Here is a 57,671-nt window from a genome sequence, read left to right on the forward strand (position 1 = left end):
CTGATATTAATTGCAGTATGGATGAAAAGGCCTGTGGGGCACTTCTTAAAGATGCCACAGAGATTGCGCTGATGCGAGGTGGTGAAAAAAAAGCAGCTAAAGAAGAGCAGGTCACTATCGATTTTGCTTTCGCCAGTGTTTGTACTATTGCACCTGTAAAAAAAGGAGAATATTTTTCTAAAGAAAATATATGGGTTAAACGACCCGGCAAAGGAGGAATCTCAGCTGAACAGTATAGTAAGGTGCTAGGTAAAAAGGCGAAACATGACATTAAATCTAATGTTCAGGTAAAACGGGAAGATATTGTAAATGGGTCTTCGACAAGCTAAGACTGACGATGTCACGTAGCGGTTGCATTGAGGTCGTCACACTGAGCCTGTCGAAGTGTGTTTGTTAAGTTGGAATTTTTATTTTATGGTATTCTAATTCTAAATCGAGGGATTTTAAAGAAAATTGAAGGTGTTAAATAGGTCTTCGATAAGCTCAGACTGACGGGGTAACTCAGACTACAGCGGTGTTTCATTGAGTACGGAATCATATTATTTTGGATATGAAAAAGTTTTATGTTTATATAGTTGAGTGTAGTGATGATTCTTTTTATACGGGGGTTACCTCCAGGCTTCAAAAGCGAATAGATGAGCATAATGCCGGCTTACATCCTAAAGCTTATACCTATAGTAGAAGGCCGGTGAGTCTAAAATGGGTTCAAGAATTTAATGATTCCTTTTCAGCTTTTTTAGTAGAAAAACAGATTAAAGGATGGAGTCGGAGGAAGAAACTTGCATTGATTGAGCAGGATTGGGATAAATTGGTTAAATATTCGAGAAATTATACGGAATATGGGAAGGATGGTTCTTCGACAAGCTCAGACTGACGGTAGCTTTTAGCTGATGCATCGAAACCGTCACACTGAGCTTGTCGAAGTGTGGTTAGGAGTTGAGATTTTGTTTTGTTTAAGTTCGATCTGTTGAATATTTAATTTAAAAAGAGCTGAGGGGTTTTAAAGGTTCTTCGACAGGCTCAGACTGACTTGGTGGTTGCTTTTAAAACTACTATAATTGAATTAGGATAAATTTTAACTATGAATAAAAAAATACTCTTTCTCACAGGGACTCGTGCTGATTTTGGAAAAATTAAAAGTCTGATTCAAAGTCTTGAACAGCATTCTAATTTTGAAGTTTTTGTATTCGTTACCGGAATGCATCTGCAATGGGAATATGGCTACACCTTACTGGAAATAGAACGTTGTAATTTTTCTAATGTGCATACTTTCGGGAATCATACCCACGAAACCACGATGGATCTTACTCTGGCTAAAACTATAGAAGGTTTATCTGAATATATAAAAAAAGTAAATCCAGATCTTATTGTGGTACACGGCGATAGGGTTGAAACCCTGGCCGGTGCCATTGTGGGTTCACTAAACAATATCCTGGTAGCGCATATAGAAGGAGGGGAAATCTCAGGGACGGTAGATGAATTGATTAGGCATAGTGTTAGCAAACTAAGTCATATCCATTTTGTGTCTAATATTGAAGCAGCTAGAAGACTGGAACAAATGGGGGAAATTGATAAATCGATCTTTGTGATTGGTTCACCTGATATAGATTTAATGTTTTCAAAAGATCTTCCCGTTTTATCCGAGGTAAAAGAATATTATGAAATACCTTTTGAGGAGTTCGCGGTGGCTATGTTTCATCCGGTTACTACCGAGGCTGAAGATATGAAAGAATATGCCCAAAATTTTGTGCAGGCTTTACTTAAGGATGATCACAATTACGTGGTAATCTATCCAAATAATGACTGGGGCAGTTCTTTTATTCTTAAAGAATATATGAAATTGAAGGGAAATAAACGCTTCAGGGTAATCCCGTCCTTGCGGTTTGAATATTTTTTGAGCCTATTGAAAGAAGCGCAATTTATTATAGGTAATAGTAGCGCGGGGATTAGAGAAGCTCCTTATTACAATAAAGCAATTATAAATATAGGAACACGTCAGCAAAATAGAGCACGGGAATCACATATAGTAAATGTGGGATATGATGAAAATAGTATTTTAGAATCCTTAAAAAATATTCAGAAGAATAAGTTAAAAGCGGAACCTTCCAAATTCGGTGATGGGAATAGCACTGAATTATTTTTAAGTTGCCTTGAGAAGCCTGATATTTGGATGTTGAATCAGCAAAAACAATTTAAAGACCTGCCTTGAAACAAAATAATAAGACATTAGGATTGGTGATTACCGATGGAGTAGGTTTTCGTAATTTTATATTGAGTGGTTTTCTAAAGGAAGTACAAAAAGAATTTACTCAAATAGTTATTTTTTCGGGTCTTCCAATTTCGGTTTATGAGAAATTTCAAACTCAAAATTGTATAATTAAAGAATTATATGATTTTATTGAACCGGGGCAAACCTGGTTTTTTCGAAAATTAAAAGAAAACGCACATTTACAGCTTAACAAGCCAGAAAATTTCGGGATTCAGGATAACTTAAAGACTACGTATTCAAATTCAAATAGTAGACGAGGCAAGGTAACCCGCGGAATTTTTAAGTGGGCGAAACATTTTAATTCTGAAAATTGGATAGGTTTATACAATAAACTTCAACAAAAAAGTTTTGCAAATCATTCTTCAACTAAAAATTATAGAAAACTTCTAAGTCAGTATAAACCTGGTCTTCTTTTTTTTACTCATCAAAGACCTCCTTATATCGCTCCACTTTTATACGCTGCGGAAAAAGAAAAAATTAAAACTTGTAGCTTTATTTTTAGTTGGGATAATCTTGCTTCTAAAGGAAGAATGGCGGGAAATTTTAACCATTATTTGGTATGGAGTGGGTTGATGAAAGATGAACTACTTCAGTTTTATGGTAGAATTTCAGATAAACAGGTTCAAGTGGTGGGAACTCCACAGTTTGAACCTTATGTGATGCCAGAGTACAGTAGTACTAAAAATGAATTCCATAATCGGTTTGACCTGGATTCTGAATTGAAGACTATTTGCTTTAGTTGTGGAGATGTCTCAACCAGTGCAAACGATCCGTTATATATTGAAACCATAGCCGAGGCTTTAATAAAAAATGAAATTGAGGGAAATCTTAATTTTCTTGTAAGAACCTCCCCGGCAGAGGAACCTGAAAGATTTACTTATTTACGGGAAAAATATCCTTTTATAAAGTGGAATTATCCCGCCTGGACCCAAAGCAGAAGTGATCATTCTGAAACCTGGTCGCAACGAATTCCCTCAACCAAAGATCTTAAAGACCTTAGGATGATTTTAGAATTTTCAGATCTCGGTATTAATATGTGTTCTACAATGAGCCTGGATTTTATGGTTTTCGATAAACCGGTAATAAATCCGGTTTTTGGTAATGAAAATAACGGACTTTATAACGATCAGCGCTTTTTAAAATATGCCCACTATAAAAAAGTGGTTGAAAGCGCTGCGGTTATAATAGCCAAAAATAAAAAGGAATTAATAGCAGGAATAAAAACATATTTAGAAAAACCAGGCTTGCATTCCCCGAAACGTAAATCTTTGTTGCGATTGCAAATAGGTAAACCTCTTAAGGGAACTAGTGCAGGGATTGCAGCTTCACTAAAACAACTTTCAAAAGCTTGAAAAGTTCAAAGCACATAGCGGTAATTTGCAACTATGAACTAAAACCAGAGAGGATAGGTGGAATGGACCGCTTCTTTATAGCCTACGACCAGGCTTGTAAAGAAAAAGGTTATGAAGTAGATTGGTTTTTTAGTAACAGCGAGGTTCATTCTTTTTATAAAAATTTAAAGGTTTTTGTTTCTGAAGGAATTGCCGCAGAAAAGCAATTTCTTGAATATTCAAAGGATTTAATGCGGTATGATATTGTAATTACTCATTTCGTTGCTTTATGTACACCATTTTTTCAGAAGTTAAAAAATGAACGGGAAGCTTATATAATTGCGGTAGATCATAATCCAAGACCGCTTAACGGACTTCCAATTAAAAAGAAATTGAGAAATAAGATAAAGGGAGTTTTATACTCTAAGTATATTGATTGTTTCGTAGGAGTATCGAAATATACGGTTAGTTGTATTTTAGAAGATTACGGCAGCCATTTAAGAAGGAAGACGCTACTTGTTTATAACGGAATAAAAACTTCTTTATATGAAGAAAGAAAATCCGAAAATTTTGGAAAGATGATCGTGGCTTCTCATTTGAGAGAATCAAAAGGGATCCAGGATCTCATTGAGGCTGTGAATTTGTTGCCCGAAGAAAATAAAGTCTACCTTAAGATAGATATATACGGAGAAGGCCCAATGCAAATGGAGTTAGAACGCAAAGTAGAGTTATATGACCTGGAAAATCAAATCACTTTTAAAGGAAGTTCTTCTGAATTGCCTAATCTGTTGCAAGAATATTCCTTTTTATTACAACCTACTTATATGGAATGCTTTAGTCTATCTATTTTAGAAAGTCTTGCCGCAAATGTCCCGGTAATTACTACTCCGGTTGGCGGAAATCCAGAGATCATCAAAGAAGGAGAAAATGGATTTATTTTTAAAGCTGGCCATATACAAACCTTATCTTCTATTATAGACAAGGTTTTACAGAAGCAATATAAAATTGATAAGAAAGTAAACCTGTTAATTAAAGAACAATTTTCACTGGAAAGAATGGTAGAAGAACATATAAAATTGTTGCCATGCACATAGGATTTCTTACCCCTGAATATCCACACCCTAAATCTACATCATCGGGCGGACTCGGCACAAGTATTAAAAACCTGGCATCTTCTCTTGTGGCAGAAAATATAAAAGTAAGTGTATTCGTCTATGGGCAAAAAACATCACTCAGGTTTAAAGAGAACAATATTGATTTCCATTTTATTGAACAGATAAAATATAAGTTTTTTGGATGGTATCTTTATAGGAAATATTTACAGGCCTATCTAAATAGTGCGATAACTAAAAATAAAATTGATCTTATAGAAGCGCCAGACTGGACAGGGATTACTGCTTTTATGAAGTTTCAATGTCCCTTGATTATTCGAATGAATGGATCTGATGCTTATTTCTGTGCTTTGGAAAGTAGGAAACAGAAATTTAAAAATCGCTTTTTTGAAAATTCAGCATTAAGATCGGCAGATGTTCTTGTTTCGGTAAGTCGTTTCACTGCAGAGAAAACCAGGGAAATATTTAAGTTAAAAGAGGATATAGAAGTTATTCCAAATAGTATTGAGGCAAATAAGTTCTCAGGAGCTGAAGAAGTAGCGGTTAAAAACAGGGTTTTGTATTTTGGGACCCTTATAAGGAAAAAGGGGGTGCTGGAACTTACCGAAATTTTTAATGAAGTAATTTATGGAAATTCGGAAGCAGAATTATTTCTTATTGGTAAAGATGTGGTAGATATTTTTGAAGACAAATCTACCCTGGAATTGTTTCAAGAAAGATTAAGTGTTCAAGCTGCAAACCAGGTTAAATATTTTCCCGAAGTAAGTTATTCAGAGATAAAAGAACATATTTCCCGAGCAGCTGTAATCGTTCTGCCCAGTTTTGCAGAGGCTTTACCAATGACCTGGCTGGAAGCCATGGCAATGGAAAAGCCACTGGTTACCTCAAACATTGGTTGGGCAAAAGAAGTAATGCTTAACGGGGTAACTGGATTTACTGAAAATCCCAAAGATCATAAAGCTTATGCCGAAAAAATCCTTTACTTGTTAGATAATCCTTGTGAGGCGGCTGAAATGGGTAAGGCAGCTAGAGATAGAGTGAAAAAGAAATTTTCTACTGAGGTAGTGGTGGATCAGAATATTAAGTTCTATAATTCTGTATTAAAACCGGATTCGAATTGATTATTATTTCTCATATAAACGCAAAAAAGCAAGTGCAGGTTATTAGGAATGATAACCCACAGACCGGATTTTCTGAATCACTGGTAAAAGCATTTTGGGAGGTATGCGAAAAATATCCAAAAGATCTAATTTTATGGCAGGAAGAAGGTATAGAGATCAATACCGAATCTATTGATGAGGTATTTCAACACTCATTAGTTATGGCCTCCTATCCGGTTAAGGAATACTTTATTCCTGATACTATTGGTTATGTAGATCAGCTTCCTTTTGTTAATCCCAGTAAAAACGTGAAATATCCTACCTGGAGGATGAGTGTGGCTATTGGAGGTGTTTATGGGGAAACTGCTCTAAGATTAAAATCTCCTTTGAAAGAGATAAGTGATTTTGGTGTTTTAATTAATAGTATCGCCAAGATAGGGCAGCAAAACACCCTATTTTGCTATAGCCATCCGGCTTTGTTGAAAAAAAGCAACAGGAAATTGAGTTTGGTTAAAACAGAGACAAAAGATCTCTTTTCTTTTGTTGCTCAACATTACAAAAAAGTAAGATTACTTATATTATTATTTTGCTTTATTCGATATGAAAAAAAATTCCCGATTTGGTCTTTTCTTACCAGTCTATTTAAAAAATCCTTTTTTCAGTTTCAAGTTGAGTTTCCTGAATTAGAGAAAAAGGCGGAGTGGATCATTAATGAAAGCATTGACGTTATTATCCCAACCTTAGGCAGGCCAAAATATTTAAAGAATGTTTTAATAGATTTGAAAAATCAAAAATTACTACCTACCAGGGTCATAATTGTGGAGCAAAATCCTGAGGTGAACTCGGAGTCAGAATTAGACTATTTAAAATCTGAAACCTGGCCTTTTGAGATTGTTCACCATTTCACCCATCAGTTGGGGGCATGTAATGCCAGAAATATTGCGCTGGATCAAGTAAAATCTAATTGGGTATTTTTTGCCGATGATGATATAAGATTTCAGCCAGACTTATTGCAAAATGTAGTAAAAGAGGCATCCCACTATCAAATTCAGGCCATTAACTTAAATTGTAAACAACCGGACGAAGAAACCGTTTTTGAGAAAATAAAACAATGGGGCAGCTTTGGGGCGGGAACTAGTATAGTAAAAAGTTTTTACGCCCGACAATGCCGGTTCTCTGAGGTATTTGAATTTGGTTTTGGTGAAGATGCTGATTTTGGAATGCAATTACGTAATAAGGGTTGTGACATTATTTATCATCCACAAATTCAGACTTTACATTTAAAGGCGCCTAGCGGAGGTTTCAGAAAAAAACTTAATTTGCCCTGGGAAAATAGTGAATTATTACCTAAGCCTTCTCCAACTTTAATGGCTTATGCTATAAAATATTATACTCGGAAACAGTTAAAAGGTTATCAGCTTTCCTTATATCTGAAATTTTACTCTCGGCAGAAAGAAAAGAATCCGGTTAAATATATTAAAATAGTGCAAAAAAGATGGAGGTTAAGTGAGGATTGGGCGGTCAAGATATTAAATCAGCATTCTAAAAACCCTATAGTGAAGTCTTAAAAGTATCAGTAACAGATTTTATATATTTGCTTAGGCTTCATTTTTGTTAGTCTTAAAATTTCTGAATGAAATTCACCTTAATCGTTTGCACCTACCAGAGGCCGGGGCCTTTGTTAACATTACTTAAATCAGTATCCAAACAAACACTTTTTCCGAATCAAATTCTTATTATAGATGGTTCTAAGAATGATGAGACGCAAAAGGAACTTCAAGGATATTCTATTAAAAACCTGGAATACTTCAAGGTGGAAGAAGATAATCGGGGACTCACAAAGCAGCGAAATTTCGGTATAGAAAGAGTAGTCACTTCTTCGGAAATTGTTTGTTTTCTGGATGATGATATTGTGATTACTCCAACATATTTCCAAAATCTTTTAGATACTTACCGAAAATTTCCTGATGCCCTTGGGGTTGGGGGATATATTAAAAATGAAGTAGAATGGATAAAAGATAAGGAGGTTATAAAATTTAATGAATTTGAATATGACGGATTTACAAGAAAATTGGGAAGCAGGCACCTGCTTAGAAAGAAGCTAGGCTTACAGCCAGATGTTCCACCGGGATATATGCCCAAATTTTCTAATGGCTATGCCATTGGATTTCTACCACCTACCGGGAAAAGCTATAAAGTAGAAAGTTTTATGGGTGGTGTTGCTTCCTACCGAAAAGATCTTTTTAATAAAATTAAATTTTCATCTTACTTTGAAGGCTATGGCCTTTATGAAGATATGGATTTTTGCCTGAGAGCTTCAAAATTAGGTCAGCTATACGTTAATACTGCAGCACAACTTTATCATCATCACAATGAATCTGGTCGTCCCAATCAGTTTAAATACGGCAAAATGGTAATAAGGAATGGTTGGTATGTATGGCGGGTAAAATATCCTTCACCGGGTTTAAAGTCGAAGATAAAATGGCACGCTACAGCTTTTTTATTAACTTTAGTTCGATTCAGTAATGTACTGACCACTTCACAAATACTGACCACTTCACAAAGAAAAAAGGCTTTTACAGAGAGTCTCGGGCGAGTAGCAGGATGGTGGAGTTTGCTCTGGAATAAACCGAAAAGTGATAAATGAGAAAATCTATAATTAAGTTTGCAGTTATCGCATTTTGTTGTGGATTGATCGTTCTCATGATCTTTAATTATAGATATCCATTTATAACTCCGGCCGTAGGAAATTGGTCAGTTGGTTATATGCAAACCCCAAAGCTGTTTCCCGCACCAAAATTGGACGAAAATAACATTTTTAGTTACAAAGAAATCGATGCTTTAATACCTGAAGATATTGATTATATAGCTGATCCTTTTTTTATTCAGGATAGTTCAAAATTTTATCTGTTTACCGAGTTAAAGGGAAGAGGGAATGCCAATATTGCTTTGTTCTCCTCAAAGGATGGAAATAATTATCAATACCGGGGAATAGTTCTGGATGAAGATTTTCATCTTTCTTATCCGCAAGTCTTTAAATATAAGCATGAATATTATATGCTTCCGGAAGCAAAAGGCTCCGGTAATGTTTTATTATATAAAGCTAAAAGATTTCCTATGGAATGGGAAATTTCAGATACATTGCTTAAAGATACTTCCATAAAAGATCCTTCAATTTTATTGAGTGATGAGCTAAATCTCATTGTTGGAGTAAACGATAATCTCGAACAACTTTTCTTCACCGCTGATTCTTTAGATGGAAAATGGAGAGAACATCCGAATTACAAATCAAGATGGGGTAATGAGAGTAGACCCGGAGGTCGATTTTTTAAAGTAGATGAAGAATGGTATTTGCCGGTTCAAAACAGAACGCTGGGATATGGGACCGGTATTTCAATACATAAACTGAAGAACAATTCTGGACAATTAGAGTTAACTTTAGCCCATAAAATGTATCTGGGTCCACAACCAGAAATTCTCTGGTTTAATCGGGGGATGCATCACCTGGATGTGCAGTCAAACGAAAAGGGATATTATATGGTATACGACGGGGATAGAAATACAGATGGAGAAAAGGCTTTTCAATATAAAAGAACTTTAAAATTTAATTTTATAGATCTTTATAATCTTTTTCAATAAATGCGTTTCGCTGTAATTACATATATTCCTCATTCAATACAAAAGAATAGATACTACAGCTATACACCATATATTAGAGAGATGAATATATGGTTTCAGCAGGTAAATGAGGTTTTGATACTTGCGCCTGCAAATATTACAAAACCAGTGAATAATGAAGAAGCCTACAATATTAATAGCATTTATTTTTTTAAGGTTTCAGCTATAAGTTTTACAGGAATTGGAAAGGTTCTTACTTCATTAATAAAGTTGCCTTATATTTTTTTTTCTGTATTTAAAGTAATGCAGAAAGCAGATCATATTCATTTGCGCTGTCCCGGCAATATTAGTCTAATAGGATGTCTTCTTCAGGTCTTTTTTCCGAAGAAACCCAAGTCCGTAAAATATGCAGGAAACTGGGATCCCAAAGCAAAACAGCCATGGGCTTACAGGCTTCAAAAGTGGATTTTAAGTAACAGGTTGTTGAGCAGGAACATTAAAGTCCTGGTTTATGGGAATTGGCCGAATCAGTCAGATAATATAGTCCCATTTTTTACCGCGAGTTTTTCGGAAAAGGAAAGAGAATCTCTTGTTAAAAATTTTAAAAAGCCCTATAAATTCATCTTCACGGGTAACCTGGTAAAAGGTAAGGGGATTTTTGAGGCTATAGACCTTATTGAAAGCCTTAAAAATAAGGGAGTTATTTCAGAACTTGATATCTATGGTGACGGAGTACTGGAAGATTCTTTAAGATCGTATATTCAAAAGAAAGAACTCCAAAGTTTCGTAAAACTAAAAGGCCGTAAAAGTCTGGAAGAATTGAAGCAGGCTTATAAAAAAGCACATTTTGTTGTTTTACTCTCAAATAGCGAGGGCTGGCCTAAAGCCCTGGCGGAAGGGATGTGGTATGGTTGTATTCCGGTTGCGACTGCGGTAAGTTGTGTGCCGTGGATGCTTGGAGAAGGGAGTCGTGGAGTATTAATTCCGGATTTAGAAAAAAGAGAAGAGAAAAAAGAGAAGAGAGGTGTTTTGCTGAATGATGCATTTAAGAAAAACCCTCAGTTCGAGTGGAGTCGGGATGTATCGAGAACAGGTTTTTCTGAAGAAGCCATGAAGACAATAATCAATTTTTTAAAAAATCCCGAAAAATTAAATGAAATGTCTATTGCCGCCCAGGAATGGAGTCAGTACTATACTTTAGAAAAATTTGAAAAGGCAATTCAGGAAATTTTAGGAAAGCACAACCAACAACCATCAATCCACAACCGAGAACCAAGAACCGAGAACTCACAACCAACAACCAACAACCGGCAACCCACAAACGATAACTCCAAACAACAAACACTAAACAAACCGAGAACCGAGAACCCACAACTGATAACTGACAACCCACAACCCACAACGGATAACATTCATCTACAAATCCCAAACCGGGAACCATTAAGAGTACTGCAATTAATAGATAGCTTACGCCCCGGTGGTGCAGAACGAATGGCAGTAAATACTGCAAATTCATTAGAGTCATTCGTGAATGGATCGTTCTTATGTTGTACACGGCAGGAAGGTTTATTAAAAGAAGAATTAAAATCTGAAGTGGGGTATCTGTTTTTGAATAAAAAATCCAGTCTCGATCCAAAAGCGATTCTAAAATTCACAAAATATATTCGTGAGCATAAAATTGACACTATTCATGCTCATGGAACCTCCTGGTTTTTTGGAGTCTTGATAAAGTTATCGAGTAAAGTAAAACTCGTATGGCACGATCATTATGGCGAAAGTGAAAACCTGGAAGCTAGAAGTATAACTGTTCTTAAACCGCTTTCGAAGTATTTTGATGGAATTATATCTGTAAATAAAGTTCTAAAAAGATGGGCAAAAAAAACATTGAAGACTAAGTCAGTGATTCATTTAAATAATTTTATTGTTGAAAATGGAATAAAAAATCCATTTCCTAAATTAAAAGGAGAAATTGACAGTTTTAAGATTATTTGTGTTGGTAATATAAGACCACAAAAAGATCATCATAATCTTTTGAGAGCTTTCGAAATAGCTGCGTCTTCTAACCCGAGGATTAGTTTGCATTTAATAGGCGAAGACCCTGGCACTCCATACTCTAAAGCTGTGCTCGAACAAATTTCTTCATCGGTAGCGGCTGATAGAATCTTTTTCTATGGAATTCAAAAGAATATTTCTAAAATGCTGAAGCAGGCAAACCTGGGAATTTTATCTTCTCGTTCAGAAGGTATGCCTTTGGTATTATTGGAATATGGAATGGCCGCTCTGCCCGTTGTATGCACAAATGTGGGCCAGATTCCAGAAGTAGTTGGAAACGCCGGAATTTTGGTGGATAGGAACAATTCCGAAGAACTTAGCAAGGCAATTTTAAGTTTTGCCGAAAATAATGAACTTTGCTTCCTTAAAGGAGCAGAACTAAAAAATAGAATAAGTTCTCGATTTGGAGAAAATTCCTATAGATTAGATTTACTTAATTTCTACAAAAGAATTTAAGTTTATTCAAGCGAATCTTATTGAAACAAGTGAGTAAATAAACAGGTTCTAGAATATTAAAATTTATTCGATGATTTCATACTGAGATTATATATAAAAGGAAACCTATTAAAAAGCTAGAATACATAAACTATCTAAAACTACTATTGCTTCATCTTTTGATAGCAGTGGTCGTATATATGTATAGACCGGCGGGCCAGTTTTTATTATTCGGTACGTTAGGCTTTTGGATATTTTATGTCATTCTAAAAGAAAATAAAAATAATGAAGCCCTAATGGCTGCGGCCTATATTTCCGGAGCTGAGGTTTTTTATCGAATGACCGGTTCTATGGTTTTTTATGAAACCGGTAAATATTCCGTCATTTTGTTTCTTCTCATTGGAATGTTTTACAAAGGGACTTCTGTAAAAACAGTTTCGTATTGGTTTTATCTTCTTATTCTCTTTCCTGGTGTGGTTGTCGCTTCGTTTACATTAGATTATGATGTGGTTTTTAGAAAAGCTGTAGCTTTTAATCTTAGCGGCCCGGTGACTTTAGGAGTATCAGCATTATACTGCTATTATAAAAAGATAACTAAAACACAGTTTAACTATGTTTTGTTAATGCTCTTACTTCCGCTAATAGCAAATATGATCTATTTGTTTTTATATACGCCCAGTATCGGGGAAGCCTTAATGAGTGGAACAAACTCTAATTATGCGACTTCGGGTGGCTATGGGCCTAATCAAATTTCTACGGTGATGGGAATGGGAGCAATAATCCTATTCACCAGATTTTTTCTGATAAAGAATAAAACTATCAACTTTATAGATATTGGATTATTGGCGTTAATGAGTTATCGTGCAATTATTACTTTCTCCAGGGGAGGAGTCTTAACTGCCGTTATTTGTATTTTAGCTTTTATTGCCGTCTATTTTTATAAACAGGATAGTAAAGAGCAGAGTAAGATTGTTTTTAAAATGGGGCTGTTTGGGGTTATAGGCATTATTATATGGATGTTTACAGCCATTAAAACTGAAGGTCTTATTGTTAATAGATATACCAATAGAGACGCAGCTGGAAGACTTGAAGATGATATCACCACAGGAAGAGCAGAACTTATTATTACCGAGCTACAGGGGTTTTATTATAATCCCGTAATTGGTATCGGCGTTGGAAAAGGGAAAGGAATGCGCAGCGAAATGACCGGAACTGCTACTGCTTCCCATAATGAAGTTAGCAGATTATTATCAGAACATGGACTTTTGGGGCTGGTTGCTATTCTAATTCTTATCTTAGTTCCTATAATTTTCTGGACAAAGTTTAAGAACAATTATTATTTTTTGGCGTTCTTAGCATTTTGGTTTTTGACCATTAATCATTCGGCGATGCGAATTGCCTTACCGGGTTTCGTTTATGGATTGGCCTTATTATATATAGTAGATGACAAAAAGCATCCTGTACATAGGAAACGACTTACAGATTAACAGCTTTACGGCAACCTATATATCTTTTTTTAGCAAAATGTTGCGGAAAGAAGGTTATAAGGTGAAAACAGCTTCTACCCGAAGCAACAAAGGCCTGCGTTTAATCGAAATGCTTGGACTCATTGTTCGCTATCATAAAACTACCGATGTTGTGCTGATCGATACTTATGGGGCTATGAACTTTTACTACGCCTATCTGGTGGCTAAAACCTGCCAGGCTTACAATTTAGAATATATACCAATTCTACACGGTGGAAACCTTCCAGAACGCTTACACGCTTCCAAAAAATATAGTAAGAGTCTCTTTGGAAAAGCGAAAATCAATATAGCGCCTTCTAAATTTTTATACGATATTTTTAAAGCTGAAGGTTTTAATAATACCAGGATTATTCCCAATGCGATTCAAATGGAGAATTATCCGTTTAAAAAGCGAGAAAATTTTGCTCCTAAATTATTATGGGTAAGACGATTTCAAAAACGATACAATCCGGTGATGGCTCTAGAGGTTTTATTGTTGCTGAAAAAAGATTATCCCAATGCTGAATTATGTATGGTTGGGCCCGATAAAGACGGGACTATGAGAACCTGTAAAAAATTCGCGGCCAAACACCAACTCAACCTGAAATTCACCGGGAAGTTGAAGAAAAAAGACTGGGCTAAACTTTCTAAAAACTACGATTTCTTTATCAATACTACTAATATAGATAATACACCCATTAGCGTTATTGAGGCAATGAGCCTTGGATTAGCGGTAGTTTCTACCAATGTAGGTGGGATGCCAATGCTTATTGAAAATAATACAGATGGAGTGTTGGTACCGGTTAATAATGCTAAAGCTATGGCTTCAGAAATTGACAAACTGATTAAGAAGCCTGAAGAAGCACAATTAATTACTAAAAATGCCCGCCAAAAAGTGGAAGCTTTTGCCTGGGAAAAAGTAAAAGCCGATTGGAATGGGGTTTTAAACTCATGAAAAATCTGCTTTATATCGGCAATGAACTGGAGCCTCGAGGTGGTGCTCCCACATCCATAGATCGATTAACTCCATTATTAAAGAAAGAAGGTTTCGAGGTAAAAACTTCATCTGCGAAAGAAAATCAGTTGCTGAGGTTATCTGAGATGATGACTTCTATAATTAGAAATAAATCCTGGGCAGATGTTGTGCTTATAGATACCTATAGCACCCGAAATTTCTGGTATGCTGTACTTACGGCAGAACTTTGCAGTAAGTTAGAGCTGGATTATATTCTTCTGCTTCACGGAGGAGATCTCCCTGGGCGATTAAAAAGTAATCCCAAATTATCAGCTTCTTTATTTAAAAAAGCAAAACTGAATATAGCGCCTTCGCGTTATCTTTTTAAAGTATTTCAGCAAGCAGGATTTGTGAATATTATCTATATACCGAATTCCATCTTTCTCAAAGATTATTCATTTAAGATCAGAAAAGTTATAAAACCTAAATTATTTTGGGTACGTGCCTTTGCTGAAATTTATAATCCTATGTTGGCGATTAAGGTCCTGGAAGAATTATTAAAAGAATATCCCGAAGCTGAACTTTGTATGGTGGGACCAGAAAAGGATGAATCTTATAAAGAATGTTTAAATTATGCTGAAAGTAATAAGTTGCCGGTAAAGTTTCCCGGAAAACTAGCTAAGCAGGAATGGACTGATCTTTCAAAAGAATATGATATTTTTCTAAATACTACTAATGTTGATAACACCCCGGTAAGTTTAATTGAAGCAATGGCTTTGGGCCTACCCATTATTTCTACAAATGTTGGTGGGATTCCTTATTTGCTTCAGGATCAGGGAACAGGTTTATTGGTTTCACCTAATGATAAAAAAGCAATGCTGGACGCTATTAAAAAGTTGCTTCAAAATACAGAACTCACGGAGAACTTAAGTCAAAATGCTCGTCACCAATCACAAAAATTTGATTGGGAAATAGTGAAAGAAGAGTGGAAAAAAGTTTTAAGATGAATATCGCGCTTTGTTGGAGCACTAGAATTTAGTGCTCCTCCTCTTTTTTTAAGGGGAGGTGGCTTTTGCGCGGAAGCGTAAAAGGCGGAGGGGTTCGTTGTTTCGGTAAAAGGTCTTGAAATATTGGTGTATTCGTGACCTGAGTTTTTTAAAATCTGCTTCTATTAAGTTATCTCGAACTTACTTTTGAGTTCTAATATTTAACAACTTAGATTCTGAAATAAATTCAGAATGACGAATGCATTATCTTTTTCAGGGTCATCTCTAAAAGCTACTCCTCTTTTTTAGTCCCGCCTTTTGTTTCTTAAACCTTGTTTCATTTTCCAATATTAAAAGTTGCAGAAATCAAAAAAATTCTATCTTTATCCCGTAAGCAGGTAATTCATGTCTCAACGACCCCTTGTACATTTTGAAATCTCTGAGCGCAAGGTTTTACTGCGTTTATTAGACTCTCTGTGTATTCTAACCAGCCTTAGCCTCATAGGAATTATCTTTGAATTCGATTACTTTCAGGTTGATTCTCAAAACTGGTATTGGACGCTGGTTTTACTCCTTTATTTTAATCTTTTTGCAAGTATTTTTGAACTTTACGATCTGCAAAAAGCTTCAAAATTTGATAGTGTATTACAAAATTCCATATTGAGTGCGGGAGCGACTGTGCTATTCTATATGCTTACTCCTCTTTTAACGCCTAGCCTTCCTGAAAATAGGCTGCAAATTCTCTTTTTTTTTCTGGCTATTTTAATTCCTCTGCTGTTATGGCGCTTTATCTACATCACTTTAATTTCTTCTCCACGATTTTATAAACGTGTGCTGGTAGTGGGGAATTCTTTTGATATTAATCTTATAAGCTCCGATCTTCAAAAATCAGATCCCAATTATGTGGTTGTCGGTTATATTAAGACGGAAGACCGAATACAGTCAGAAATCGATGAAGATAAATTAATAAGATTTGAGATCAAAGATATCAGAGAAGCCATAAAAGAGCATCATATCAACGAAATTGTGGTAGCCAGCGGATATAAAAAGGGTTTAATGTTGTCTTTGTACAATCAACTGAGTTATTTGCTGAAAGCAGGCTTTCCTATTAAAGATTATACACAGGTTTATGAGGAAGTAACGCAAAGAATTCCGGTTCAGCACGTTGATAAAGATTTCTATAGATATTTTCCTTTTAGCCGAAGTAATCAGAATAAATTCTACCAGGTTTTCTTTAGAATATTTGATGTTATTATCGCTTTGGTGGGATTGGCGTTTTTTATTTTAATACTTCCCATATTATTATTGGCAAACTTGTTAGGTAACCGTGGTTCGCTTTTTTATCGGCAGGAAAGAATTGGTAAATATGGTGAGGTTTTCAGGATTTTGAAATTGAGAACAATGGTAAAAGATGCCGAGTTAAACGGACCGCAATATGCTGAAAAGAATGATTTACGAACTACTCGTTTCGGGAAGTTCCTAAGAAGATCCAGGATTGATGAAATTCCGCAGTTTTATAATGTTTTAAAAGGGGAGATGAGTTTGATAGGACCAAGACCTGAAAGACCTGTTTTTGTCGAGGAATTGTCTCAAGCGATTCCTTTTTATGAAACCCGACACGTCATAAAACCCGGGCTAACAGGTTGGGCGCAGGTAAAAGCCGATTATGGAAATGGCCAGGCCGATAGTCTTGTAAAACTGCAATACGATCTTTATTACATAAAACACCGGGGCATTTTTTTAGATCTCAATATTATACTCAAAACCCTAAGTACCATAATTTTCTTCCGTGGACAGTGATCTTAAAGTTAATGTACTGCAGTTTTTTTAAGGCCTATCGAAAATTTATCGTCAAATTTGAAATGAGAAACCGTGAAATTTTAGGCTGTTTGAGTCCGATGACAATCGGGCGAGTTACTAAAATTTAGGTTCCGAATGATAAATTTAGATTAAGTTTCGTAAGCCTAGACTTTTTTGTTTCTTTTTTGGGCAATGCAAAAAAGAAAAAGGTTTAATAGAATTAGATTTTACTTATCTCTGATGGGCTAAGCGTGAAGAATGTCTGTATTTTTCTTTTATGTAAATTATAAAAGTTTAGAAGTTACGAAGGTCTTGAGCGTTTATATTTTACCACTGCAAATAAGAAAATAAATAAAGCCAGGAACTGCGCGACTCTCGCTAAATAATCTCCGTGCTTTACATAAAAAGTTTTCTCTGAATTCAGGTGAATATCAGACTTTATGCTTCCCTGTTTTTCATAGCCTAAACTTTTAGTTACTTCACCTTTTTGATTGATAAATGCTGAAATTCCTGTATTGGCGCTTCGCACTACGTCTCGTCTTGTTTCAATGGCACGTAGTTTGGCATAACTAAGGTGTTGTTGGTGGCCCTGAGTATTTCCCCACCAGGCATCGTTTGTAATTATGCTAAGAAAATCGGCGTCATTTTCTACATAGCCTGTTACATATTCTCCATAAACAGATTCGTAGCAAATAATTGGTCCTGTAAACGACTGGTTGTTTAGTGCAAAAGCTTCGCGGTCTTCCTGCGTGGTCTTCATGGCTACAGTTCCGCCAAGATCAATCATTACATCTCCCAAAACAGGTTTTAATATATCCTGGTATGGAAAGTTTTCCACGCCAACCACTAGTTTAGATTTGTGATATAACTGCGGAATATCTTCAGCATTCATTAAAAATGCCGAATTATAATCGTCGTACCAATCCATAGGGCCTATTTGATTGCTTTGCTCTCTAACTTTAGCCGGATCATTAAATCTTTCGTAAAATGAAATTCCGCTAAGGAAGTCGGCTTGCGGATATTTATTAATAAGTTGTCTTGAGAAGAATGCTGCTTCAGATTGTTCAAAATTCGATAATACCGTGCCGTCAGCAAAAACGGTTTCCGGAGCAACAATCAGTTGAGTGCTGTCACTAACTTTTTCTTCACTTAATTTCAGTAATAATTCTCCAATTCGGGTGTCAGTTGTATTGTATTTTTCGGTGTACGGATTGATATTGGGTTGTAGAATAACTACTTCCATCGTGTCTCCTTTTTCTTCCACCTGGCTCAATAAGAGATATGAAATCCCGATGGGAATTAAAACGAGTAAACTCAACTTAAAAATTCCGCGGTAAATTAAACTTTTGTCTCTAAACTCTTTATAAAGCAGTACGGCTTTAAAAACCGCGATATTCCCCAGCCACACCCAAAGTGTTCCGCCAAAGGTGCCGGTGTATTCATACCACTGTACCCAGTTTTGAAATTCAGAAAAAGCATTACCAAGATTTAGCCAGGGCCAGGAAAATTCCCAGGCGAGATGAAGTTTTTCAAAAACCATCCATATACTAATTAAAAAGGCTGAAGCTGCGCTAAATCCGGTTCGTTTTGCTACTATGTGGTATAGCATAAATACCAATGCCATAAGCAGGGAGTTTACCAAAATAGCAAAGGCACCACCAAAAGCTGTAGAGAAATAAATCCAGTAAGTTGTGATGAGGTTCCAAAGGAAGAAACTTAGGTATGCCAGTCCGAATACCTTCCATTTTATTGAATTTTTTTCAGAATTTCTAACTTTAAATTCTGCATATAATAACGGAACAAATGCAAAAAATAAAAGTAGGGGGAAACCATAAGTTGGCCAGGCTAATGCTAATAAAAGTCCGCTTGATATCGCGTAAATAAGATTTTTCATACAAGGAAATTCTGCTCAAAAATAGCAAACTATTATTTTTTATAGGTGTTTAGATAATTTCTTTGAAGTTAAAGCTTTTGTAATTGTTCTTTCTGAAATTAAAAAAACTTGTAGAAACAGGTTGCAATTGCTTAGTTTAGTATTTTAGAAAACCAATCTATGACTATAAAAAGACATATTCCAAATATTATTACGCTTTTAAATCTTCTCTGCGGAACCATCGCGGTAATTTTTGCCGTACAGGGAAGTCTCATTATGGCTGCAATCTTTGTTGCTGGTGGCATTTTTTTTGATTTTTTTGATGGTTTGGCTGCAAGGAGTCTAAACGTAGCTGGAGAACTTGGACTGCAACTAGATTCACTGGCCGATGTGGTGACCAGTGGTGTGGTACCGGGAATTGTGATGTATCAGTTACTGGACAATGCACTGCCGGGGAACTCGGGTGTAGAAAATACCGGCTGGGAAGTTGATCCGGGCTGGTGGGATTGGAACTTTAATACGCTTGCTTTAATTGGGCTGTTGATTAGTTTGGCTTCAGCTTATAGATTGGCTAAATTTAATGTGGACGATCGCCAAACCGATTCGTTTATAGGCGTTCCCACGCCGGCCAATGCACTTTTAATTTTAAGTTTTCCTCTTATTCTAACATTTCAGCCTGATAGTTTTATAACCGGCTTAATTTTAAACGAATGGTTTTTGATTGGTCTTACTTTTTTAAGTTGTTATCTTTTAAATGCAGAAATAAAATTATTCGCACTTAAATTTAAAAATTGGGGTTTTGCCGATAATAAATTGAGGTACTTCTTCCTGCTTTTATGCCTGGTGCTTATTCTGGTGTTCCAGTTTGTAGCTGTGCCACTTATTATATTAAGTTATGTGCTTTTGTCGGTAGTTTTTCCGAAGAAAGAAGAGGTATGAAATAAAGATTAAACGGGAATTTTAATTAGCACTTAGACTAATTCTTTATTGTAATTATAAAGGAATTCTGGTGCAAAGTCAGCTCCATTTGGCCATTCTATGGTAAAGTGATTCAACCTGAAGTTTTTAAAATAGTCCATATTCTTTAAGGGTTCGAAGATTTCGCCATAAAGTTCTTTCTCCAAATCAATCCTCTTTTCCAGACCATCATTAAATTTTAATTTTATAATCCTCAAGGTAATTAGCTGATAATGATTATAAAATAAGACGGAATACTTATCTAAACAACTTCTTTTTCCTTAACTCAAAGTTCTGTCCCAGGTAAACCTTTCTTACCATTTCATCTTCTGCGAGTTCTTCTGGTTGCCCATGTTTTAGGATACTACCTTCAAACATCAGGTAAGTTCTATCGGTAATAGCAAGGGTTTCCTGTACGTTATGATCGGTAATAAGAATTCCGATGTTTTTGTCTTTTAATTGCGCAACAATTCTTTGAATATCTTCTACGGCCACGGGATCAACTCCTGCAAATGGTTCATCTAGCAGAATAAAATTAGGGTCTGTAGCCAGCGCCCGGGCTATTTCTGTACGTCTTCTTTCACCACCACTTAGAAGATCCCCTCGGTTTTTTCGAATATGGCTTAACCCAAATTCTTCGATAAGTGTTTCCATTTTCTCGTGGCGTTCTTCTTTAGAAAGATCGGTGAGTTCCAGAACACTCATAATATTGTCTTCAATACTGAGTTTCCTAAAAACCGATGCTTCCTGCGCCAGGTATCCAATACCGTGCTGCGCCCTTTTATACATTGGATATTTGGTGATGTTTACTTTATCTAAAACTATCTTTCCGGAATTTGGTTTAATAAGTCCCACGATCATATAAAAAGAAGTGGTCTTTCCGGCACCATTTGGCCCAAGTAACCCAACAATCTCTCCCTGGTTTACTTCCAGAGAGATCCCTTTTACAACTTTTTTTCCTTTGTAGGCTTTAACTAAATTCTCGGCGCGTAATTTCATTTAAAAAGACATTTTAGACCTAAGGTACATTTTTTATGCCAGCCTATTCCTGATGGGCAGTTTCCAAAGCTTCCCAGTATTCGTGAGCTCTTCTTAGGTGAGGAATAACAATCGTACCCCCAATTAAAGTCCCAATACTAAGGGTTTCCATAACCTGTTCCCGGCTTAAACCTTCTTTAAAACTGGATTCTAAATGGTATTTTACGCAATCATCACAGCGTAAAACCAGCGAGGCCACAAGGCCTAGTAATTCTTTTGTTTTTTTATCTACAGCACCTTCTGAAAAGGCGTTGGTATCTAAATTGAAAATCCTTTTGAGTACTTTATTGTTCTCGCCCAGAATTTTACCATTCATCTGCTGACGGTAAGCATTGAATTCGTCAACTTTATTGATCATAGCTATTTTTTATTAATTTTTCTTTGTTCTTGTTTGTAGATCACTTTTGAAATAAGAATACTTACTTCGTAAAGTATCAATACCGGAATGGCCACAATTATCTGGCTAACAATATCCGGAGGCGTTATTATAGCTGAAAGAATTAGCACTATTACTAACGCGTATTTTCGATATTTTTTTAAGAATTGCGGAGTTACTACGCCAACTCTCGTTAGGAAGTAAATCACGATGGGTAATTCAAAAATAAGTCCGCTGGCAAGCACTGAGGCTCTAACCAGACCAATATAACTACTCAGGTCAAAATCGTTAAAAACGGCTTCACTAACCTGGTATTTTCCGAGGAAATTTATTGATAAAGGAGTTACTACGTAATATCCGAAAACTACCCCAATAAAAAATAATAGGGAGGTTATAAGAATAAATCCTTTTGCGTGCTTACGTTCGTTATCGTGCATAGCAGGAGCCACAAACTGCCAAAACTGGAAAATTACATAAGGAAATGCAATTATAAACCCGGCCGTTATAGAAGTCCAAACGTGGGCAGAGAATTGCCCTCCCATAGTTCTACTTTGAATTCTAAAAGGCATTTCGTCAAAACAGAATCCTGCATCCAGGCCAAGCGATGTAGATATTCTACATAGCATATCGTAAGAAAAGAAATCGCCTCTACTTGGGCCAAAAAGTAAAACATCAAAGATAAAGCCTTTTAAAAGAAAAGCTATAGAGCCAGCCACAACAATTGCGATAACCGCCCTTATTAAGTGCCATCTTAAATCTTCTAAATGGTCCAAAAAGGACATCTCTGGTTCAGGGGTGCCAATTTGCTTCATTATAAAATTCCTTCTCGAATTAGGTTATGGATATGTACGACACCCGCATAGGTTTGGTTTTCCAGTGCCAGTAATTGGGAAATCTTATTCTCTTCCAGCATTTCTAAAGCATCTACCGCCAGGGCATCCTGGTCTATAGTTTTTGGTGCGGGACTCATAATATCTCTTGCGGTAAGGTCTTTAAATTCGGTGTTATTTTTAAGCATGCGCCTTATATCACCATCGGTAATTATACCTATAATTTTATTGTTTTCAATTACTGCGGCTACGCCAAGCATTTTTTCTGAAATCTCAATAATTGCATCGGTAACCGAAGTTTCTGGAGCAACCTGTGGTTTCATATTTTGAGCGGTAATATCGCTAACGCGTAAATATAGTTTTTTGCCAAGGGAACCACCGGGATGATATTTTGCAAAATCTTTCCTTGAAAAACCTTTCAGCTTTAAAAGGCAGATAGCAAGTGCATCGCCCATAACCATTTGTGCAGTTGTACTTGTTGTAGGTGCTAGGTTATTTGGGCAGGCTTCTTTTTCAACAAAAGAATTCAAAACATAATCAGATTCCTTTCCTAGAAAAGAGTCTCTGTCGGCTGTAATTCCTACAAGTAGATTTTTGAAATCTTTAATATAAGGCACCAGCACTTTAATTTCGGGACTGTTTCCACTTTTGGAAATACAAATTACCACATCGTCTTTTTGTATGGTTCCAAGATCGCCATGAATAGCGTCTGCAGCGTGCATAAAAATTGCGGGAGTACCTGTAGAATTAAGTGTAGCAACTATTTTCGTGGCAATAACGGCGCTTTTTCCAATGCCTGTAACAATTACCCTTCCTTTAGCTTTGTAAATGTGTTCTACAGCTTCAGCGAACTCACTATCAATAAAATTTTCCAGGTTTGCAATTGCTTTGGCTTCAATGGAAATGGTTTCTTTAGCTGCGGTAAGAATTTTTTCCTTCAGTTTCAAATTTTGATAAAATTAAGGATTGTGAGTTTAAAGAAATATGTATCTTTAGTTATGCAAATGTATGTAAAATTGTAACACAATTGAATGAGTTTGACGGAAATTGATTTACACCAACAACTAAAGAAGTACTTTGGATTTAGTCAGTTCAAAGGGCTTCAGGAAGAGGTGATTACCAGTATTGTAAAAGGAAATAATTCTTTTGTGGTAATGCCTACAGGAGGAGGGAAATCCCTATGTTACCAACTCCCTGCGTTGATTGAAGAAGGAACGGCAATTGTGGTTTCGCCCCTGATAGCTTTAATGAAAAACCAGGTAGATGCTATACGTAGTATATCTGAAGAGCACGGCGTAGCCCATGTGCTCAATTCTTCCCTGAACAAAACCGAGGTTAGACAAGTAAAGGCAGACATAGAAAGTGGAATTTGTAAATTGCTCTATGTAGCTCCCGAATCACTTACTAAAGAAGATCACGTTGAGTTTCTAAAACAGCAAAAGATATCTTTTTTGGCTATAGACGAGGCGCATTGTATTAGTGAGTGGGGGCACGATTTTAGACCCGAATACCGGAATTTACGAAGCATTATAAAGCGAATAGGAGATAATATTCCAATTATTGCGCTTACAGCAACGGCAACACCCAAAGTACAGGAAGATATTTTAAAGAACCTTGGGATTCCAGATGCAAATACCTTTAAGGCCAGTTTTAACCGGCCTAACTTATACTACGAGGTACGGCCCAAAACTAAAAATGTTGATGCCGATATTATTCGTTTTATTAAGCAGAATAGTGGAAAATCTGGGATTATCTATTGTTTAAGTAGAAAAAAGGTTGAAGAACTTGCACAGACTTTACAGGTAAACGGAATTAACGCCGTGCCTTATCACGCGGGACTGGACGCAAAAAAGCGAAGTAAACATCAGGATCAGTTTCTTATGGAAGAAATTGATGTAGTTGTGGCTACCATAGCCTTTGGGATGGGAATAGACAAACCAGATGTTCGGTTTGTAATTCACCACGATATTCCAAAAAGTATAGAAAGTTATTACCAGGAAACCGGCCGTGCAGGTAGAGATGGCGGGGAAGGGCATTGTCTTGCCTTTTATTCCTATAAAGATATAGAAAAGCTCGAAAAATTTATGAGCGGCAAACCTGTAGCCGAGCAGGAAATAGGTCACGCCCTTTTACAGGAAGTAGTGGCTTATGCAGAAACTTCCATTTCCCGTAGAAAATTTATTCTTCATTATTTTGGGGAGGAATTTGACGGGGAAACCGGCGAAGGCGCGTCTATGGATGATAATGTTAGAAATCCTAAAAAGCAACACGAAGCTGGAGGCGAGGTGGAATTGCTATTGAAAACGGTGAAGGAAACCAAGCAGCTCTATAAGTCTAAAGAAGTGGTAAAAACGCTTATAGGGAAATCTAACGCGGTTATTTTATCACATAAAACCGATGCGCATCCTTTATTCGGAAAAGGGAAAGACCGGGATGGAAAATACTGGATGGCATTAATTAGGCAGGTTTTGGTTGCAGGATATTTAAAGAAAGATATTGAAACCTATGGCGTGATAAAACTTACCGCTAAAGGAGAGGATTTTTTAAAAAATCCGGAATCTTTTATGATGACCGACGATCATATTTTTGACAGTACTACAGAAGCTGTTTCTACTGCAAGCCAATCTGGCGGAGGCGGGGTAGATAAAACACTGGTTAAAATGTTGAAAGATCTTCGGAAGAAAGTTGCCGTAAAAAATGAGGTTCCTCCGTTTGTGGTCTTTCAGGATCCTTCGCTTGAAGATATGGCGATTAAATACCCGGTGAATATTGAAGAGCTTACCAATATTTTTGGGGTAGGAGAGAATAAAGCCAAAAAATTCGGAAAAGAATTTGTGGATCTAATTCAGCGTTATGTTGAAGAAAATGAGATTGTACGGCCAGATGATCTGGTGGTGAAATCTACCGGTGCCAATTCGGCTTTAAAATTATATATTATCCAGAATGTAGATAGAAAACTGCCTTTAGATGATATCGCTTCTGCCAAAGGCATGGAGATGAAGGAATTTATAAAGGAAATGGAAGCCATTGTTTACAGCGGAACCAAGTTGAATATAAATTACTGGATAGACGATATTTTGGATGAAGACCAGCAAGAAGAAATTCACGAGTATTTTTTGGAAGCTGATACCGACAAAATTGATGAAGCTATTAAAGAATTTGACGGCGATTATGACGATGAAGAACTTCGGTTATATCGCATTAAATTTATTAGTGAAGTAGCGAATTAGTGAGTGAAGGTAAAGAAGCGTTTCATTAACTTTTAGAATCGTCATCCTGAACTTGTTTCAGGATCTAAGACACTTGTGGTTCTAAACATGTTAGAAGCTGAAATAAGTTCAGCTTGACGAGAAGGTGCAATTATCTACCCCCCGCAGCTTGAAGGTCTCTAATGCAGTGCATTCCCAGTTGAGGAATATGTCCACCTTCAATTTCATCTATTATTCCGCTTCCAAATTCAATAGAAGCACGCATCAGGCAATCGGGGACATTACAATGCCCTTCGTTATCATCGTCTTTATGGTCAGATTGTGGTTCGGTGCCAATATCTACCAGCCCGAATAAATGACCGAACTCGTGATTTAAAACCGCGGCTTCAATATCACTTTCAATAGGTGCGTTTGGCCTTGAAGCAAAGTCTTCTATAGTTTCTCCATAAAGCACCATAGAAGTATTTCTAAATGCAGAGCCAAGGGTGAGTTTATTTTCTTCATCTTTATCACTTTTTCCATCAGCTACATAAATATAGACTGCAATCTCGTCTCCTGCATTATAAACGGTACGGGTTTCTTTCTCAATTTCCACGATCTCATCTATAGAAAATGGCGCTTTACCCGACGATGAAACTGCTCTTAGGCTAATTTTTATTCCATCGGGTTTAAAAGTTCGCTCTTCTAAAAAACTTTTGAAATTTGCAAGCGCCGCTTCGCTAGGTGCAAAACCATTAACATAAACGATTTCTATATTCATAGAAGTGAATTCGGCATCGCTTAAAAGTTGTGAGGCAGAATCACCAAGTCCCTGTAAATTGGCTGTTTTATCTATTCCGGGGGTATTTCCATCATCTTCATCGTTGTCTGTAGAACACGACACACTTAGCAAAGAAATAAAGAATAAAAGAAGTGCGTATTTATATTTAAACATGGAAAAGCATTTTTTTTGTAAAAATAGAAATTTATTGTTTTAAAGGCTGTAATTCAGCTAAATAATCGAAATGTTCTCCTTCTTTAATAAGATCGCAACTAAAATTATTCGATTCGGCGGCGAATTTCAGGGTTTGAAAATCTATATAAAGCCAGTCGAAATAATCTGAACTTTCCCCTTTATAAGTTACTTTAAATTCTAATTCTCCATAGTAAGCAGCTTCAGAATCTATCCAAATTCCGCCATCTTCGTCGCGATCAAATAAATAACTTAAGTCGGAAGAATCCAGCAGTATTTTTCCACCTGGATTAAGTAGTTCTTTAGCTTTTTTAAAGAATTTATCCAGATTTCTAAGTTTCCCAATAATTCCGCTGCCATTCATAAGCATTAAAATCGTGTCGAATTTTTCATCTTTTAAGTTGAAGAAATCGATGTTAAGTGCATTATTAATTCCGCGTAAACGGGAAATCTCTATAGCGCCTGCAGAAGTATCAATCGCAGTGACTTCAAGTTTTTTGTTATTCTGAAGATAAAGTGAATGGCTTCCTGCGCCACAACCAACATCTAAAACCCGGCCGGTAGCAAGTTGTAAAGCCTTTCGTTCTAGAGGAGGCATTTCGGCATAATTTCGGAATAAATAGGGAACAGGAATTATATCATCATCAAAATCCGGGGAATGTACCTCAATATCGGTTTTATCTTTTTCGTGGTAATAAGCTGAAATTGCTTTTCCGAAAGTGTCTTTTATTGAAGTTTGCTTATTCATGGATGCGGTGTAGGTTCGTTTTATATCTTTGCCCAATGGAAGAAATTCTGAAAAATCTCCCCGAAAAGGCCAAAGATAAGCATAAGGAAAATAAAAAGTTTTTTGCAAAGCTTAGAAAAAAACCGCCTAAAGATCTAGACAGGCAAATGCAGGAAATGCACGAGGAAGAATTTTCCCGAACCAATTGCCTGGATTGTGCAAATTGTTGCAAAACCACCGGGCCGCTTTTTACCAATAAAGATATAGAGCGCATCAGCAAACATTTAAAGCTGAAGCCGCAACAGTTTATTGAGCAGTATTTGCGAATAGATGAAGATAAAGATTATGTATTACAGGAAGTGCCCTGTACTTTTCTGGCAGCAGATAATTACTGTCTAATTTACGATGTGCGTCCAAAAGCCTGCAGAGAATTTCCGCATACTGACCGAAAGGATTTTCATAAGATCTCTAACCTCACACTGAAAAACACCGCCATTTGTCCTGCAGCTTATAATATAGTTGAAGAAATGAAGAGAAGAATTAAAGCTTAAAACTTTTGTTTGAACTGACTTACTCTTCTTTTTACGAGATTTGCTTCCTTGTATCTTCTTATGATTAGGAAATACAATATTGGACCGAAAAAAGGTAGGAAGATAATTATGAGTAACCAGATCAATTGATGTCTTGCCTTTAACTTCTGCCTCAGCAAACTGACAATAGCTAATACTGCTAGCAACAGAATTGCTACCATAAAAGCCGAGGGCCAAAAGCTGGAAGTTTCTAAATTGATCACAGGAAAATATTTACCCTTAATATAGCAAATATTCTTTTCGTTTTTCTGAAAATTTTGCCAATCCTGACTGCCAGGTTTCCCTTATTTCTTGTCCAGATAAGCCTTGTTCTATTTGAGTTTGTAAAGTCTTTGTACCTGCTAATTTTGTAAAAAAAGCATTGAAGAAGTCATCTTTATTTTCGGTATTCTGATAAGCTTCAATCAGCCACTCTAAATTTATTTGATCTACCCGATCTATTTTGCTAAGATCTCTTCCGTAGCATTCTTTTCCCAGGTGCTTCGGATTCTTTGCTCCCGCTTTAGATTCTGGCGTATAGGTGAAATCAAAATAATCTTCCTCTAAAAATGGGGAACCAAATACCTGGAATTGCTTGTCGGTTCCGCGGCCTGCATTTACGTTAGTTCCTTCGAAGAAACATAAACTTGGATATAAATTTATAGCCTGTGCATTAGGTAAATTTGGTGAGGGTTTAACTGGGAGATCATAAGATTTAGAATGGTCGTAATTTTCCATCTCTATCACCTCCAGTTCACATTGAATTCCGTCTTTTAACCATTTTTCTCCATTAATCATTTTCGCATATTCTCCCATAGTTAATCCGTGAACTGTTGGAATTGGATGCATACCTACAAAACTTTTAAATTCTGTTTCAAGAATAGGACCGTCTATATAATGCCCGTTAGGATTTGGGCGATCAAAAACGATAAGTTTTACATCATTTTCAGCGCAGGCTTCCATTACATAGTGTAAGGAAGAAATATAGGTGTAGAAACGCGTTCCGACATCCTGAAGGTCAAAGATCAAAACATCAAGATCTTTAAGTTGTGCTACTTTGGGCTTTTTATTATCGCCATAAAGGGAAATCACCGGTAAGCCGGTTTGTGCATCTTTACCGTCTTCTACTGCTTCGCCGGCATCGGCAGTGCCACGAAAGCCGTGCTCGGGAGCAAAGCCTTTTACCAGGTTTACGTCTAAGGCAAGTAAAGAATCCACCACGTGCGTATAGCCACCATTTCTATTCTTCATAATTGAAGTTTGGTTGCCCACAATCCCTACTTTTTTGTTTTCTAGAAGGGGTAAGTAAGCTTCCGTGCGATTTGCCGCCAGGATAATTTCTTCCACTGCTGGTTGTTTCCTATTATTTAATGCAATTTCTTCTGAAGATTGCTCTTTCTTATTTTGGTTTCCGCAGGAAAGAATACCTATAAAAGCGAATAAAAATGTACTTTTGAATAACCTTTTAAGCATCGTGATAGTTTGAATTTCGAATTTTTTGTTGTTAAACGCCTAATTGGCGGTAAGAGCCATAAAAGTAGTATTTCTGCTCCTATTATAAAAATAGCGATTGCGGCAATTGCGATTGGCGTGGTAATGATGCTTGTTTCCTTTGCCACCGGGCTTGGTTTACAGGAAAAAATAAGGGATAAGATCGCAGCTTTTAACGGGCATATCAATATCTCTAATTACGACAATAATAGTTCGCAGGTTACTCTTACACCTGTGGATAAAAACCAGGAATTCTATCCAGAATTTAATACGGTTGATGGTATCGCCCACGTACAGGCGGTAGCTACTAAGTTTGGGATAATTAGAACTGAAACCGATTTTGAAGGTGTGATTGTAAAAGGCGTGGGCACCGATTATAACTGGAGCTATTTTAAAGATTTTCTGGTAGAAGGTAAGCTTCCAAACGTTGATGATAAATTAAATGATGAGGTTTTAATTTCCTCATATTTGGCTAATAGGCTTCAATTAAATTTTGGGGATAAAGTACCTACTTATTTTTTGAGGGAAGGCAGCGAACGCCCTTTAACCCGTGGTTTTGTGATTACCGGAATTTACGATTCGGGGTTTATGGAGTTTGATAAACTATATGTGCTGGCTGATATTCGGCATATTCAGCGTCTTAATCGCTGGGAAGAAAATCAAGTAGGGAATTTTGAGGTTTTTCTGAATGATTTTAATGAAATTGATAAGAAAGGCCAGGAAGTTTATGAGAATACCGGCTCTTTTTTAGACACGCAAACCATAACCCAGACTTATTATTCTATTTTTGAATGGCTCGCACTTTTCGATTTTAATATCGCGCTAATTATTGGAATTATGATCCTGGTAGCAGGAATAAATATGATTACCGCTTTACTGGTTTTAATCCTGGAACGCACTCAAATGATAGGCATTTTAAAAGCATTGGGTGGGAACGATTGGAGCATTAGAAAGATTTTTCTTTACAACGCCGGTTACCTTATTATTAAAGGACTTTTTTGGGGGAATTTAATTGGCCTGGGACTTTTATTGCTTCAAAAGTATTTTAAGCTAGTTCCGCTAGATCCCAGTACATATTATGTGACAGAAGTTCCCGTTTATTTAAACTGGGACTATATTCTGGCAGTAAATCTTGGGACATTGGTTTTGTGTATGCTAATGCTTATAATTCCTTCAATAATAATTTCGAAAATTTCTCCCTCAAGAGCAATTAAATTTGAATAAAGTGTAAAAAATAAAGTGTTTTAGGTATTTCAATTGAAGTAAATTCAATTTTTTACCTTTGCAACTTCAAAAATTAAAAAATGGATTACGTAGAAAATATATTGGGAACTATTGGCAATACGCCAATGGTGAAAATGAATAAGATCACTAAAGATATTGATGCGCTGGTTTTGGCCAAATATGAAACTTTTAACCCTGGAAATTCGGTTAAAGATCGTATGGCAGTGAAAATGGTAGAGGAAGCTGAGGCTAGCGGAAAATTAAAACCAGGTGGAACTATTATTGAAGGAACTTCCGGGAATACCGGGATGGGTCTGGCGCTTGCAGCGATTGTAAAAGGATACAAGATGGTTTGTGTACTTTCTGATAAGCAGAGTAAAGAGAAAATTGATATTCTAAAAGCTGTAGGTTGCGAAGTGGTTGTTTGCCCAACCGAAGTTGCTCCCGAAGATCCGCGTTCTTACTATTCAACTTCTAAAAGAATGGCCGAGGAGACTCCTAATTCCTGGTATGTAAATCAATATGATAATTTGGCAAATACCAAGGCACATTACGAAAGTACGGGGCCTGAAATCTGGAAACAAACCGACGGAAAAGTGACTCATTTTGTAGTAGGTGTAGGTACCGGCGGGACTATTTCTGGAGTTGGTAAATATTTAAAAGAGAAAAACCCGAATATTAAAGTTTGGGGAATTGATACCTACGGATCGGTTTTTAAGAAATACCACGAAACCGGCGAGTTCGATGAAAAGGAGATCTATCCTTATATCACCGAAGGGATTGGAGAAGATATTTTACCAAAAAATGTAGATTTCAGCGTAATTGACGGCTTTACCAAAGTAACCGATAAAGACGCGGCAATTTATACCCGGAAGCTAGCTGAAGAAGAAGGCTTTTTCTTAGGAAATTCGGCTGGAGCTGCGGCAAAAGGCTTGCTTCAATTGAAAGAGCATTTCACTAAAGACGATGTGGTAGTGGTTTTATTTCACGATCATGGAAGTCGTTATGTAGGAAAAATTTTCAACGATGAATGGATGAGAAAACAGGGTTTTTTAGATTAATTGCAGCACCGCTTTATTTTAGGTGTTAGCATGTTCGTTGTCTGGAAATTTAATAAAATAATAATCTCTATCTAAGAGAGCCTTTTTATAAATTAGGTAATAATAAAATAGATTTTTGTTTATGAGGAATTTGTGGCTTTTTACAAGTGTATTTTTAATGCTAACAACCATTACCAGTGCACAGGTAGAAGAAAATTCAGAATTTCAAATAGAGGTAAATCTAACAAATCCTACTCGTGAGATTAACGATGGCGTTGCCGAGGTTGAAGTGCAGGGGGGTGAGAAGCCTTACCAATATAAATGGAGCAATCAATCTACTGCTTTAGATGCCAGGAAGTCTACCGGGTTGATTGAGGGAATGGAACATTCAGTTAAGGTTACCGATGCCAATAATAATTCCATTTCTAAATCCTTTATAATTAAGGCAGAATCTATTACCGAAATTTTTAACAGTAACGTACAGCCTGCCGTAGATTTTTTGGGAGGAATTTTATTTTGGGATCCATTTGCTTCTATAGGCTTATTTGATCCTGTAGTATATACACCCAGTAAACAAATTCCTATACCTGAATGGGATGCTACCAGTGATAATTCCTATACCTTAAAAGAATGGTTAGTCGCTAAAAAGGCAGAGGTTGATGAAGGCGACAAGATTGCTATCCTGCAAACCAATAGAGGAGAAGAAATTGATGTTTATTCTCCGGTAAAAGGAAAACTGAATTACCTCATAAAGGAAGGCCACGTAATTTTTGATCCTAATAGTACCAGTGATGTTGTAGAACAAGATGCACACGTTTTTGCAGAAGTAGTATATGCTGAGCCGCAACCACTGTTACATCCTAATGGAGATGTAAAAAAGAATGCGATTCCTTTTATCGTAATGTGGTTAATAATTGGGAGTATCTTTTTTACGTTCCGACTTGGTTTTATAAATATCCGCGGATTTAAACATTCTATAGATCTTGCCAGGGGTAAGTATGACGATCCAAACGCGCCGGGTACCATTACGCATTTCCAGGCTATGGCCACGGCGGTTTCTGCTACAGTTGGTTTAGGAAACATCGCCGGTGTAGCAGTAGCTATTTCCTTAGGTGGAGCCGGTGCAACTTTTTGGATGTTTTTGGCAGGTTTCTTTGCAATGTCCCTGAAGTTTGTAGAATGTACGCTTGGTGTAAAATACCGCTTTATAAATGATGGAGGCCGAATTTTTGGTGGGCCAATGAATTATTTACGCTACGGGCTGGAAAGAAGAAATATGAGAGGGCTTGGGAAATTCCTGGCTACTTTTTTTGCAATACTGGGAGTAGGAGCTTCTTTTGGTGGTGGTAATATGCTTCAGTCGAATCAGGCCTTTAAGATTGTTTCTGAACAATTACCTTTTCTACAAGGTCACGGCTTCTGGTTTGGGGTTGGTTTTGCTATCCTGGTTGGAATAGTAATTATAGGGGGTATTAATAGTATTGCTAAAGTTACCGGCAAAGTAGTCCCTTTTATGGCTATAGTTTACGTTGCTGGGTGTGCAATTGTAATTGGTACTCATATAGAGAATATAGGTGGTGCATTTTCAGCAATTTTTAATGGAGCACTTTCTGCCGATGCCCTTAAAGGAGGATTTATTGGGGTGTTAATTATTGGACTACAACGTGCTGCTTTCTCCAGTGAAGCCGGGGTAGGTTCTGCCGCTATTGCTCATAGTGCTTCTAAAACCAATAATCCTATAGCCGATGGTTTTACATCTTTAGTAGAGCCTTTTATTGATACAATGGTAGTATGTACCATGACCGCTTTGGTTCTTATTTTTACGGGAATGCATGAAGTAAACGGGCTTGGAGGGGTAGAGCTTACCTCAGATGCGTTTGGCAGTGTAATTTCATGGTTTCCGGCTGTTCTTGCTTTCGCTGTATTTTTATTCGCTTTTTCTACTATGGTTTCCTGGTCTTATTACGGAATGAGATCCTGGACTTATTTATTCGGGAGAAGTCTAAAATCAGAAATGGTTTATAAAGTTATGTTCTTATTGTTCGTAGTACTTGGTGCAACAACAAGTCTTGGTGCAGTGCTGAGCTTTTCGGATATGATGATCTTAGCTATGTCTTTTCCTAATATTATAGGTTTGTATATCTTGTCTTCTGAAGTGCGGGAGGATATGAAAATTTACCTCGATAGACTCAAGGCAGGTGAAATTTATATTAGTGAAAAATTCAGGAAAGCAGCTTAAGGAAGATAAATGGCTCTATAATCGAGATTTAATGCTACGATGCTTTTCTCGAATATTCTTTTTGAATACTTCGTGAGTTCGTTTCGAGGTAGTTTACTTATGGTAATTTCTGAAGAAGATAAAAGAGAAAACTTCCAATTAAATATAGAAGCACATCAATAATATCGGCCGTGTATCTCCAGTGTAGTGGTGGAAGAATAACTTCAAAATAAATGGCATACATCACAAATACTGAAAGTACTGTAAAAAGGTTTAAACGTAAAGTTTTGTCCTTCTTAAGGAACTGTACCGTAAAGAGGCAAATGCTTAATACAATAGGCATACAAAGAAAATCTGCCAGGTAAAAATTAATAAAATCGGGTAGTGGTTGTTCTAAAAAGTAAAGGGTTTGAAGTGCAACGAAAAGAAGACAAAATAGAAAGAATACGGTTTTTAGACTTTTCATAATACCAATAAGGAGACCAGAAAAGCAATTACACCGCCTACTACCATTACCGCAATCCAAATTGAATATCCAACTTTAGAAAAGAAACGCCCAAAACCGGTTTTAGGTTCTTCTTTTTCCTGCACTGGCTTTGAAGCTATATTTTTAGAGGTGTCTGTATTGTTTTTTTGATTGTGTTCCATAATTAAGTTGCTGTCACTTTGCTAAAAAAGATAAACATTATTTTCAAAATGGAACTGCTTCCTCAGGCTTTAACCGTAATTTAGGGCTTGGCTATAAAAAATCTTAAAATATTATTCTTCCCATCCCCAGGGAGCATCGGGAGTTTCTACCGGATTTGAAAGATCGAACTCAACCGTAAAATTAGTGTTCGAACCTATTCTTTTTAAATTGTAACTAAATATTTCCTCATCTAAGCTAATCCACCAAACGTTGGTTGCTGCAGCAGGAATAAGGTCGGCGGTTTCCTTATCAGCAGGAAATACCTGGATGTTTGCTAACCCGGTGTTGGAAGCCGTGCCGCCATATTGAGTTATTTTATCTTCGCTGCCATCAGGTTTGCGGTGATCATGTTTCAACTCAACTTTATCATCTTTTAATCTTAAAATCCAGGTTCGGGATTTATTTTCTCCTACGAAAAATGGGATTTTAATTTCATTTTCCTCACAAGATCTCACGTGCATAATTAATTTCTTGCCATCAAAATCATCATTGCCCATTCCCTGGGTTATGGTGCCTTCATAAGATTTTCCGCAATGATGCTGAAGTTGGTTCCAAAAGCTTTTCGCCGGTTTTTCCTGGGCAAAGACTGCGCTGCTAAAAAAGAATAAAATGAAGTATAATTTCATATTACAAATTGGCTAAATGTTTTAAATTGCTGCAAAATACACTATTTAAAGCCTTAAACAGATTCTGAATGAAAAATTTCTACTTCATAATTTTTGCATTTTTAGTAATTGGTTGTAACACATCTAATTCTGTCACCCAGGATACAGAAACCGATAATTCTTCAGAAATGAATTATAGTTATCTCGCGCTGGGAGATTCTTATACAATAGGAGAAAGTGTGCCTGAAAACAAACGCTGGCCGGTCCAGCTGGTAGCGCGTCTAAATGAAAATGGTTCCAAAGTAGCACCGCCTAAGATTATAGCTAAAACAGGTTGGACCACCGGAAATCTTTTAAACGCCATGCGCTCTGAACTTAATTATACCAGGAAATTTGACCTGGTTTCTATTTTAATTGGTGTTAATAATCAATACCAGGGAAAAAGCATTGAAGCATACGAAGAAGAATTACGTGAGATCTTTAAATTGGCGCTTAATCATTCCAAAAGAAGAGAAAAAGGGGTTTTTGCTGTAAGTATTCCAGATTATGGGGTGACGCCTTTTGGACAGGAAAATGCCGAAACTATTGGTCAGGAAATCGATGAATTTAATTCGGTTTTTAAGAAAGTCGCTGCAGAATTTAATGTTGATTTTTATAATATTACGCCAATTTCTCGTGAAGCCGAACGCGATGCCGATCTTATTGCTGAAGATGGGTTGCACCCCAGCGGATTGATGTACCGCTACTGGGTAGATGAAATTATAGATGAAATCCCCCAAATGTTACCGCAGTAGCCTAAAAGCTCTTTTTTGAACCGCATTTTTTTAATTTTAAAAGATGCGGGAAGACTTTTTACATTATCTCTGGAAATACAAGAAATTCGATTTTACCAATGCTGAAACAACGCAAGGAGAAAAAGTACTTCTAATAGATAGCGGCACTCATAATTTTAATTCTGGCCCCGATTTTTTTAATGCCCGATTAAAAATAGGAGAGCAGGTGTGGGCAGGAAATGTTGAATTACATACTAAAGCTTCTGACTGGTATTTTCATCAACACGAAAAAGATAGAAATTACGACAATGTGATTTTGCACGTGGTGTGGGAAGACGATGTAGAGGTAAAGCGGCATAATAAAACTGCCATTCCTGCTTTGAGTCTAAAGAACCTGGTAGATAAAGACTTGATCACTGGTTACCAAAAGCTTTTTGCTTCTTCACAAAGCTGGATTAATTGCGAAAAAAGTTTTAAATATATAGATGATTTCACCCTGCGACACTGGCAGGAACGCCTTTACCTGGAGCGTCTGGAAGAGAAATCTATTCTTATTCAGGATTTACTGATAAAATCTGGAAATAACTGGGAAGCGGTTTTATTCCAGATGTTAGCTAAAAACTTTGGACTTAATCTTAATGGAGATGCTTTTTTAAGTATGGCACAGAGTTTAATTTTTTCGGTAATACAAAAAGCTTCTCAGCATAATCTACAAATAGAAGCTTTGCTTTTTGGCCAGTGCGGTTTGCTGGAAAGACAACTCAACATCCCTTATTTTAATCAGCTTAAAAAGGAATATGCTTATTTAAGTCATAAATATAAACTGACAAATTTAGGAGTGATTCGGCCTAAATATTTTAGACTTCGGCCAGATAATTTTCCAAACATCAGGCTTTCTCAGTTCGCTTCTCTTTATTTTAAACATAAAAATTTATTTTCAGAGTTAGTAGCTTCAAAATCTTTAGAAGCGATTTATTCTATTTTAGATGTAGAAACTTCATCATTCTGGAATTCACATTATACCTTTCCAAAGGAACATAAAGAGAGAAAAAAGGCTTTAAGCAATGCTTTTAAAGACCTGGTGCTTATCAATACTATTATTCCGCTACGCTTTTGTTATTCCCGCGCAATTGGAAATGATGAAGTAGAGGAGTTACTCTTTTTAATGGAACAAATCCCTGCTGAAAATAATAAGATCGTTCAGAATTTTAAAAAGCTCCGAGAAAACTGCGTGGAGAATTCACTGCAATCCCAGGCAATGGTGCAATTAAAAAAGATGTATTGTGAAGCTAATAAATGCCTGGATTGTGCTATTGGTGTAAAATTGCTGCAGGGAAATGCTTAAAATGTTATATTTGTGGTGATGACAAAAATGGTGCACAATATTCGATATTACTTTGAAAGACGCGGCTTTTACGTGTCTTCCCGTGTAGCCGATAAATTGGGGATGCGTGCTAAAAGCGTTCGTTTATTTTTTATTTATGCTTCCTTTTTTACGCTAGGTTCCTGGTTTGTGGTTTATTTAGTTTTGGCCTTTTGGTTAAAGCTTAAGGACTTAGTGTATACTAAAAGAACTTCAGTTTTTGATTTATAAGCTGGATTTGACTGCATTTTTTCTAACTAAAATGGAGATAGGGGGAATTTTATCAAATATTATTTAACAATATCTTTACAATTTAACTCCCAAAAATTTGAAAAAGCCTAATTTTTTAGCATCTTGCTTCGCGGAAATATTAATTCTAAATTAAACAACCCATATACTGTATGAGAAAGTATCTACTTTCAATGTTCTTTTTGTTTTCAATTTTGGCGATTAATGCACAAGAACTGGATGTGAAGGCCAAAGTTGGCAATCCTTCAAATATTATTAACAACGGGTTTATAGACCTTGAAGTAACAGGAGGGGTGCCTCCTTATCAATACAAGTGGTCAGACCCTGAAACTTCGCTCGAATCTTCTCGTGCCGAAGGTTTAACTGAAGGTGTGCCTTACGAAGTTACCGTAACTGACAGCCAGAACAACTCTGTTACCAGAAATTTTCAAATAGAAGCTGAAGCCATCACTGAACATTTCAACGGTACTTTTGTTCCAATTGTAGAAGGAATGACGGCTATTCTCTTCTGGGATCCATTTACTGCCGTAGGAATCTACGATCCAAAGGTATATGCGGAACAAAGGTTAGTTCCTACTCCAGATTGGAGTGCCGATGCAGAGGATAAATTTACCTTAAAAGAATGGCAAGTAGAAGAGGGAGCTCACGTAGAAGAAGGTGATCTTATTGCTATCGTGGGATCTCAAAATAGTGGTGACCTAGAAGTTATGGCTAATGCCACCGGAACAGTAGAGTATCTGGTAGGAGAAGGCGAAACGATATGGGATTATCAAAATAGTGCAGACCTTATTGAAACGAATGCCCATATGTTGGCTCAAATTCAATATGATGAACCGCAGATTTTAACCAATCCTAACGGAACTCCACAAAAGCATAATATTCCTTTTATTGTAGTTTGGTTAATTTTTGGTGCAGCATTCTTTACCGTAAAGATGGGCTTCATCAACTTTAAAGGATTTAAGCACTCTATAGACCTTGCCAGAGGAAAATATGACGAGCCTAATGCGCCGGGTAGTATTACCCACTTTCAGGCGCTGGCTACCGCGGTTTCTGCTACAGTAGGTCTTGGTAATATTGCCGGTGTTGCCGTTGCAATTTCCCTTGGTGGTGCAGGAGCAACTTTCTGGATGATCATTGCCGGTTTACTTGGTATGGCATCAAAATTTGTGGAATGTACGCTTGGTGTAAAATATCGTTTTATAAACTCTGAAGGTAGAATCTTTGGTGGACCAATGAATTATTTGCGCTATGGACTTGAAAAGAGAAATATGCGTGGTTTAGGTAAATTCCTTGCTGCCTTTTTCGCTATTTTGGGTATCGGTGCCTCTTTTGGCGGTGGAAATATGTTCCAGGCCAATCAATCTTTTGAGATCCTTTCCGGACAGTTTACTTTCTTAATCGGTAATGGTTTCTGGTTTGGTGTTGGAGTAGCAGTTCTTGTTGGTATTGTTATTATTGGAGGTATTCAAAGTATTGCTAAGGTTACCGGTAAAGTGGTGCCATTTATGGCTGCAGTTTACGTTCTTGGTGCTTTAACTGTAATAGTTATAAATATAGAAAATGTTGTGCCGGCATTTGGAGCTATATACGATGGTGCATTTAACGCCACCGCATTGAAAGGTGGATTTATAGGAGTGCTAATTGTTGGTTTTCAACGTGCAGCTTTCTCTAACGAAGCTGGTGTTGGGTCGGCAGCGATCGCCCACTCGGCAGCAAAAACAAATCATCCGCCATCTGAAGGTTTTGTAGCTTTATTAGAGCCTTTTATTGATACCGTAGTGGTTTGTACTTTAACCGCTTTAGTATTGATCTTTACCGGAATGCACGAAGTTGAAGGAGTAGGTGGGGTTCAATTAACCTCAGATGCTTTTGCAAGTGTAGTTTCCTGGTTCCCGTATGTGTTGGCAATGGCAGTTTTCTTATTTGCCTTTTCAACCATGATTTCCTGGTCTTATTACGGAATGCGTTCCTGGACTTACCTTTTCGGAAAAAGTAAAAAAACAGAATTGGCATATAAAATATTGTTCCTTGTGTTTGTGGTAGTAGGAGCTTCCATTAGTTTAGGAGCCGTATTAGACTTCTCTGATATGATGATCCTTGCGATGTCCTTCCCGAATATTATAGGACTTTATATTATGTCTAGTGAAGTTAGAAGAGATCTTAATGAATATTCCAGAAAGCTAAAAGTAGGAGAATTATTCAAGAAACAAAGAGAGGCAAAAGCCAGCTAATCTTGAAAAATTATGAAATCGATAAAATCCCATTTTGTGTTCAACAGGAGCCAACAAAATGGGATTTTTCTTTTGGTAATAATTATAATCGTACTTCAGGCGATCTATTATTTTTTAGATTTTTCTACTGAAGATTCAGCTGAAAGTTTAACCCCAGAAGAGGTAGAGACTTTCCAGGCGCAGATAGACTCTATAAAACTAGCCAGGGCTGAAGCAGACTCTGTAAGGATCTATCCTTTTAATCCAAATTATATAACCGATTTTAAAGGTTATACTTTAGGTATGAGTGTAGAAGAAATTGATAAGCTTCATCAGTTTAGAGAGGAGGGTAAATGGATTAATTCGGTAAAAGATTTTCAAAAAGTTACTGGTGTTTCAGATTCTTTACTCGCTTCAATTTCTCCTTATTTTAAATTCCCGGATTGGGTGATTGAGGCTGAGAAGAAAAAAAGCAAAGTAAAAGTAACAACTCCAATTTCTGTTTCAGATCTAAATGAAGCTGAAACTGAAGAACTGCAAAAGGTAAATGGAATAGGTGAGGTTTTGGCAAATAGAATAGTGAACTACCGTACTAAAATTGGCGGTTTTAGAAGTGAACTTCAATTAAAAGATATTTATGGTTTAAACTATGAAACCCGGGAAAGGCTTCAAAAACAATTTCGTATTATTAAGAAGGAAAATTTCCGTTTGATAAATATTAATCAGGCCAGGCTTTTAGAATTGGTAGAGGTACCTTATATTAATTACGAATTAGCTCGCGAAATTATGGATTATAGACAACTACACGAAAAAATTGAATCTTTTGAGGAATTATCAAAAATAGAAAGTTTTCCTTCAGATAAAATCGATAGAATTCAATTATATTTGAGCTTAAATTGAATATTCGGAATATTAGGCTGTTGAGATATTAACTTATCAAATATTAATAAAATTAAACACTGATTTTATTTAAGTTGCGAAAATAGCTTTGGTTTGAAAATAAAAGAAAAAAGAAATTAGCATGAATACAATGTATTTTACCGAGGAACACGAACTTTTTAGAAAGAGTTTTCAGGACTTTTTGCAAAAAGAAGTGGTGCCGCATATTGATAAATGGGAGAAATCTGGAACTATAGAGCGCTTTATTTGGAAGAAATTTGGTGAGATGGGCTATTTTGGTCTTAATCAACCTGAAGAATACGGCGGGATGGATCTGGATATTTTCTATACTGCAATCTTTTTGGAAGAACTTCAAAAGATAAACAGCGGCGGTTTCGCAGCGGCTATGTGGGCGCATGCCTATTTAGCAATGACGCACGTAAACAAAGAAGGAGACGATGCGATTAAGAAAAAGTACCTAACGCCTAGTATTGAAGGTGAAAAAATTGGTTGTCTTTGTATTACCGAACCTTTTGGTGGCTCTGATGTTGCCGGAATGCGTAGTACCGCGATTAAAAAAGGAGATAAATATATTCTAAACGGTTCCAAGACCTTTATTACAAATGGGGTTTATTCAGATTATTTGGTCATTGCTGCCAAAACTGATCCTGACAAAGGAAATAAAGGAATGAGTATTTTTATTGTAGATAGGGATACTCCCGGAATTTCTGCTTCAAAATTAGATAAACTGGGCTGGAGAGCTTCAGATACAGCTGAACTTGCTTTTGATGATGTTGAGATTCCTGCTGAAAATCTTATGGGCGAAGAGGGGAAAGGCTTCTCTTATATTATGCAGCATTTTGCTTTAGAGCGCCTTATTATGGGAATCAACGCTCACGCTCGCGCTGAATATGCCCTAGACTATACTTTAGGCTATATGGCCGAAAGAGAGGCCTTTGGGACAACTATAGATAAATTCCAGGCTTTAAGACATTCGGTAGCCGATATGGCCAGCGAAGTAGAAATGAATAAGGAATTTAACTATTCTATCGCCAAGCGACTTAATGATGGGCAATATGTGGTGAAAGAAGCTAGTATGTCTAAGTTGCTTTCCACTAAAATGGCCGATAAGGTTATTTATGACTGTCTGCAATTGTTAGGTGGTTATGGTTATATGGAAGATTATCCTTTAGCGAGAATGTTTAGAGATAGCCGCTTAGGGCCTATTGGAGGTGGAACTTCAGAAATTCTTAGGGAGATTATCGCTAAAATGGTGATCGATAAAAAAGAATACAAGCCAGCGGCGAAGTAATCTTTTAGATTGACATTTTTGCGAAAATTCTACTTTTATTGCCAAGATGGTGATCGATAAAAAAGAGTATAAGCCAGCGGCAAAATAGATTATAATAATTAATTAAAGTATTGGTTGTAGGTTCTTAGATTTAAATTATCTTTGCAGCCTATTTCTAAAGAAAGGGGGTGATGACACTATGTTAATAATACCAGTAAAAGACGGAGAAAATATTGATAGAGCGCTGAAGCGTTTTAAAAGAAAATTCGATAAAACCGGAACAATGCGCCAGCTGAGAAGCCGCCAGCATTTCACGAAACCTTCTGTTGCGAAGAGAGCTCAGCATCAAAAAGCCGAGTACATTCAGCATTTGAGAGATCAGGAAGATATCTAGTAAAAGGATATAATCGAATTTTTCCGAAGTTATTCGGAAAAGCAATATAACTGTTGATAGATTAAAGTTTGCTAACTTTGTCTATCAACAGTTTTTTTATGCCCTTTTCTCAGTTTATAGATTACCTTCAATTAGAGAAGAAATATTCTCCCAACACCCTAACTGCTTATAAAGCCGATTTAGAATCTTTTTCAGAATTTATTTTTTATGAATTTGAAGAAAAGGATTTAAGTAAATTGCATTATTCCCAAATTAGAAATTGGATAATTAATTTGGTAGATCAGGGAGTCTCTAACCGAAGTATAAACCGCAAAATTTCTTCCTTAAAAGCTTATTATCGCTTTTTGCAAAAAACCGGCGATATAGAATTCTCGCCCTTAGCAAAGCACAAAGCTTTAAAAACAGCTTCAAAGATCCAGATTCCCTTTTCTGAAGCTGAAATAATAAAGGTATTAGAGCAAATCGATACTTCAGATTTTGAGGGGTTACGTGATAGGCTAATTGTAGAACTTTTTTATACCACAGGGATGCGGCGCATAGAGCTCATAGATATTAAACTTCAGGATGTAGATGTCGCCGGAAAACAACTAAAGGTATTGGGAAAAAGACAAAAGGAAAGAATTGTTCCGCTTCTTCCCGGGGTGATTTCAAACTTGAAGGACTATTTAAAAGAACGTGAGAATATATTAGCCGGGCGGGAGATGCCATATCTGTTTGTCTCCCAAAAAGGTATTAAATTATATGAAAGTCTTGTTTATAGAATTATAAATAATTATTTTAGTAAGGTGTCTGGCAAAATAAAAAGGAGTCCGCATATCCTGCGGCATTCGTTTGCAACACATTTATTGAACCAGGGCGCTAACCTTAACGCTGTAAAAGAATTGCTTGGGCATTCCAGCCTTGCGGCAACGCAGGTATATACTCACAATAGCATTTCAGAGCTTAGCAAGGTGCATCAAATGGCGCATCCACGGAATAAAAAGGTCAATTGAAATAATTGTTTAATTAAATTCTACAGAATATGAAAGTAAATGTGCAGTCTGTTAACTTCAACGCCGATCAAAAATTAATTGATTTCATTCAAAGAAAATTGGATAGGCTTGAAAATTACTATGATAAAGTTATCTATGCTGATGTCTTTCTGAAGGTTCAAAATACCAGTGGAAAAGATAACAAGATTACCGAGATTTTATTGAGCATTCCTGGTGGAGACATTATGGTAAAAAAAACGTGTAAGAAATTTGAAGAATGCGTAGATGAATGTGCTTCATCCTTGCAACGGCAGTTAATTAAACGTAAGGAAAAATTAAGTGCGCATGTTTAGATATTTTTTTTTGAAAAATTGTTTTGTGAAAGGAATAATTTATATACATTTGCAGTCCGTTAGAAATAGCGGACTTTTTTATGCTGAAAAGTAGCGTAAAGGCCGATGTAGCTCAGCTGGCTAGAGCAGCTGATTTGTAATCAGCAGGTCGTGGGTTCGAGTCCCTCCATCGGCTCTTGAAATTTTGAAGTAAGTATTTTTTTAAGCTTAATTTATTGAGAATTAAGCTACTAAAAATTTTATAGAAAAATTTTTAAAAATGCTTTGGACGGTGCTGTAAAATTACGTTTATTTGCAGCCGTTAAAAAAACAAACCGTCATAAAGCTTAGCTGGCACGCCGGCTACGGTTCTATGAAATAGTGGAAAAATAAATTGGGGAGATACTCAAGCGGCCAACGAGGGCAGACTGTAAATCTGCTGTCTTTCGACTTCGCAGGTTCGAATCCTGCTCTCCCCACTTAATTGATTCGGTTTTACATTTAAAAGTTTAAGGGTTTTATTCTAGAGCTTTAAATAAAAGAATTTGAATCAAAACAATGCGGGAGTAGCTCAGTTGGTAGAGCGTCAGCCTTCCAAGCTGAATGTCGCCGGTTCGAACCCGGTCTCCCGCTCTTAATTGGAAAGCAGGAAGTTTATCTTCTTGTTTTCTTGATTTATTTTTCCGGTTTGAGTAACAATTAAATATCCGTAAACCAGTGCTGGTTTATGGTTTTTCTTGTTGGAACCGGTGAACCTTGAAAGTGGAACTTTCGGCTTGCCGACGTAGCTCAGGGGTAGAGCGTTTCCTTGGTAAGGAAGAGGTCACGAGTTCAATTCTCGTCGTTGGCTCTAGATTGTATTAAATTGAACACTAATATATAACTAAGATTAAATAAGTATTAATTATGGCAAAGGAAACTTATGATCGTTCCAAACCGCACCTTAACATAGGTACAATTGGACACGTAGATCACGGAAAAACGACTTTAACAGCAGCGATTACTAAAGTAATGGCTGATGCTGGATATTCAGAAGCTAGTGCTTTTGATCAAATTGATAATGCTCCTGAAGAAAAAGAAAGAGGTATTACAATTAACTCTTCTCACGTAGAGTATCAAACTGCTAACCGTCACTACGCTCACGTTGACTGTCCTGGTCACGCCGATTATGTGAAGAACATGGTTACTGGTGCTGCTCAAATGGATGGTGCAATTCTTGTAGTTGCTGCAACTGATGGGCCTATGCCGCAAACTCGTGAGCACATCCTTCTTGGACGTCAGGTTGGTATTCCAAGAATCGTTGTATTCTTGAACAAAGTTGACCTTGTTGATGATGAGGAGCTTTTAGAGCTTGTTGAGATGGAAGTAAGAGATCTTCTTTCTTTCTATGAGTATGATGGTGATAATGGTCCTGTTATTTCTGGATCTGCACTTGGAGCTTTAGAAGGTGATGAGAAATGGTCTAAGACTGTTCTTGATCTTATGGAAGCTGTAGATGAGTGGATTGAACTTCCTCAGCGTGATGTTGATAAGGATTTCTTAATGCCTATCGAAGATGTATTCTCTATTACTGGACGTGGTACTGTTGCGACTGGTCGTATTGAGACTGGTGTAGCTAACACTGGGGATCCTGTAGAGATCATTGGTATGGGAGCTGAAAAACTTACTTCTACTATTACTGGTGTTGAGATGTTCCGTAAGATCCTTGATAGAGGTGAAGCTGGAGATAACGTTGGTATCTTATTAAGAGGTATTGAAAAGTCTCAGATCTCTAGGGGTATGGTAATTACTAAGCCTGGATCTGTAACTCCTCACGCTAAGTTTAAGGCAGAGGTTTATATCCTTAAAAAAGAAGAAGGTGGACGTCACACTCCATTCCACAACAACTACCGTCCTCAGTTCTACGTACGTACAACTGACGTAACAGGAACAATTAGTCTTCCTGATGGAGTCGAAATGGTAATGCCTGGTGATAACCTTACAATTACTGTTGAACTTATCCAGACAATTGCAATGAATGTTGGTCTACGTTTCGCTATCCGTGAAGGTGGTAGAACAGTAGGTGCTGGACAGGTTACTGAAATTTTAGACTAATTACAGTTTATATATAAAAAGGTTTCCCGCCAGGGCGGGAAACCTTCCTTTATATTATATTTACGGGTTTAGCTCAGTTGGTAGAGCACTGGTCTCCAAAACCAGGTGTCGGGAGTTCGAGCCTCTCAACCCGTGCAAATACCTTAAGAATCACATGGCAGGAATTAGCAATTATATATCAGAATCTTACAACGAGTTAACAAACCACGTTACCTGGACAAGCTGGCCCGAAGCACAAAGGCTAACCATATTGGTAGCGGTATTCTCTATAATTTTTTCTCTGGCTATCTGGGGAGTTGATACCGTTTTCAGCTCGGCTATTGAGCAATATTTCGAATGGATTAAATCTTAAAAAATATTACAATGGCAGAGGGAAAGGAAAAAAAATGGTATGTAGTTCGTGCCGTTAGCGGTCAGGAAAATAAGGTTAAAGACTATATTGAGAAAGAAGTTAACCATCTTGGGATGGAAGACTATCTAGATCAGGTTTTAGTTCCTACCGAGAAGGTAATCCAAATTAGAAACGGTAAGAAAGTAAATAAGGAACGTGTTTATTTTCCTGGTTATGTAATGATTCAGGCTAGTCTTGATGGAGAGATGCCACACGTGATAAAAAATATTAACGGTGTTATTGGCTTTTTAGGGGAAACAAAAGGAGGAGATCCTGTTCCGCTTAGAAAATCTGAAGTGAACAGAATGCTTGGTAAAGTAGATGAACTTTCAGTAAAAACCGATAATGTTGCGATACCTTTTACTATTGGAGAAACCATAAAAGTTATAGACGGTCCGTTTAACGGCTTTAATGGAACAGTAGAAAAGATTAATGAAGAAAAGCGTAAGCTTGAAGTAATGGTGAAAATCTTCGGAAGAAAAACACCATTAGAGTTAAGCTATATGCAAGTAGAAAAAGTATAAAGATTTTAGTTACATATTTTTTGATGGTTTTTTAAAGCTTCCACTCTAATAAACTATCACCTTAAAAATTTAGAAAATGGCAAAAGAAGTAAGTAAAGTTGTAAAACTACAAGTTCGCGGAGGTGCTGCTAACCCATCACCACCAGTTGGACCTGCTTTAGGTGCTGCCGGGGTAAATATCATGGAATTCTGTAAGCAATTCAATGGTAGAACCCAGGATAAACAAGGTAAAGTATTGCCGGTTGCGATTACAGTTTATTCAGATAAGTCTTTTGACTTTGTGATTAAAACTCCTCCAGCTGCAGTACAATTGTTGGAAGCATCTAAGAACAAAAAAGGTTCAGGAGAACCAAACAGAAAGAAAATAGCAAGTGTTTCTTGGGATCAGGTTAGAACTATTGCAGAAGATAAGATGCAGGATTTAAATGCCTTCACCGTAGAATCTGCAATGAAAATGGTTGCTGGAACAGCTCGTTCAATGGGAATAACTGTAAAAGGTGATGCACCGTTTTAATCCAAAAAGAAATTAAAAATGGCAAAATTAACTAAAAAGCAAAAAGAAGCCCAATCTAAGATCGAGAGCAATAAAATGTACTCGGTTGCAGACGCTTCTGCTTTAATTAAAGACGTTGCTAACGAAAACTTTGATGCATCTGTGGATTTAGCGGTTCGTTTGAACGTAGATCCAAGAAAAGCCAACCAAATGGTAAGAGGTGTTGTAACCCTTCCACACGGTACTGGTAAAGATGTGAAAGTGCTTGCGTTAGTTACTCCAGATAAAGAAGAAGAGGCTAAAGAAGCCGGAGCTGATTATGTTGGTCTTGATGAATATCTTGACAAGATAAAAGGTGGATGGACAGATGTTGATGTAATTATCACTATGCCTAGCGTAATGGGTAAATTAGGACCTTTGGGACGAGTACTTGGACCAAGAGGGCTTATGCCTAACCCAAAAACAGGAACAGTAACTATGGATGTTGCAAAAGCAGTATCTGATGTTAAAGCTGGTAAAATTGACTTTAAAGTTGATAAAACTGGTATTGTTCACGCTGGAATTGGAAAAGCATCATTTGACGCCGAAAAGCTTGCTGGAAACGCAAGAGAATTATTAACTACTTTAGTGAAGTTGAAACCTCAGGCAGCTAAGGGTGTGTATATTAAAAGTATTCACATGTCTTCTACAATGAGCCCGAGCGTTCAGGTTGATACTAAAAGGTTCACTGAGCAATAATAGTATAGATTATGACAAGAGAAGAAAAATCAATAGTAATTGAAGATTTAACTGCCCAGTTAACAGATAATTCTGTTGTTTATTTAGCAGATATATCTGGCCTTGATGCCGGAACAACTTCAAACTTGCGTAGAGCTTGTTTTAAAGCTAACGTAAAGCTGGCTGTAGTTAAAAATACATTGCTTGCTAAGGCTATGGAAGCTTCAGATAAAGAATTTGGAGAACTTCCTTCAGTTTTAAAAGGCAATACATCCATAATGTTTTCTGAGGTTGGTAATGCACCAGCCAAAGTAATTAAGGAATTCAGAAAGAAAAACGAAAGACCACTTCTTAAAGGCGCGTTTGTTGATGAAGGAATATATGTAGGCGATGACTACCTTGATACCTTGGTTAACATCAAGTCTAAAGAAGAAGTTATTGGGGATATCGTTGGATTATTACAGTCACCTGCTAAAAATGTTATTTCAGCACTTAAGTCTGGTGGCGGTAAATTATCTGGAATTCTTAAAACACTTTCTGAAAAAGAAGGATAACCTAGTACGCACTTTTTAACAAATATAAATTTAAAGAACTTTTTAAAAACGATAGAAAATGGCAGATTTAAAAGATTTCGCAGAACAATTAGTTAACCTAACCGTAAAAGAAGTAAACGAGTTAGCTGATATTTTAAAAGAAGAATACGGTATTGAGCCTGCAGCTGCTGCAGTAGCTGTCGCTGGTGGCGGTGCTGCTGGTGGTGGTGAAGAAGCTGAAGAGCAAACAGAATTTGATGTAATTCTTACTGCTCCAGGTGGATCTAAACTAGCGGTTGTTAAGCTTGTAAAAGAGCTTACCGGTCTTGGTCTTAAAGACGCTAAAGCATTAGTAGATGGCGCTCCAGCTCCAGTAAAAGAAGGAGTTGCTAAAGACGAAGCTGAAGCACTTAAATCACAGCTAGAAGAAGCAGGAGCCGAGGTTGAGCTTAAATAAGCTTGACGAAAGCAATATTATTTAGGTTTAGACCTCAGGATTCGCTCCTGAAGGTCTAAACCCTTTTGCGTATATAGAGGATAACCTATAGCGCGCCCGTTTTTTTATAAATTATAATCCGTCCATTGATGTTAGCAAAGCAAACTGAAAGAGTGAGTTTCTCTTCTGTAAAGAACAGACCTGATTACCCGGACTTCCTGGATATCCAGATCAAGTCTTTTCAGGACTTCTTTCAATTAGAAACCAAATCAGAAGAGCGGGGAAATGAAGGTCTCTATAATACCTTCCTGGAAAACTTCCCAATTACGGACACCCGTAATCAATTTGTACTAGAATTTTTAGATTATTTTGTGGACCCGCCAAGATATTCCATTCAGGAGTGTATAGAGCGTGGTCTAACGTATAGTGTGCCACTAAAGGCTAGATTAAAACTATACTGTACTGACCCTGAACACGAAGATTTTGAAACCATCGTACAGGACGTATATTTGGGAACTATTCCCTACATGACTCCCAGCGGTACTTTTTGTATCAATGGAGCAGAGCGTGTAGTAGTTTCTCAGCTTCACCGTTCTCCCGGAGTTTTCTTTGGACAATCGTTCCACGCAAATGGAACAAAACTTTATTCTGCCCGTGTAATTCCTTTTAAAGGTTCATGGATAGAATTTGCTACCGATATTAATAGCGTAATGTATGCTTATATCGATAGAAAGAAAAAATTACCTGTTACTACACTTTTCCGTGCTATTGGTTTTGAGCGCGATAAAGATATTTTAGAGATTTTTGACCTTGCTGAAGAGGTTAAAGTTTCAAAAACAGGACTTAAAAAAGTATTAGGTCGTAAACTTGCGGCCCGTGTATTGAACACCTGGTATGAAGATTTTGTTGATGAAGATACAGGAGAGGTAGTTTCAATAGAACGTAATGAGATCGTTTTAGATCGTGATACAGAACTTGAAAAAGAGCATATAGAAGAAATTCTTGAAACTGGAAGTAAAACTATTCTTCTTCATAAAGAAGATAACCAAACCGGTGATTATGCCATTATTCATAATACATTACAAAAAGACCCTACCAACTCTGAAAAAGAAGCGGTAGAACATATTTATCGTCAACTTCGTAATGCAGAACCGCCAGATGAGGAAACTGCACGTGGTATTATCGATAAATTATTCTTCTCAGATCAGCGTTACAGCCTTGGAGAAGTAGGTCGATATAGAATGAATAAAAAATTAGGTCTTGATGTGGCTATGGATAAGCAAGTGCTTACCAAAGAAGACATCATTACCATAATTAAATATTTAATCGAGCTTATTAATTCTAAAGCTGAGATTGATGATATTGACCACTTATCTAACCGTCGTGTTAGAACTGTAGGTGAGCAATTATCTCAACAGTTTGGAGTTGGTCTTGCTCGTATGGCTCGTACCATTCGTGAAAGAATGAACGTTCGAGACAACGAGGTGTTTACCCCGATAGATTTGATTAACGCGAAGACACTTTCTTCTGTGATCAACTCTTTCTTTGGTACCAACCAGTTGTCTCAGTTTATGGACCAAACTAACCCGCTTGCAGAAATTACGCATAAGCGTAGACTTTCAGCACTAGGGCCAGGTGGTTTATCAAGAGAAAGAGCAGGATTTGAGGTACGTGATGTTCACTATACTCACTACGGAAGACTTTGTCCTATTGAAACTCCTGAAGGTCCAAACATTGGACTTATTTCTTCACTTTCAGTATACGCTAAGGTGAACGGAATGGGCTTCATTGAAACACCATACCGTAAAGTTGAAAATGGAAAATTAAATCTTTCAGAAGAAGCTATTTATTTAAGTGCTGAAGAGGAAGAGGACAAGAAAATTGCCCAGGCTAACATTCCACTTACAGAGGATGGTACTATAGATTCAGATAGGGTAATTGCTCGAATGGAAGGTGACTTCCCGGTAGTAGATCCTAAAGAGATTCATTATACCGATGTTGCGCCAAACCAGATTTCATCTATTTCGGCTTCGTTAATTCCGTTCCTGGAACATGATGATGCGAACCGTGCGTTGATGGGATCTAACATGATGCGCCAGGCACTACCATTGCTTCAGGCAGATTCTCCAATTGTGGGAACAGGTCTTGAGCGCCAGGTAGCTACAGATTCTCGAGTATTGATTAATGCTGAAGGAGAAGGAGAAGTAGAATATGTAGATGCCAGAAAGATCATCATTAAGTATGATAGAACTGAAGAAGATAGAATGGTAAGCTTTGATAGTGATTCAAAGAGCTATGATCTTATAAAATTCCGTAAAACTAACCAGGGTTCTTCTATTAATCTTAAGCCAATTGTTAGGGTTGGAGATAGAGTAACTAAAGGTCAGGTTTTATGTCAGGGTTACGCTACCGAAGCAGGGGAGCTTGCATTAGGTAGAAATATGAAGGTTGCTTTTATGCCCTGGAAAGGTTACAACTTTGAGGATGCGATTGTAATCTCAGAAAAAGTGGTAAGAGAAGATATTTTTACTTCTATCCACGTAGATGAGTATTCCCTTGAAGTTCGAGATACTAAATTGGGTAACGAAGAATTAACTAATGATATTCCTAACGTTTCAGAAGAGGCTACTAAAGATCTTGATGAACACGGGATGATTAGAATTGGTGCAGAGGTTAAACCTGGAGATATTCTTATTGGTAAGATTACTCCAAAAGGAGAAAGTGACCCAACACCAGAAGAAAAATTACTTCGTGCTATCTTTGGAGATAAAGCCGGTGATGTTAAAGATGCATCGCTTAAAGCTTCTCCATCTTTAAATGGTGTGGTAATAGAGAAGAAACTCTTTGCTCGTGCCATTAAAGATAAGCGTAAAAGAGCTCAGGATAAGGAAGATGTTGCAGCGCTTGAGAAAAAGTACGATGCTAAATTCGCCAATTTAAAGGCTGAACTTGTAGATAAGTTATTCGCTATTATCGGCGGAAAAACTGCTCAGGGAGTTCAGAATGATCTTGGAGAAGAGGTAATGCCAAAAGGTAAGAAGTATACGTTGAAAATGCTTAACTCAGTAGACGATTATACTCACTTAACTCACGGCACCTGGACTACAGATGATCACTTGAACACTTTAGTAGCAGATCTTATTCACAACTATAAGATCAAGGAAAACGATCTTCAGGGTAACTTAAGAAGAGAAAAGTTTACAATCTCTGTTGGAGATGAACTTCCTTCTGGTATCCTTAAACTTGCTAAGGTTTACATCGCTAAGAAACGTAAACTGAAAGTAGGTGATAAAATGGCGGGACGTCACGGTAACAAAGGTATTGTTGCAAGAATAGTTCGCCAGGAGGATATGCCATTCCTTGATGATGGTACACCAGTTGATATCGTGTTGAACCCACTTGGGGTACCTTCACGTATGAACATTGGTCAGATCTACGAAACTGTACTTGGATGGGCAGGACAAAAGCTTGGTAATAAATATGCAACTCCAATTTTTGACGGAGCTACCATAGACCAGATTAACGAGCTTACTGACCAAGCCGGAATTCCAAGATACGGACATACCTATCTTTACGATGGTGGAACAGGAGATCGTTTTGACCAACCTGCAACTGTAGGTGTAATCTATATGTTGAAACTAGGACATATGATTGAAGATAAGATGCACGCCAGATCTATTGGACCATACTCGCTTATTACACAGCAACCACTTGGTGGTAAAGCACAATTTGGTGGACAGCGTTTTGGTGAGATGGAAGTTTGGGCGCTTGAGGCTTATGGAGCTTCAGCAACATTGCGTGAAATCTTAACAGTGAAGTCAGATGATGTGATAGGAAGGGCTAAAACTTACGAGTCTATCGTAAAAGGAGAGCCTATGCCAGAACCCGGCCTGCCGGAATCTTTCAACGTACTTATGCACGAATTGAAAGGTCTTGGTTTGGATATTAAATTAGAAGAATAAAATACTGTTTAAAGGGGCGTTACGGCGCCCCAAAAACAGATTTTTCACAATAATTATAGCAGCAGAGTTATTATGGCTAGAAATAATGATAAGAATACAGTAAAGAGATTTGATAAAATCTCTATCGGTTTGGCTTCCCCGGAATCTATCCTCGCAGAATCTCGTGGTGAAGTTCTAAAACCGGAAACTATCAATTATCGTACGCACAAACCCGAACGTGACGGTTTGTTTTGTGAGCGTATTTTTGGTCCTGTAAAGGATTACGAATGTGCCTGCGGTAAATATAAAAGAATACGTTACAAAGGAATTGTTTGTGACCGTTGTGGGGTAGAAGTAACCGAAAAACAAGTACGTAGAGACCGTGTTGGGCACATTAATTTGGTAGTTCCTGTAGCACATATCTGGTATTTCCGTTCTTTACCAAACAAAATTGGATACTTGCTTGGTCTTCCATCTAAGAAATTAGATATGATCATTTACTACGAGCGTTATGTAGTAATTCAAGCCGGTATCGCTAAAAACGAAGAAGGTGAACCATTAAAGAAAATGGATTTCCTTACTGAAGAAGAATATCTAAACGTTTTAGATAGCCTTCCGCAGGAAAATATGTATTTAGAAGACAGCGACCCAAATAAGTTTATTGCTAAGATGGGTGCTGAATGTCTTATTGAAATATTAAAAAGAATAGATCTTAACGAACTTTCTTACGAATTAAGGCACAAAGCAAATAACGAAACTTCAAAGCAACGTAAAACTGAAGCGCTTAAGCGTCTTCAAGTTGTAGAAGCTTTCCGTGATGCCAATAACAATCGCGAAAATCTTCCGGAATGGATGATTATGAAAGTGGTTCCTGTAATTCCACCAGAATTACGACCTCTTGTACCATTAGATGGTGGACGTTTCGCGACTTCAGATTTAAATGATCTTTACAGAAGGGTTATTATTCGTAACAACCGTCTAAAAAGATTAATGGAGATCAAAGCTCCTGAAGTGATTCTACGTAATGAAAAACGTATGCTTCAGGAATCAGTAGATTCATTGTTCGATAACACAAGAAAATCTTCAGCGGTAAAAACTGACTCTAACCGTCCGTTAAAATCGCTTTCAGATTCTCTTAAAGGTAAGCAGGGACGTTTCCGTCAAAACTTACTTGGTAAACGTGTAGATTATTCAGCACGTTCGGTAATTGTTGTGGGACCAGAATTGAAAATGCACGAATGTGGTCTTCCTAAGAATATGGCAGCTGAACTTTACAAGCCTTTCGTAATTAGAAAACTAATTGAAAGAGGAATTGTAAAAACAGTAAAATCTGCCAAGAAAATAATAGATAAGAAAGAGCCGGTAGTTTGGGATATTCTTGAGAATGTTCTTAAAGGACACCCTGTATTGCTTAACCGTGCTCCTACGCTTCACCGTTTAGGTATCCAGGCATTCCAGCCAAAACTTATTGAAGGTAAAGCAATACAATTACACCCATTAGCCTGTACGGCATTTAACGCCGATTTTGATGGTGACCAGATGGCGGTTCACTTACCGCTTGGGCCAGAGGCTATTTTAGAAGCTCAGTTATTAATGCTTGCTTCGCATAATATCCTTAACCCAGCAAATGGTTCGCCAATTACTGTACCGTCTCAGGATATGATTCTTGGTCTTTATTATATGACCAAGTCTAGAAAATCTACAGACGAGGTTAAGGTAAAAGGTGAAGGGCTTACTTTTTATTCTGATGAAGAAGTGGTAATCGCTTACAATCAGAAGAGAGTAGACCTTAATGCGGAAATCAAGATTAGAGCTAAAGATTTCAATGAAGTAGGTGAGTTAACTTTCCAGATTATAGAAACTACGGTAGGTAGAGTCCTGTTTAATCAGGCTGTACCAGAAAAAGTAGGTTATGTAAATACAGTTTTAACCAAGAAAAACCTTAGGGATATTATTGGTGATGTATTGGCTAAAACCAGTGTTCCTGAAACCGGTGAATTCCTTGATGCTATTAAGGAGATGGGTTATGGATACGCTTTCCGTGGTGGACTTTCCTTCAGTTTAGGTGATATTATCATCCCTGAAGAGAAGCAATCTATGATTGATGAGGCTAATGAGCAGGTTGAAGGTATTGTAGGAAACTATAATATGGGTCTTATTACTAACAACGAGCGTTACAACCAGGTAATTGATATCTGGACATCTACCAATGCCGGACTAACCGAATTGGCTATGAAACGTATTCGTGAAGATAAGCAAGGTTTCAACTCTGTGTTTATGATGCTGGATTCTGGTGCTCGTGGATCTAAAGAACAGATTCGTCAGTTAACCGGTATGCGTGGTCTTATGGCCAAGCCTAAAAAATCTAACTCAGGTGGAGGTGAAATTATTGAAAACCCAATTCTTTCCAACTTTAAGGAAGGGCTTTCAATTCTTGAATACTTTATTTCTACTCACGGTGCTCGTAAAGGTCTTGCCGATACCGCACTTAAAACTGCCGATGCAGGTTACTTAACCCGTAGATTGGTAGATGTTTCGCAAGATGTTATTGTAAATCAAGAAGACTGCGGAACTTTAAGAGGGGTAGAAGTTAAACCACTTAAAAAGAACGAAGAAATTGTAGAATCTCTTGGAGAACGTATTTTAGGACGTATTTCTCTTCACGATGTTATTAATCCTTCAAATAATGAAGTTTTAGTAGGTGCAGACGAAGAAATCACTTCAGAAATAGTTACTAAGATTGAAAACGCTCCAATTGAAAGTGTAGAGGTAAGATCTCCATTAACTTGTGAAGCTAAAAAAGGAATTTGTGTAAAATGTTACGGAAGAAACCTTTCTACTAATAAACTGGTACAAAGAGGAGAAGCTGTAGGTGTTGTTGCCGCGCAATCTATTGGAGAGCCGGGTACACAGTTAACACTACGTACATTCCACGTTGGAGGTATTGCAGGTAACATTTCAGAAGATAATAAACTTGAGGCTAAATTTGACGGTATTGCCGAAATTGAAGACCTTAAAGTTGTAAAAGGAGAAGCTCCTGATGGTAGCCAGTCAGATATCGTGATTTCACGAACTGCCGAGCTTAAAATAAAAGATAAGAAAACCGGGGTGGTATTGAGTAACAATAACATTCCTTACGGTTCTCAAATCTTTATCGATAACGGAACTGAAGTTTCTAAAGGTGACCTTGTTTGCCAATGGGATCCATATAACGGGGTAATTATTTCAGAATTTGCCGGTAAGATTAAATATGAAAACGTTGAGCAAGGTGTTACTTACCAGGTAGAAATAGATGAGCAAACAGGATTCCAGGAAAAAGTAATTTCTGAATCTCGTAACAAAAAGCTTATTCCAACCCTACATATTTTAGGTAAAAAAGACGAAGTAATTCGTTCTTATAACCTTCCGGTAGGAGCTCACCTTATGGTAGACAACGAAGAGAAAATTGGAGTTGGTAAGATTTTAGTGAAGATTCCTCGTAAATCATCTAAAGCAGGTGATATTACCGGAGGTCTTCCAAGGGTAACCGAGTTGTTTGAGGCTCGTAACCCATCTAACCCAGCTGTTGTTAGTGAGATTGATGGTGTTGTTTCCTTCGGAAAAATCAAGAGAGGTAACCGCGAGATTATCGTTGAGTCTAAATTAGGAGAGGTTAAGAAATACTTAGTGAAGTTATCTAACCAGATCCTTGTTCAGGAGAACGATTATGTTCGTGCAGGTATGCCACTTTCTGATGGTTCTGTTACTCCAGAAGATATTCTTAATATCAAAGGACCAAACGCGGTACAACAATATCTTGTAAACGAAGTTCAGGAAGTTTACCGACTACAGGGTGTGAAAATTAATGATAAGCACTTTGAGGTTGTAGTAAGACAAATGATGCGTAAGGTTAGAATTCAGGATCCGGGAGATACTATTTTCCTTGAAAACCAACTTGTTCATAAATCAGATTTCATCGAGGAGAACGATAAAGTTTTCGGAATGAAAGTGGTTGAAGATGCAGGTGACTCTGAAAACTTAAAACCAGGTCAAATCGTTTCTCCAAGAGAGCTTAGAGATGAGAATTCATTGTTAAGACGTGAAGATAAAAACCTTGCAACTGCAAGAGACGTAACTGCGGCAACCGCTACACCGGTTCTTCAGGGTATTACTCGTGCATCGCTACAAACAAAATCGTTTATTTCTGCGGCTTCCTTCCAGGAAACTACCAAAGTATTGAACGAGGCTGCCGTAAGCGGTAAGATCGATAAGCTTGAAGGATTGAAAGAAAATGTAATTGTAGGACATAGAATTCCTGCAGGTACAGGTATGCGCAAGTACGATAGCATTATCGTTGGTTCTAAAGAAGAATTTGACGAAATGATGGAACACAAGCAAGAAGTTAATTATAACTAATGCCTATAAAAAGAGCCGCTTTAGCGGCTCTTTTCTTTTTATAAATTAAGGAATCCCGACCTATAGTCGGGATTTTTTGTACTTTTATATTTCACCTTAAATAAAGGCGTCGGGGCTTTTTGAATTATAGGTTTCCGATACAAATTAGAAGTATTTAATAAAATTCAATATAATATTATGAGTGAAGAAAAGAAGAAACCTAAGAAAGGTCAAATAAATATAGAGCTGGATGAAGCAGTAGCAGAAGGAACTTATTCTAATTTAGCTATAATCAATCATTCGGTTTCAGAGTTTGTGGTAGATTTTGTGAACATTATGCCTGGGAGGCCTAAAAGCAAAGTGAAATCGAGAATTATATTAACTCCACAACACGCCAAAAGATTATTAAAAGCTTTAAACGATAATATTCAACGTTTTGAAAAAGCCCACGGCGAGATTAGAGATTACGAAAAAGCGCCAATGCCATTGAATTTTGGGCCTACCGGCCAGGCTTAATTCAGCAAAAAATAAATTTTAAGAACCCCACAGTTGTTTTATTCTGTGGGGTTTTTTATTGGTTTCTTCTGCTGGAATTAGATTTTATAAATATTGCCTAACTTAGAAGTATAGTAAAATCCATTTATTTCTTCAGCTTAAATTTTCTGAATAATGACCGATAAACAAAATAACTCTGAACCAACTAAACGAATAGCGGCAATAGATCTTGGGACCAATTCTTTCCACGC

General features: G+C 37.1%; 53 protein-coding genes and 5 tRNA genes (2 of these 58 cut by a window edge). 45 read left to right on the forward strand and 13 right to left on the reverse strand.

Features of this window, described 5'->3' with window-relative positions; translation table 11 throughout:
* The 14 genes from B5440_RS05215 to B5440_RS05280 form a co-directional block, all read left to right on the forward strand.
* Positions 1-329, forward strand: partial view of an N-acetylneuraminate synthase family protein gene (locus tag B5440_RS05215; protein WP_070055062.1) — the end only. It extends 730 nt beyond the left edge of the window; 329 of the gene's 1,059 nt are visible here — the last part of the coding sequence; the start codon falls outside the window, past its left edge; it ends in the stop codon at positions 327-329.
* A 221-nt stretch (positions 330-550) separates the two neighbouring features.
* On the forward strand, positions 551-874 hold the full coding sequence (locus tag B5440_RS05220; RefSeq protein ID WP_070055061.1) for a GIY-YIG nuclease family protein: 324 nt from the start codon (positions 551-553) through the stop codon (positions 872-874).
* Between the two features lie 207 nt (positions 875-1,081).
* The gene (neuC, locus tag B5440_RS05225) at positions 1,082-2,209 is read left to right on the forward strand and encodes a UDP-N-acetylglucosamine 2-epimerase (protein WP_070055060.1); all 1,128 of its coding nucleotides are present in this window, start codon (positions 1,082-1,084) and stop codon (positions 2,207-2,209) included.
* Positions 2,206-3,621 (forward strand): glycosyltransferase family protein, encoded by a 1,416-nt coding sequence (locus tag B5440_RS05230; RefSeq protein ID WP_070055059.1) that lies wholly within the window; start codon positions 2,206-2,208, stop codon positions 3,619-3,621. Before neuC ends, B5440_RS05230 begins: the two co-directional genes overlap by 4 nt.
* Positions 3,618-4,694, forward strand: coding sequence for a glycosyltransferase family 4 protein (locus B5440_RS05235; RefSeq protein ID WP_232756037.1), 1,077 nt, complete (start codon positions 3,618-3,620; stop codon positions 4,692-4,694). Before B5440_RS05230 ends, B5440_RS05235 begins: the two co-directional genes overlap by 4 nt.
* Positions 4,685-5,833, forward strand: a complete 1,149-nt coding sequence (locus tag B5440_RS05240) for a glycosyltransferase family 4 protein (protein ID WP_070055057.1) — start codon at positions 4,685-4,687, stop codon at positions 5,831-5,833. The genes B5440_RS05235 and B5440_RS05240 overlap by 10 nt, the downstream gene beginning before the upstream one ends.
* Positions 5,830-7,380, forward strand: coding sequence for a glycosyltransferase family 2 protein (locus tag B5440_RS05245; protein WP_070055056.1), 1,551 nt, complete (start codon positions 5,830-5,832; stop codon positions 7,378-7,380). Before B5440_RS05240 ends, B5440_RS05245 begins: the two co-directional genes overlap by 4 nt.
* Before the next feature lie 65 nt (positions 7,381-7,445).
* Positions 7,446-8,459 (forward strand): glycosyltransferase family 2 protein, encoded by a 1,014-nt coding sequence (locus B5440_RS05250; RefSeq protein ID WP_070055055.1) that lies wholly within the window; start codon positions 7,446-7,448, stop codon positions 8,457-8,459.
* On the forward strand, positions 8,456-9,451 hold the full coding sequence (locus B5440_RS05255) for a glucosamine inositolphosphorylceramide transferase family protein (RefSeq protein WP_141728141.1): 996 nt from the start codon (positions 8,456-8,458) through the stop codon (positions 9,449-9,451). Before B5440_RS05250 ends, B5440_RS05255 begins: the two co-directional genes overlap by 4 nt.
* 81 nt (positions 9,452-9,532) lie before the next feature.
* Positions 9,533-11,938 (forward strand): glycosyltransferase family 4 protein, encoded by a 2,406-nt coding sequence (locus B5440_RS05260; protein ID WP_070055053.1) that lies wholly within the window; start codon positions 9,533-9,535, stop codon positions 11,936-11,938.
* A gap of 275 nt (positions 11,939-12,213) precedes the next feature.
* Complete coding sequence (locus B5440_RS05265) at positions 12,214-13,404, forward strand: O-antigen ligase family protein (protein ID WP_232756036.1); 1,191 nt, start codon at positions 12,214-12,216, stop codon at positions 13,402-13,404.
* Positions 13,405-13,441: 37 nt separating this feature from the next.
* Positions 13,442-14,377, forward strand: coding sequence for a glycosyltransferase family 4 protein (locus tag B5440_RS05270; protein ID WP_232756035.1), 936 nt, complete (start codon positions 13,442-13,444; stop codon positions 14,375-14,377).
* Positions 14,374-15,384: a glycosyltransferase family 4 protein gene (locus B5440_RS05275; RefSeq protein ID WP_070055050.1), complete on the forward strand. Its 1,011-nt coding sequence runs from the start codon at positions 14,374-14,376 to the stop codon at positions 15,382-15,384. Before B5440_RS05270 ends, B5440_RS05275 begins: the two co-directional genes overlap by 4 nt.
* 384 nt (positions 15,385-15,768) lie before the next feature.
* Positions 15,769-17,163, forward strand: a complete 1,395-nt coding sequence (locus B5440_RS05280) for an exopolysaccharide biosynthesis polyprenyl glycosylphosphotransferase (RefSeq protein WP_070055049.1) — start codon at positions 15,769-15,771, stop codon at positions 17,161-17,163.
* Between the two features lie 301 nt (positions 17,164-17,464).
* Here B5440_RS05280 and lnt read toward each other — a convergent pair whose 3' ends face one another.
* Positions 17,465-19,057 carry an apolipoprotein N-acyltransferase gene (gene lnt, locus B5440_RS05285; RefSeq protein WP_070055048.1) on the reverse strand — a complete coding sequence of 531 codons (1,593 nt, stop codon included), beginning with the start codon at positions 19,055-19,057 and terminating at the stop codon, positions 17,465-17,467.
* Between the two features lie 159 nt (positions 19,058-19,216).
* Between lnt and B5440_RS05290 the strand changes: the two genes are divergently transcribed.
* Positions 19,217-19,975, forward strand: a complete 759-nt coding sequence (locus tag B5440_RS05290; protein ID WP_070055047.1) for a CDP-alcohol phosphatidyltransferase family protein — start codon at positions 19,217-19,219, stop codon at positions 19,973-19,975.
* A 32-nt stretch (positions 19,976-20,007) separates the two neighbouring features.
* On the opposite strand, the gene B5440_RS05295 is transcribed toward B5440_RS05290, so the two are convergent.
* From B5440_RS05295 to B5440_RS05315, 5 genes are read right to left on the reverse strand one after another with little or no spacing between them, the layout of a single operon-like run.
* Positions 20,008-20,211 carry a DUF2442 domain-containing protein gene (locus B5440_RS05295; protein WP_198550885.1) on the reverse strand — a complete coding sequence of 68 codons (204 nt, stop codon included), beginning with the start codon at positions 20,209-20,211 and terminating at the stop codon, positions 20,008-20,010.
* 40 nt (positions 20,212-20,251) lie between these two features.
* The gene (lptB, locus tag B5440_RS05300; RefSeq protein ID WP_070055045.1) at positions 20,252-20,992 is read right to left on the reverse strand and encodes an LPS export ABC transporter ATP-binding protein; all 741 of its coding nucleotides are present in this window, start codon (positions 20,990-20,992) and stop codon (positions 20,252-20,254) included.
* 43 nt (positions 20,993-21,035) lie between these two features.
* The gene (locus tag B5440_RS05305; RefSeq protein ID WP_070055044.1) at positions 21,036-21,389 is read right to left on the reverse strand and encodes a carboxymuconolactone decarboxylase family protein; all 354 of its coding nucleotides are present in this window, start codon (positions 21,387-21,389) and stop codon (positions 21,036-21,038) included.
* Positions 21,390-21,391: 2 nt separating this feature from the next.
* Entirely contained in the window at positions 21,392-22,219 is an 828-nt protein-coding gene (tatC, locus tag B5440_RS05310; protein ID WP_070055043.1) for a twin-arginine translocase subunit TatC, read from the reverse strand.
* Positions 22,219-23,184 (reverse strand): KpsF/GutQ family sugar-phosphate isomerase, encoded by a 966-nt coding sequence (locus tag B5440_RS05315; protein ID WP_079711082.1) that lies wholly within the window; start codon positions 23,182-23,184, stop codon positions 22,219-22,221. Before B5440_RS05315 ends, tatC begins: the two co-directional genes overlap by 1 nt.
* Positions 23,185-23,268: 84 nt before the next feature.
* Between B5440_RS05315 and recQ the strand changes: the two genes are divergently transcribed.
* Positions 23,269-25,467 (forward strand): DNA helicase RecQ, encoded by a 2,199-nt coding sequence (gene recQ / locus B5440_RS05320; RefSeq protein WP_070055042.1) that lies wholly within the window; start codon positions 23,269-23,271, stop codon positions 25,465-25,467.
* Between the two features lie 130 nt (positions 25,468-25,597).
* Here recQ and B5440_RS05325 read toward each other — a convergent pair whose 3' ends face one another.
* Positions 25,598-26,380, reverse strand: coding sequence for a hypothetical protein (locus B5440_RS05325; RefSeq protein WP_070055041.1), 783 nt, complete (start codon positions 26,378-26,380; stop codon positions 25,598-25,600).
* 31 nt (positions 26,381-26,411) lie between these two features.
* The gene (locus B5440_RS05330) at positions 26,412-27,146 is read right to left on the reverse strand and encodes a class I SAM-dependent methyltransferase (RefSeq protein WP_100970651.1); all 735 of its coding nucleotides are present in this window, start codon (positions 27,144-27,146) and stop codon (positions 26,412-26,414) included.
* A gap of 35 nt (positions 27,147-27,181) precedes the next feature.
* Between B5440_RS05330 and B5440_RS05335 the strand changes: the two genes are divergently transcribed.
* Positions 27,182-27,676, forward strand: a complete 495-nt coding sequence (locus tag B5440_RS05335; protein ID WP_070055040.1) for a YkgJ family cysteine cluster protein — start codon at positions 27,182-27,184, stop codon at positions 27,674-27,676.
* Here B5440_RS05335 and B5440_RS15890 read toward each other — a convergent pair.
* Both B5440_RS15890 and B5440_RS05345 read right to left on the reverse strand, forming a co-directional pair.
* Positions 27,673-27,876: a PLDc N-terminal domain-containing protein gene (locus B5440_RS15890; protein ID WP_070055039.1), complete on the reverse strand. Its 204-nt coding sequence runs from the start codon at positions 27,874-27,876 to the stop codon at positions 27,673-27,675. The two genes, B5440_RS05335 and B5440_RS15890, sit on opposite strands and share 4 nt — an antisense overlap.
* Before the next feature lie 58 nt (positions 27,877-27,934).
* Positions 27,935-29,167, reverse strand: coding sequence for an exo-beta-N-acetylmuramidase NamZ family protein (locus B5440_RS05345; protein WP_070055038.1), 1,233 nt, complete (start codon positions 29,165-29,167; stop codon positions 27,935-27,937).
* Positions 29,168-29,176: 9 nt separating this feature from the next.
* On the opposite strand from B5440_RS05345, the gene B5440_RS05350 reads away from it, so the two are divergent.
* From B5440_RS05350 to B5440_RS05360, 3 genes are all read left to right on the forward strand, one after another.
* Positions 29,177-30,409 carry an ABC transporter permease gene (locus tag B5440_RS05350; protein WP_070055037.1) on the forward strand — a complete coding sequence of 411 codons (1,233 nt, stop codon included), beginning with the start codon at positions 29,177-29,179 and terminating at the stop codon, positions 30,407-30,409.
* 80 nt (positions 30,410-30,489) lie between these two features.
* Positions 30,490-31,470, forward strand: coding sequence for a PLP-dependent cysteine synthase family protein (locus B5440_RS05355; protein ID WP_070055036.1), 981 nt, complete (start codon positions 30,490-30,492; stop codon positions 31,468-31,470).
* Positions 31,471-31,627: 157 nt separating this feature from the next.
* On the forward strand, positions 31,628-33,688 hold the full coding sequence (locus tag B5440_RS05360; RefSeq protein WP_394365392.1) for an alanine/glycine:cation symporter family protein: 2,061 nt from the start codon (positions 31,628-31,630) through the stop codon (positions 33,686-33,688).
* A 97-nt stretch (positions 33,689-33,785) separates the two neighbouring features.
* Here the strand turns inward: B5440_RS05360 and B5440_RS05365 are convergent, their stop codons facing one another.
* The 3 genes from B5440_RS05365 to B5440_RS05375 all read right to left on the reverse strand — a co-directional run bounded on the left by B5440_RS05365 (position 33,786) and on the right by B5440_RS05375 (position 34,981).
* Positions 33,786-34,133, reverse strand: a complete 348-nt coding sequence (locus B5440_RS05365; RefSeq protein WP_070055034.1) for a hypothetical protein — start codon at positions 34,131-34,133, stop codon at positions 33,786-33,788.
* Entirely contained in the window at positions 34,130-34,315 is a 186-nt protein-coding gene (locus B5440_RS05370) for a hypothetical protein (RefSeq protein ID WP_070055033.1), read from the reverse strand. The genes B5440_RS05365 and B5440_RS05370 overlap by 4 nt, the downstream gene beginning before the upstream one ends.
* 111 nt (positions 34,316-34,426) lie before the next feature.
* On the reverse strand, positions 34,427-34,981 hold the full coding sequence (locus B5440_RS05375) for a hypothetical protein (RefSeq protein ID WP_070055032.1): 555 nt from the start codon (positions 34,979-34,981) through the stop codon (positions 34,427-34,429).
* A 68-nt stretch (positions 34,982-35,049) separates the two neighbouring features.
* Here B5440_RS05375 and B5440_RS05380 point away from each other — a divergent pair, with 68 nt between their 5' ends.
* The 25 genes from B5440_RS05380 to B5440_RS05500 all read left to right on the forward strand — a co-directional run.
* Positions 35,050-35,754, forward strand: a complete 705-nt coding sequence (locus B5440_RS05380; protein WP_070055031.1) for an SGNH/GDSL hydrolase family protein — start codon at positions 35,050-35,052, stop codon at positions 35,752-35,754.
* 43 nt (positions 35,755-35,797) lie between these two features.
* Complete coding sequence (locus B5440_RS05385; RefSeq protein ID WP_070055030.1) at positions 35,798-37,078, forward strand: DUF2851 family protein; 1,281 nt, start codon at positions 35,798-35,800, stop codon at positions 37,076-37,078.
* Positions 37,079-37,096: 18 nt separating this feature from the next.
* On the forward strand, positions 37,097-37,327 hold the full coding sequence (locus tag B5440_RS05390; RefSeq protein WP_057482062.1) for a PspC family transcriptional regulator: 231 nt from the start codon (positions 37,097-37,099) through the stop codon (positions 37,325-37,327).
* A 170-nt stretch (positions 37,328-37,497) separates the two neighbouring features.
* Positions 37,498-39,576, forward strand: a complete 2,079-nt coding sequence (locus tag B5440_RS05395; RefSeq protein ID WP_070055029.1) for an amino acid carrier protein — start codon at positions 37,498-37,500, stop codon at positions 39,574-39,576.
* 12 nt (positions 39,577-39,588) lie between these two features.
* Positions 39,589-40,455, forward strand: a complete 867-nt coding sequence (locus B5440_RS05400) for a ComEA family DNA-binding protein (RefSeq protein ID WP_070055028.1) — start codon at positions 39,589-39,591, stop codon at positions 40,453-40,455.
* Positions 40,456-40,576: 121 nt separating this feature from the next.
* Positions 40,577-41,746: an acyl-CoA dehydrogenase family protein gene (locus B5440_RS05405; RefSeq protein ID WP_070055027.1), complete on the forward strand. Its 1,170-nt coding sequence runs from the start codon at positions 40,577-40,579 to the stop codon at positions 41,744-41,746.
* A 178-nt stretch (positions 41,747-41,924) separates the two neighbouring features.
* Positions 41,925-42,119 carry a 30S ribosomal protein S21 gene (gene rpsU / locus B5440_RS05410; protein ID WP_070055026.1) on the forward strand — a complete coding sequence of 65 codons (195 nt, stop codon included), beginning with the start codon at positions 41,925-41,927 and terminating at the stop codon, positions 42,117-42,119.
* 98 nt (positions 42,120-42,217) lie between these two features.
* Entirely contained in the window at positions 42,218-43,111 is an 894-nt protein-coding gene (locus tag B5440_RS05415) for a tyrosine-type recombinase/integrase (protein WP_070055025.1), read from the forward strand.
* Between the two features lie 29 nt (positions 43,112-43,140).
* Positions 43,141-43,443, forward strand: a complete 303-nt coding sequence (gene hpf / locus B5440_RS05420) for a ribosome hibernation-promoting factor, HPF/YfiA family (RefSeq protein WP_057482057.1) — start codon at positions 43,141-43,143, stop codon at positions 43,441-43,443.
* A 101-nt stretch (positions 43,444-43,544) separates the two neighbouring features.
* Positions 43,545-43,618: transfer RNA gene (locus B5440_RS05425), tRNA-Thr, on the forward strand.
* 200 nt (positions 43,619-43,818) lie between these two features.
* Positions 43,819-43,901, forward strand: a tRNA-Tyr gene (locus B5440_RS05430).
* Between the two features lie 81 nt (positions 43,902-43,982).
* Positions 43,983-44,055, forward strand: a tRNA-Gly gene (locus tag B5440_RS05435).
* Between the two features lie 145 nt (positions 44,056-44,200).
* A tRNA-Thr gene (locus B5440_RS05440) sits at positions 44,201-44,272 on the forward strand.
* A gap of 56 nt (positions 44,273-44,328) precedes the next feature.
* Entirely contained in the window at positions 44,329-45,516 is a 1,188-nt protein-coding gene (tuf, locus tag B5440_RS05445; protein WP_070055024.1) for an elongation factor Tu, read from the forward strand.
* 62 nt (positions 45,517-45,578) lie between these two features.
* Positions 45,579-45,651 (forward strand) — tRNA-Trp (locus tag B5440_RS05450).
* Between the two features lie 19 nt (positions 45,652-45,670).
* Positions 45,671-45,868: a preprotein translocase subunit SecE gene (gene secE / locus B5440_RS05455; protein ID WP_070055023.1), complete on the forward strand. Its 198-nt coding sequence runs from the start codon at positions 45,671-45,673 to the stop codon at positions 45,866-45,868.
* Between the two features lie 11 nt (positions 45,869-45,879).
* Positions 45,880-46,431 (forward strand): transcription termination/antitermination protein NusG, encoded by a 552-nt coding sequence (gene nusG / locus B5440_RS05460; protein ID WP_057482054.1) that lies wholly within the window; start codon positions 45,880-45,882, stop codon positions 46,429-46,431.
* A gap of 76 nt (positions 46,432-46,507) precedes the next feature.
* Positions 46,508-46,945 (forward strand): 50S ribosomal protein L11, encoded by a 438-nt coding sequence (rplK, locus tag B5440_RS05465; RefSeq protein ID WP_057482053.1) that lies wholly within the window; start codon positions 46,508-46,510, stop codon positions 46,943-46,945.
* Positions 46,946-46,963: 18 nt separating this feature from the next.
* Positions 46,964-47,662 carry a 50S ribosomal protein L1 gene (gene rplA, locus B5440_RS05470; RefSeq protein WP_070055022.1) on the forward strand — a complete coding sequence of 233 codons (699 nt, stop codon included), beginning with the start codon at positions 46,964-46,966 and terminating at the stop codon, positions 47,660-47,662.
* 11 nt (positions 47,663-47,673) lie between these two features.
* On the forward strand, positions 47,674-48,195 hold the full coding sequence (rplJ, locus tag B5440_RS05475; RefSeq protein WP_070055021.1) for a 50S ribosomal protein L10: 522 nt from the start codon (positions 47,674-47,676) through the stop codon (positions 48,193-48,195).
* 58 nt (positions 48,196-48,253) lie between these two features.
* Entirely contained in the window at positions 48,254-48,631 is a 378-nt protein-coding gene (gene rplL / locus B5440_RS05480; RefSeq protein WP_070055020.1) for a 50S ribosomal protein L7/L12, read from the forward strand.
* Positions 48,632-48,759: 128 nt separating this feature from the next.
* The gene (gene rpoB / locus B5440_RS05485; RefSeq protein WP_070055019.1) at positions 48,760-52,572 is read left to right on the forward strand and encodes a DNA-directed RNA polymerase subunit beta; all 3,813 of its coding nucleotides are present in this window, start codon (positions 48,760-48,762) and stop codon (positions 52,570-52,572) included.
* A gap of 72 nt (positions 52,573-52,644) precedes the next feature.
* A complete protein-coding gene (gene rpoC / locus B5440_RS05490; RefSeq protein WP_070055018.1) occupies positions 52,645-56,946 on the forward strand; it encodes a DNA-directed RNA polymerase subunit beta' in 4,302 nt (1,433 codons plus the stop codon).
* Between the two features lie 177 nt (positions 56,947-57,123).
* The gene (locus B5440_RS05495) at positions 57,124-57,441 is read left to right on the forward strand and encodes a DUF3467 domain-containing protein (protein WP_057482047.1); all 318 of its coding nucleotides are present in this window, start codon (positions 57,124-57,126) and stop codon (positions 57,439-57,441) included.
* A 153-nt stretch (positions 57,442-57,594) separates the two neighbouring features.
* Positions 57,595-57,671 carry the start of a Ppx/GppA phosphatase family protein gene (locus B5440_RS05500; protein ID WP_070055017.1) on the forward strand. Its footprint extends 1,504 nt past the window's final position, so only the first 77 of its 1,581 coding nucleotides appear in the window; it begins with the start codon at positions 57,595-57,597; its stop codon lies off the right edge, out of view.

It is taken from the genome of Salegentibacter salarius (assembly GCF_900168265.1).
Lineage (GTDB): Bacteria > Bacteroidota > Bacteroidia > Flavobacteriales > Flavobacteriaceae > Salegentibacter > Salegentibacter salarius.

Excerpts from the sequence above, each read along its gene's own strand:
- B5440_RS05220 (WP_070055061.1), top strand. The coding sequence starts at position 551 with ATGAAAAAGTTTTATGTTTATATAGTTGAGTGTAGTGATGATTCTTTT.
- neuC (WP_070055060.1), top strand. The coding sequence starts at position 1,082 with ATGAATAAAAAAATACTCTTTCTCACAGGGACTCGTGCTGATTTTGGA.
- B5440_RS05240 (WP_070055057.1), top strand. The coding sequence starts at position 4,685 with ATGCACATAGGATTTCTTACCCCTGAATATCCACACCCTAAATCTACA.
- B5440_RS05250 (WP_070055055.1), top strand. The coding sequence starts at position 7,446 with ATGAAATTCACCTTAATCGTTTGCACCTACCAGAGGCCGGGGCCTTTG.
- B5440_RS05255 (WP_141728141.1), top strand. The coding sequence starts at position 8,456 with ATGAGAAAATCTATAATTAAGTTTGCAGTTATCGCATTTTGTTGTGGA.
- B5440_RS05260 (WP_070055053.1), top strand. The coding sequence starts at position 9,533 with ATGAATATATGGTTTCAGCAGGTAAATGAGGTTTTGATACTTGCGCCT.
- B5440_RS05265 (WP_232756036.1), top strand. The coding sequence starts at position 12,214 with ATGGCTGCGGCCTATATTTCCGGAGCTGAGGTTTTTTATCGAATGACC.
- B5440_RS05270 (WP_232756035.1), top strand. The coding sequence starts at position 13,442 with ATGTTGCGGAAAGAAGGTTATAAGGTGAAAACAGCTTCTACCCGAAGC.
- B5440_RS05275 (WP_070055050.1), top strand. The coding sequence starts at position 14,374 with ATGAAAAATCTGCTTTATATCGGCAATGAACTGGAGCCTCGAGGTGGT.
- B5440_RS05280 (WP_070055049.1), top strand. The coding sequence starts at position 15,769 with ATGTCTCAACGACCCCTTGTACATTTTGAAATCTCTGAGCGCAAGGTT.
- lnt (WP_070055048.1), bottom strand. The coding sequence starts at position 19,057 with ATGAAAAATCTTATTTACGCGATATCAAGCGGACTTTTATTAGCATTA.
- B5440_RS05290 (WP_070055047.1), top strand. The coding sequence starts at position 19,217 with ATGACTATAAAAAGACATATTCCAAATATTATTACGCTTTTAAATCTT.
- lptB (WP_070055045.1), bottom strand. The coding sequence starts at position 20,992 with ATGAAATTACGCGCCGAGAATTTAGTTAAAGCCTACAAAGGAAAAAAA.
- B5440_RS05305 (WP_070055044.1), bottom strand. The coding sequence starts at position 21,389 with ATGATCAATAAAGTTGACGAATTCAATGCTTACCGTCAGCAGATGAAT.
- tatC (WP_070055043.1), bottom strand. The coding sequence starts at position 22,219 with ATGAAGCAAATTGGCACCCCTGAACCAGAGATGTCCTTTTTGGACCAT.
- recQ (WP_070055042.1), top strand. The coding sequence starts at position 23,269 with ATGAGTTTGACGGAAATTGATTTACACCAACAACTAAAGAAGTACTTT.
- B5440_RS05325 (WP_070055041.1), bottom strand. The coding sequence starts at position 26,380 with ATGTTTAAATATAAATACGCACTTCTTTTATTCTTTATTTCTTTGCTA.
- B5440_RS05330 (WP_100970651.1), bottom strand. The coding sequence starts at position 27,146 with ATGAATAAGCAAACTTCAATAAAAGACACTTTCGGAAAAGCAATTTCA.
- B5440_RS05335 (WP_070055040.1), top strand. The coding sequence starts at position 27,182 with ATGGAAGAAATTCTGAAAAATCTCCCCGAAAAGGCCAAAGATAAGCAT.
- B5440_RS15890 (WP_070055039.1), bottom strand. The coding sequence starts at position 27,876 with ATGGTAGCAATTCTGTTGCTAGCAGTATTAGCTATTGTCAGTTTGCTG.
- B5440_RS05345 (WP_070055038.1), bottom strand. The coding sequence starts at position 29,167 with ATGCTTAAAAGGTTATTCAAAAGTACATTTTTATTCGCTTTTATAGGT.
- B5440_RS05355 (WP_070055036.1), top strand. The coding sequence starts at position 30,490 with ATGGATTACGTAGAAAATATATTGGGAACTATTGGCAATACGCCAATG.
- B5440_RS05360 (WP_394365392.1), top strand. The coding sequence starts at position 31,628 with ATGCTAACAACCATTACCAGTGCACAGGTAGAAGAAAATTCAGAATTT.
- B5440_RS05365 (WP_070055034.1), bottom strand. The coding sequence starts at position 34,133 with ATGAAAAGTCTAAAAACCGTATTCTTTCTATTTTGTCTTCTTTTCGTT.
- B5440_RS05370 (WP_070055033.1), bottom strand. The coding sequence starts at position 34,315 with ATGGAACACAATCAAAAAAACAATACAGACACCTCTAAAAATATAGCT.
- B5440_RS05375 (WP_070055032.1), bottom strand. The coding sequence starts at position 34,981 with ATGAAATTATACTTCATTTTATTCTTTTTTAGCAGCGCAGTCTTTGCC.
- B5440_RS05380 (WP_070055031.1), top strand. The coding sequence starts at position 35,050 with ATGAAAAATTTCTACTTCATAATTTTTGCATTTTTAGTAATTGGTTGT.
- B5440_RS05385 (WP_070055030.1), top strand. The coding sequence starts at position 35,798 with ATGCGGGAAGACTTTTTACATTATCTCTGGAAATACAAGAAATTCGAT.
- B5440_RS05390 (WP_057482062.1), top strand. The coding sequence starts at position 37,097 with ATGACAAAAATGGTGCACAATATTCGATATTACTTTGAAAGACGCGGC.
- B5440_RS05395 (WP_070055029.1), top strand. The coding sequence starts at position 37,498 with ATGAGAAAGTATCTACTTTCAATGTTCTTTTTGTTTTCAATTTTGGCG.
- B5440_RS05400 (WP_070055028.1), top strand. The coding sequence starts at position 39,589 with ATGAAATCGATAAAATCCCATTTTGTGTTCAACAGGAGCCAACAAAAT.
- B5440_RS05405 (WP_070055027.1), top strand. The coding sequence starts at position 40,577 with ATGAATACAATGTATTTTACCGAGGAACACGAACTTTTTAGAAAGAGT.
- rpsU (WP_070055026.1), top strand. The coding sequence starts at position 41,925 with ATGTTAATAATACCAGTAAAAGACGGAGAAAATATTGATAGAGCGCTG.
- B5440_RS05415 (WP_070055025.1), top strand. The coding sequence starts at position 42,218 with ATGCCCTTTTCTCAGTTTATAGATTACCTTCAATTAGAGAAGAAATAT.
- hpf (WP_057482057.1), top strand. The coding sequence starts at position 43,141 with ATGAAAGTAAATGTGCAGTCTGTTAACTTCAACGCCGATCAAAAATTA.
- tuf (WP_070055024.1), top strand. The coding sequence starts at position 44,329 with ATGGCAAAGGAAACTTATGATCGTTCCAAACCGCACCTTAACATAGGT.
- secE (WP_070055023.1), top strand. The coding sequence starts at position 45,671 with ATGGCAGGAATTAGCAATTATATATCAGAATCTTACAACGAGTTAACA.
- nusG (WP_057482054.1), top strand. The coding sequence starts at position 45,880 with ATGGCAGAGGGAAAGGAAAAAAAATGGTATGTAGTTCGTGCCGTTAGC.
- rplK (WP_057482053.1), top strand. The coding sequence starts at position 46,508 with ATGGCAAAAGAAGTAAGTAAAGTTGTAAAACTACAAGTTCGCGGAGGT.
- rplA (WP_070055022.1), top strand. The coding sequence starts at position 46,964 with ATGGCAAAATTAACTAAAAAGCAAAAAGAAGCCCAATCTAAGATCGAG.
- rplJ (WP_070055021.1), top strand. The coding sequence starts at position 47,674 with ATGACAAGAGAAGAAAAATCAATAGTAATTGAAGATTTAACTGCCCAG.
- rplL (WP_070055020.1), top strand. The coding sequence starts at position 48,254 with ATGGCAGATTTAAAAGATTTCGCAGAACAATTAGTTAACCTAACCGTA.
- rpoB (WP_070055019.1), top strand. The coding sequence starts at position 48,760 with ATGTTAGCAAAGCAAACTGAAAGAGTGAGTTTCTCTTCTGTAAAGAAC.
- rpoC (WP_070055018.1), top strand. The coding sequence starts at position 52,645 with ATGGCTAGAAATAATGATAAGAATACAGTAAAGAGATTTGATAAAATC.
- B5440_RS05495 (WP_057482047.1), top strand. The coding sequence starts at position 57,124 with ATGAGTGAAGAAAAGAAGAAACCTAAGAAAGGTCAAATAAATATAGAG.